Here is a 57,671-nt window from a genome sequence, read left to right on the forward strand (position 1 = left end):
GTAGTCGATCAACTCCAGCGACGTGACGACTTGCGTGCCGGGCGTTTCGCTGACGACTTCCAACATGCCTTGGAAATTCGCGATCGCCTCTTCGTCCACACCGACCGCTTCGGTCGCTTCGAGCCACGTGGCGTCGAACTTCAGGAAGGACCAAGAATGCAAGAAGATCGTTGTGCACAACACGCCCGCCGCCATCGCTTCTTGCAGGTGCCAACGAAACGTTTCCGGTGTTCGCCAATTCACGTCCAACTTTCGCGGCGTCCCTTTCACGTCGTGATACACCGAGACCGGAACTTCGTAGACGCCGTCATATTTGCGGACCCCATTATTACAATACGATGCATCAATCATGCACTGCTTGTGTCCCAGCAGCGATGAAAAATCGGCTTCGATTCCAATGTCACGCATCGCACGAAACGATGCCGGTGACACGCGATAGCCGCCGGCGCGATACGCGCGGGTCGGCTGACCGGTGAACTCCGCCAAGTAGTCGGACGCCTCTCCCAACCAACTCCGCACCCCTTCGTCCGTCCAATAATAATCGAAGCGGTCTTGATAGTCGGGAATGTGCAGCTCCGGATGCGAGTGCAGTGCGCAGTCGTGCCCGCGGCGCAAGACTTCCTGGCAGACTTCCCGAATCGGCTCCTTGCCGTAGGACCGCACGGTCAATGTGTCCGTAAAAAAGATAGCGGGATATCCAAACGCATCCGCCATGTCCATGATCATCGGAATGCCATATTCGCGGCCTTGATAACGCCCCCAAAACAACCGATCCACAGGCGCCTCAGGACTCCGTTCGCGGCGGGCTTCGTTGTCGATCGTGATCACAACAAAGTGCGGGTGTTTTTTGGGGCCGGTTTTTAGGCTTTGTCGAATGCGGTGAATACCGGAGAGGAGGTGACCGCTGATCGCGCGAGGATTCAACACGAGATTTCTCATTTTGAGGTTAGTTGATATTTGGGAAACAACGATTCGATCGATGGCTTACCGGATGTATACATTTCCGCTCAGAACCTGTTTCGAGCCAGGAGGCACATCATATCGAACGTTAATTGCGGTCTTTTCAGTTTGTTCGAGCAACTGATCGAAGTCCACTTTCTTTCCCCACAATTCGTCCAATTGTTGGCGCTGCTGGGGGTTCAATACGGATAGGATTTTGTCCCAGGTTTGTAAACGAACCTTACGGTGACCAGCATCGCGAATTTTTTCTAACGCGATAATCTCGTCGCGGTGCAGTTCATCATGGGCTTCAATCGCCTCGTCAAATGCCTGCGAATACTTTTTGCCAAACTCATTGTTGTGAATTTCCGCTAACGCGATTTTGGGTGAATCAGCCCATACAAACTTTGAGCCAACTGCCTTCTGGTAGCTTTCTGAATAATTCTTGTCGTACGCATGCCTCTGTTCAAAGCTCCGCTCCACGATGTCGTTAATCGTCTTCAGTTGTGAATCATTAATCGCTAGATAATCAGTGTATTCTTGGTCCTCAAATAGAAATATGTCCCACCCTTGAGCCTCAATTTGAACAAAACGTTCCCGTTGAGGCGTTGTCAGGATTTCGCTGAGCTGCACATGGACGGACGGTTCCAGCAGTCGAGTGAGTTCTGCATCCAGGGGCGGGGGGTGTTTGCCCTCCAAATACTCCGCCACGTAGGTCTCGCTCAATTGCCGAGCGTCGCGATCAAACGATTGTCGCAACCGGCGAATTTGTTCCTGCTGCTGATTATTGAGATTCAGTTCTTGTTGAACGATTTCCGTCTGCAGGCTCACCAGTGCTGACAAGGCTGAGTTGGGTTTCCAATAGTGAGGTTTCGACAGAATGTGATTGTCGGCAGGAACCACATCCATTGGCTGTGGCGATGGTGAGCAACCGGCAATCGTTGTTGCAATAGCCGCAACAAACATGATCAGCCCAGCTAATTGCGGTTTCATAGATGTTCGCGTGTGAAGTGGTCGTTTGGGAAATTACCGTGAACGATTGAGTTTTTGTTTTGCGTGTAATTTTATTGAGTCAACTTGCTCGACAAGGAACGCCATGCACGACGGCAAGCCGTCGGTTTGGGAATTTGTACTCCGACGCCCTCGAATCTGTGTTTGATCCGTGTTTCATCTGTGGCTAAAAACAACGTCGTTTTGGTAGCGACTCCGCCGCGCCGTCTTCATCCGTGGCTAAAAAAACCTACCAATCGTTATCCGTCGCATAGCCCAGTTCGATCAACAAGTCGCCTGCTTTGTCTTTGAAGATTTGTTTATCTTCGTCGGTCATGTCGCGCTGCCAGCGAGCGAGGGCTTTGTGGGAGATTGGTTCGACGGCGTCGGCGGAGACCGGCATGGCTGTGAAATCGCGGGTGGTGCTTTCCAGTTCGTGATACCGCAGCACGCGGTCGTCCCATTCTTCGCCGAGGAACTCCACGACCTTGCGCATGGTTTGTTCTGGCTGTTGCACCAATTCTTCGTAGTGCACTTCGTAGTAACCTGCTTGGCCGCGGGCTGCGAGGCCTTTGCGGGTGTAATTCACCCAGGAGGTAATGCAGTTTTCGATCGGTTTCCAGGTATTCAATTCGATCGTGCGGCCGTTTTCGTATTTGAATTTCGGATGCGTCCGCAAGGAGCAAACGACGTCGCGGCCGTCGCGGATGATGTGGATGAATCGCGCGTTGGGGAAGTGCTCGAAGATGTAGGGGATGTAATAAATGTTGGGCGGCGCTTTATCACCCCAAATCGGTTTGTCCTCTCGCTGCGCCAAACCGCGCATGAACCGTTCGATGAAGTGCGCTTGATCCTGCGAGGTCGCCAACAATTCGTCGACGTACTCTCGTGTGACGCCAAAGTTATTGACCAGTCGCTGCGGATCGGGGGTTTCCACGAAGATTCGCGAACCTTGGCCAACGGCAAATTTTGGATGGCTGTCGAGCATCACGCGAAACAGTGACGAACCGCTGCGGGAACAACAGCCAATCACAATTCCGGCATCCTGTGAAACATAGCTGCCGTATTGGTCGGTTTTGGGATCCAAACGGGTGGCCGGCGGCACGGCGGAGGTGGCGGGCATCGGTCACGCATCCTTGCGTTGGGAGTGGAGTTCTATTCAATGAGATAACGTCGTATCTCAATTGGACCGGCGTTCTACGTCGGTACGCGAATTGTGTCAAGATGAGGTCTTCGGAGGCGTGAGGCTTGAGGGGACAGGCGTGAGGAAAAAAGGGAGTGGCCGGTGGCCAGAACGAAGACCGCAGGCCGACGGAATTGCCGCGTACACCTCTATCTTCCTACAGTCTAAAGCCTACGGACCACAGCCTTCCCTCACGCCTGTTCCCTCAAGCCTCAGGCCTCACACCAAGTATCACCCATTCTACCGAGAATACCCCGGCAATCCCTATAGGCCCTCTCATGCGAATGCCGATAACCAAGAACGTCACGGATTCGATTTTTGTACCAGCGTTCGGTTGCCGTCAGGGGAGAGCCGCCATGACAGGGAAGTTGCAAGCCGCAGTTGCGGCAGTATTTATGATCACTTTGGGAGGCTGCCAAGCCGTTCCCAAAGCGGGTGATGTTGAAGACAAAGTGATCCGTGGGCAGGAGGCATCCTACTACGGTGAAACTCAAGGTACGTATTATCAAGATAACTATAGCAACGTCGGTTCCGCCTGCGATGGCGACGGGTCCGATGTCAATTGTGGACTCTTGGGCGTCGCCAAAGGCTTTTGTTGTGAGTCTTGGGCGCTGTTCAACGTGATGTTTGCCTATCGTTGGGAAGGGGAATACCCCGACGGCCCGCTGCACGGTTGGCGCGGTTCGTGGTGCGGCCCGTTCGGCGAAGGCAGTGCCGACACGACCCAATCCCCGTGCATCCCGCCAGGGGCCTATTAAACGATTGCCACGATGCGAAATTAGTATTGAAACCCAAAATGGCTGGGGACGGTTTATTCCGCCCCAGCCATTTTTTGCGTTTAGGGCAACCACTACGGCACTAGTACGACGTTTGGACTTTCAGAATGTAACGCTCGCCATTTGGGAAATAGGCACCCTGTAAACGGACTTCTCGTTCTCCAATCATGCGAGATCCATGAACGCCACCGATGTCGAAATCCGATGGTATTATTCCGGGGCGATTGTTTGCTGGAACCATCTCCAAGAAATGTTTCGACATCTCAGAGTCCATCTCCAACGGGTCCATATTCCAGTTTGTTTTAATCTCCCAAAACGCCTCTTGGGAGCAGTGGCCGGTTAATATGCCGGTGGTACGACCATGGGGATGAGTGCGAAAGTTCGCATAGACGGGGCCGAAAGCTGTTAGTTCGTTGAGAACCTTGCCGACTACGGGAACGGTTTGAATATTCTCATGAATTTTTTCATCAACGTCGATCTTGACCGCCAACCAACCCAACCACAGAAGTCCCACTGCACAGAAACTCCATGTAAAATAGCGGGCGATGCGTGTGGCTGTTGGTTTCATAATGCGTTCTAACCTCTCCTGGCTCCGAGGTGGCCCTATGCGGGAAACGATTAGGTGATGCGTTGAACGCAAGCCTGTCAGAGCTATTCCAACCACCATTCAATCAGTTCATCGGGCCAATATTTTTCCGGCAACGGCATGGCCACGAATGGCTTTTGTGGGTTCACTACGATCGGTAACAAGGGAGAGCAAAGTCTCCGTTCGGGGAGATGCTTGCGGACAAAAAACGTCGTTGAAATCTGGCAGCGCGTGGTGGGGCTGACGCTGCGAGGCACGGGCAATCCATAGACGCGCACCCTTTCGTCGGTCAAATAGGCAGCGATGCGTGCCAGATCGGGATCATCGGGGATCGTCCCTTTTAGGGTATGCAGCGTGTAGGCGACCTTTGCCAAATGCACGTAGCTGACTTTGCTTGGATCGTCTAGCGAATAGACCAATTCTCCCGGGCAATTATCATCCCCGTCTTGGAAGATTAAGGCGTTGGCTTGTAGGATGTGGCCCCAGACGACCTTCCCATTGCGGAACACCTCGTTCACATGATCGAAAATGATCGTCAATCTGTCCGACGGGTAAGCAAGCAGCCATTCGGGTTTCGGAACGCGCTGATAAGTCAATCGGTCCCACATCGAAAACCGCCGCGGAGCCGGTCCATAATTGTCGATGCATTCTTGAAGCTGGTCGATCATTGCGAAGCCTTGTGCGCGTCTTGGGGCTACGGTTTGCGGGCGGATCAACATTTATAACATAAGCTGCCGAGCGCAACATCAATATCGCTGTCGCTGATGCCACTGAGCAGCGACATGATTCACCCGGGACCCGTATTGCCTCCAGCCGCTCCCATCTGAGGCTGCCCCACTGTTCCCCTGGGGGGCAATCGTCTAAAATGCCAGTCTAAACCTCATGACCCACACCGTCCCGCTGACCGGGCTATATGCAGGAACTCGGAACCGATATGTATCGAATCACCCAGCAGATCGACTTTTGTTATGGCCACCGGTTGCTGAATTATGCCGGCAAATGCCGGAACCTTCATGGGCACAATGGACGGGTGCAGATTTCCCTGGAGGCGGCTGACCTCGACAATCGGGGGATGCTGATCGACTTCACGGACATCAAAAAGTCCATCGCCACCTGGATCGATTCGGAGTTGGACCACCGCATGATTCTGCATGAGGATGACCCGGCGCTCTCCATGCTCCAGGAATTGAACGAACCGGTCTACGTGATTCGCCACAATCCGACGGCAGAGAATATCGCACGGCTGATCTACGAGTTCGCGAATTCCGAAAACCTGCCGGTCCGAGAAGTCACCTTGTGGGAGACTCCCAAATCATCAGCCACCTACGGCGAATGGTCGAGTCCGAGTCACTGAGCGGATAAACGCTGTCGGAAACGCTCGTTCCAGCGCCTTGTCAAATTGCGGGGCACCCCGTGTAGATGCGAAATCGTGATCAATGACCGGCGGGTTTTTGTGCGGGGGGGATTGCGCGCGGTGCGATTTCGACGGCGCATAAAGAAAGCCCCTGGAAAGCGGAAAGACAAAGAGCTTGGTTGAGTATTCTCAGGCGGTAGGCTAAATCGCGGTGTGGGTCGGTTGCGACTTAGGGGACCCTATTGCATACCAAGTTTTGTCTCTGATCCACGCTTTCACAAGGGGCTAGGCTGGGTATCGTGAGCAGAGGGCTTCTTGATTGGTTTTATGCAAGAGGCCATGCTGAAATATCGTGTTTAAACTTCCGTAACTGTGATTTCTAATATGCAATGTGCGTGCCAAACAATCGTTCGTCACCAGTGTGACGTTTTGTTTTTTGCCGAATTGTTCAAAACCTCGCCAGATTTGCGATCCGGGCGCTGAAAACATAAAAGTAGTCCAATGTTTGCAACGTGCTTTATTGCAGTGGTTTGCGTCGATTTAATTCTTTGTGGTCTACTCTGGGACCAGGATTCGTTTGAATTTGCCCCACGATTCGGGTAATAATAGTGTCATTGGTTCGGCGCTCGCTTCGGCGCCGATATTTACGGGTGTCGACACCTTATTTCGGCGCTATTCGGCGCTTTGGATAGGTAAAATGGCGAGATATGACGGGCTCAAACCGGCGCGACGATGGCCTCTGGTCCTGGCCGGGATCGCCGTGCTGGTCTACTCGATTATCGTCCTTGGTTTTGTCAGCCAAAGTCGCGATCTCGGGCTGCGCTGTCTGATGCCCAACGAAGAGGACTTGGTCGCAGCTGGGGAACACCCTGAAAATGAGGTCGGTGTCCGCATCGATCGCGTCTTCGATGTGACGACCGATGGCGACCGCCCGCAAGAGGGGAGCCGACTACTCAGTATTGGTGGGCAACCGGTGCGGACCTTTACAGAGTTCACACAAGCCCTCGCCAACTTGCGTTCGACCCCGACTCCAGTGGGGTCGTTCGTGCCTCAGACCAGTGACTCTGAAGAGCATGCCGGGCCGATCGTTGAAAAACTCCCCTCGCATGAACGTTGGATTGAAGTCGAGTTCTTCAAAGAGGATGGCGATCCCAGTGACCCGTATTCCCCATTTCTCCAAGAAAAACGGTTGCCGCTTGGGGCGTTGAGTCTGTCGCTGGTGTGGTTCACGTTGCACTTGGGGATCTTCGTCGTGGGGGCGATGGCGTATTGGAAACGTCCGTTTGATGCAGCGGCCCGGATGTTCTTTGCGATGTGCATCGTCACCGTTGTCGCATTTGTTGGTGGATATCACTGGTGGGTGATCGCCGCACGGTTGTGGTTGAATATTCCCTTTGCCATCTGCGCCATGCTGGTGCCGGTGGTCACGCTGCACTTTTTCCTGGTCTTTCCGCACCGTAAACCCTGGTTTGCCCGCCATCCGCGGACGATTCTTGCGGCGATTTATGCGCTGCCTCTCGCTGCGACGACCGGCATGGTGACACTGTTGTGCTATTCGGCTTGGCAACACGCACATAGCGACGCCTACGCGTTGGGGGACTTGTTATTCACGCTCTCCTACATACAAAAATCGATCTACGGATACCTAGCCGTCGCCACCGTTTATTTTGTCGCCACGTTATATGCACTCTACGACAGTTACCAAACGACCAAGAACACCGCTGAGCACAATCAGGTGAAGTGGATCTTGTGGGCAGCGGCCGCATCGACGTTGCCGGTGGGTTATACGCTGCTGTTAGCCCTCAATGACCGGGTCGAATTCGCTGTGGGGCATGCGCGATTCCCGATGTTTATTGCCAGTTTGCTGTTCATGATGGCCTATGCGGTGGGGATCATCCGCTACAAGCTGATGCTGGTCGACCAGGTGTTCAGCCGCGGCACGTTGTACTTCCTGCTCAGCTTCGGTGTGCTGATTGTCTATAGCTTGGCAATCACCCTCAGCAGCCTGCTGGGCATGATGCAGGACATGCAGTTCCTGCATCAGGTGATCTCGGTCACGCCGGTTGTGTTGGTGGCGGTCATTTTGCTGGGGTGGATCCGCGATCGTGTGCAGCAGACATTGGATCGCAGCTTCTATCGTGAAAAGTACCAACTCGACAAGGTCATGCAGGGGATGAATCAAGCGGTCGCCCACCTGGGCGATCATCTGGGCGACCCGGCGACGCTGGGGCAGCAGATGCTGACTTCTTGCCACGATGTGCTGCACATCAACCAAGCGGCCGTCTATTTACGGTCAGGGCCGAACGAAGACTTCAACTTGATTGCCGTCCAAGGTGACATGTCACCTCCCGCCCGGCTGGCAAACGATCCTGAACTCACGATCCCTCTGTTGGAAAACGCCAGCCTGCAGCGAACATCACTTGGCGGACGTGGCCCCCGGTCGAAGGTTCAAACGATCCTGCGCGAATTGGATGTCGACCTCATTCACCGACTGGAGATGGAAGGGGAATTGGCGGGGTTCGTGTTGCTGGGGCGGAAACGAGACGACAGTGCCTACACGGCTGAGGATCTGACATTCCTCACCGCGTTGGGTCAGATCATGACCTTGCACAGCTCGAAGGTGCACGATGAAATTACGCGGTTGAACAAGGAACTTTCACTAAAAACGGAGCGGGTTGCCGAGCAACAGCGGCAGATTTCGATTCTTCAATCAGAAATCATGGGAAGTCGCGATCCGCAGAAGATCACCGTTCAAGGAGGTTTCCGCAACGAATTGATCCGCGGCAACAGCAAGGCTATCCGCCAGTTGCTAGACACGGTTCAAAAGGTTTCGCACAGCGAATCGTCGGTGCTGATTCGGGGTGAGAGTGGAACGGGCAAGGAGTTACTGGCCCAAACATTGCACATGAATAGCCCGCGGCACGAAGGGCCGATGGTGCGCGTGCATTGTGCGGCGCTCTCTCCCAGTTTGCTGGAAAGCGAACTGTTCGGCCACTCCAAAGGGGCCTTTACCGGCGCACACCGCGACAAAGAGGGCCGCTTTGAGATGGCCAACGGTGGTACGTTGTTCTTGGATGAAATTGGTGATATCTCCCTGGAAACACAGGTCAAACTGTTGCGGGTGCTGCAGGAACGCTCCTTCGAACCGGTGGGCGGAACGCGGACAATTCAAGTCGATGTACGGTTGGTGACGGCGACACACCAGGATCTGGAAAGCCTGATCCTGCAAGGCCGTTTCCGTGAAGACCTGTATTATCGATTGAACGTCATCAGCATGACGCTGCCGCCGCTGCGCGATCGTGTCGATGACATCTTTGAATTGGCTCGCCATTTCTTGGGTCGTGCTGCACAACGCATCGGCAAACCGATATCTCACTTGGATGACGAAACGGTCGACATCCTCAAACAGTATCCCTGGCCGGGGAATATTCGTGAGCTGGAAAATGTGATCGAACGTGCGGTGGTGCTGGCCGATGACGAGGTGATCACACCCGGCGATCTGCCGCGGGAAATCTTGTTCCCCAATCCATCGCAGTTACAACTCGGGAGCCAAAAGCGGCACGCTCCCAGCGGAAAGCAGCCGGTCGCGGGAGGGGAAACGGAGAAGGTCCCCGTCGCGGTGCCTGCCGCAGTGGGAGACAACGGCGCCAACGAGGAACAACAACTTCGCGATGCTTTGTCGCGCTGTGGGGGAAACAAGGCCCGCGCTGCACGACTGTTGGGCATGCCCCGCAGCACGTATTACAGCCGGCTGAAAAAGTACCGTATTTCGTAACGCGAACGCACTTTGCCCACGACTTGGTGGGCGAACTGTTGCGGTCCTTGGATCCACGTCGAATCCACCTCGGATCAGCTTTGCGTTCTCGTCTTAATCGCGGTGCTGTGAAATGCTGGCGCGCGTGGGGCTGATGTGCGGCTTCAGTGAAACTGAACTCGTGGAGGCTGGTGCTGGTTCAGCGCGGACGATTGTCGGCATCGACTTGCGCACTTGACGTTCGATGAACGTCCCCAGCGGCCCGGCCAACAATGCGGGAAGCAAAATCACATCGGCAACCAGCGCCATGCCAATCAGCGATGCCATCAACCAGCCGAAACGGCTGATCAATAACAACTCCGCTGGGTACAACACAATCAGTCCCAAACTGGTGACAATGCTGGTTTGAAACATCGCCGGTCCGCAATGCTCTAATGCTTGTGCGATAGATTGCTTGCGGGTGAGGTTGTCAAAAATCCCGGTGCGGAACCACGTCAGCAGGTGCACGGTTCCGTCGACGGCGATCCCCAGTGCTACCGAAGCGGTGATCATGGTGCCAATGTCCACTGGAATTCTAAACCACGAAATCATGCCGAAGACCATGCCGATCGGCAGCACATTCGGCAGCATGGCGAAAAATCCTGCCAGCGGATGCCGCAGCACGACCATCAACACGCAACCGATCATTGCAAACGCTAGCCCGAAACTGGTGATCAGGCTGTTCAGAACTTCTTGTTGGGTTTCTAAAAACAGCGGCACCATGCCGGTGACGACATGTCCCGCGGTTGGTTCTAGCCGTAATGCTTCGGCGCTGATTTGGTCCATCTGGGCCATCAAGTCACCGTAATCGACATCAGTGAGCACGGCGACTTGTGCCGTGATTTTCCACAGCTCATCCCCCGGTTCGCTAAAGTCAGTTTTCTCTTCAGCGACGACTAGCAAGGTTTGCGCCTGGTGGTTTTTGTCCTCTTTGACACGGGTCTCCATTGCCCGTGCGGCGGTTTGTTCCCGCAGGCGGGCTAAGCGGGAGGCGTCCTCGGGCAGCGGTTCGGGCGTGGGCAGAAAGTCGGCCAACGACATGGTTCCGCTGACATCGGACAATTGCGAGATTTTCGCCTGCAGGTCACGCACCAATTGGGCACGCTCCGCAAAGTTCGGCCCGCCCCGTTTCACGTCCGCAAATTTGGCAACGATTTGGACCGGTACCACCCCGGAGAGGTTGTTTTCTAAAAACGCATAGTCCTGATAAACCCGCGATGTCTCCGGGAAATACTTGATCACCTTGGTTTCGGTGCGGAAGTAAGCCAAGCCGGAGGTCGTTGCCACACATGCCACAAGAAAAACACAGGTCACGATAGTGCTATGTTCAGTGATCCAATCTGCCAAATTTCGCCAATAAAGATGCTCGGTTTCTTCGACTTTGGGCTGCTTGGGCGGCCACAATTGCAGTAGCGAGGGCAGGGCATATAAAACCATCACCAGCGAAATGAGCATGCCGGCCGCTGAGTACAAACCAAAATCACGCACGGGCGTGAGATGGCTGGTCGCCAGTGACAACAGCCCTATGATCGTTGTGAAGCTGGCGAGCATACATGGCTTGCGAGCCATTTCGACGGCTTCGACGACGGCCGTTCGCATATCGCGCGCCGCCGCGTGTTTCCAATAATTGCCGACATGAATGCTGCCGGAAATTGTTAGCATTAACAGTAATGACGGCATCACAATCAGCACCATATTCATGCTCCCCCCTGTTATGGGGACCAAGGCTACGGTGACGAGTGGCGTCAAATACGAAACGGCCAGGACCATCAGTCCCAGACGAAAGCTGCGCATCATATAAAACGTTAGTAACAGCCCCACCAAACCGGAGAGGATCATCACCGAGCGTTGGTGTAACATCCACAACGGAAAATTTGTGTTCCACGACGACTTGATGACTGCCTGGTTGAGCGCCGAAGCGGCCACAGCGCCGCCGGAAAGATGCAATGTTTCCGGGGCAATTCCGACCTCCTCAGCGGCGGCACGAATGCTCCGGATGGTTTCTCCCTTGTCGGCCATTCCAGCTTCGTTGATATAAATGACGACCGCCACCGGCGCGCCCGGGTAGAAGAAAGCATCCTCTACGATCGGTTCCGTGGGTTGGTCCCCCTCAGTATCCTCGAATCGTAGATCGAGGATCGCATCCTGAAAGGCGATCGTTTCCGGGATTCCGGGTTTCATGCCGGGCCAACTCACGCGCAGATCGTGCTGCGAAGCGAGAACTTCTTCCAGTTTTTCTTCGTCGGTGGCGTCTTCGGTGTCGGTGAGCAGTTTGTCCTGAATTTTATCCAGGACTTCGACCTCTAAACCGAGTTCTGATTTCGCCCACTCGGCGATTTTCGCGCGCGCCGCCTTTTCGCGGTGCTTGCCGGTTTCAGACAGGACCAGCCGCAGTTTGCCCGCGCTGATCAACACGCCCGACAGTCGTTCCAGCGACTCGTCGCGCGTCACGTCGTTTTGTTCCATCCGGTCCAGCAGTTCCAGCGGGGTGCGGACCTTGGAAATGAACGGCAGCCCGCCTCGTCGGCGCCCGTTGGAGTCGGCCTTGCCTTGCAGTTTCTCGGCAAATTCTTCCAGCCGGGGATCGCCAATCTGGCTGTCATCCCAGGAGGCCAAGACCGCATCTTCGTGCGGGAACTGCTTCTCCAGCCAGCGGAACTTGCGGGCCTGCAGATTGTTTGGCTCCAGCCAATCGCCGACGTTGTTTTCCAGTTCGACGTCGCGGAGACCCAGTACGGCGATGGGAGCAATAAATGCCATACCCACCACGACCCACAGGGCCAGCCCCATCCCGCCGGGACCTCGCCTCTCGAAAAAATGCCTCATACGGTAACTTTCGCGGCGGTAAACGATGGCCCGCCGAGGGTATTTTTAGGGGTGAATCTTCAAAATTCGAGGGGATTGCACCACTCGAACGCACAGGGACGATCGGTCTCAATGCGGATGTCGCACCACGCAATAGGTGGAGAAATGAGTGTCATTGGGACCGACGATTGCCACAATAACGGGCATTCTAGCACTTTCTGCAATTTTCGGGAAAGGCCGGGTTGCCAATACTGCAGCAAGTTCTACCGCAACGCTCACCCGAACTGACGAAAAGGAGGTTCAGGAAAAATGGGAGGATTGCGTGCCACCTTGTCCTTGTCTGATCCAGCATCAACCGCCAATATCTCGCGGTAACGATTGAGGTTTCCCTGCGGGCGCGGTAAGAAATATCTCAAAACCGAAATATAATTAGCGACTCTTGCAAAGTTCCCGGCGCACATGGCCGGACATTCCTCGGAAAGGACAGCCCCCTGATGCCTATCGGCTTTGGACTCGTAGGGTGCGGCATGATTGCCTCGTTTCATGTCCGCGCAATAGAAGATTTACGTGGCGCCAAAGTGGTGGCGCTGTTCGATTCGTTCCCAGCTTCGGCGGAGCGGTTAGCCAAATCGATTCCCGGCGTTGCTGTGTACAGCGATTACGGCGAATTCCTCAAACATCCCGGTTTAGACATCGTCAACGTCTGCACCCCCAGTGGGGCCCACATGGAGGTGGCCGTCAAAGCGGCCAACGCCAAAAAGCACGTTGTTGTGGAAAAACCGCTGGAAATCACACTCAAACGCTGTGACAAAATCATCGAGGCTTGCAAGAAAAACAAGGTTAAATTGGCCACGATCCTGCCCTCGCGATTTAGTGGGGCGAACATGGCGCTCAAAAAGGCGATTGATAGCGGTCGCTTTGGTAAATTGACGTTGGGCGACACCTACGTCAAGTGGTGGCGCAGTCAAGAGTACTATGACAGCGGCGGATGGCGGGGAACTTGGGCACTCGACGGCGGGGGAGCCTACATGAACCAGGCGATTCACAATGTGGATTTGCTGTACTGGCTCATGGGAGACGTCGCGGAAGTCTCGGGAATCACTGACCGGTTGGCGCACGAGCGGATTGAGGTGGAAGACACGGGTGTCGCCACCGTGCGATTCAAAAACGGTGCCCTGGGCGTCCTAGAAGCGACGACGAGCGCCTATCCCGGTTTGCTGAAAAAGACGGAAATTCACGGCACGACCGGCACGGCGATCGTAGAGCAAGATGACATTTTGCTGTGGGATTTCGCGAAATCGACCAAGAAGGACGACACGATTCGCGAAACATACGCCAAAAAAGCAGGCAATACCGGGGGCGCCAGCGACCCGTCGGCGATTTCCTATGCCGGCCATTTGGCACAATTGAAAGACTTCATCAAGGCGATCAAAACCAATGGCACTCCTGTGATTGATGGTCGCGAAGGTCGTAAAAGCGTGGAAATCATTCTGGCGATCTACAAATCCTCGCACACCGGTCGCCGCGTGCAATTGCCGCTGAAAAGCGACCCCCGCCTCCCGCGCTGATGTTGCGGAATATGCGTCATTGATCGTTATTGATCGTTGGTACCCCCCGGCGGAGCCGGGGGCTGACAGCAGAAATCGGTCATCAGCGCGTTCTTCCCTCAGCCCCCGGCTTTGCCGGGGGGCAACGCCCAGCAACCCACCGGCACCCATGATGCCGTAAAATATACGCCCGCGCGATATCAATTTCCGCGTCCGTAAAAAGACAGCGATGACAATACCCCGCTGTCCAAATGCGGCCGCGCGCCAAACGTTGCCGCATTCGGTTTTTGAGCCGCCCAATCATCGTGGCGACCGCATCAAAACCGTGAGCGCAAATCCAATGCAGGTGCCAGGTGTCGACGCTCACGTCGGTGACCACATACCCAAATTCATCACCGGCCGCAATGAGCGCCTCAAAGAGTTGACTCTGTTCATCGGCATCAAAGAAAACCGGCGTTCGCGACAGCAGTTGTTTGGAATACTGCAACAGCCGAGGTTCGTGCGGCAAAATGCGTTTGTCCTCGACGTATCCACGCAAGTCGCCGGGGAGCCACGTCCCGTAACTTGTGGTTGTGACCATCGTGGCGAGCACGTCTTGGGGCATTGCGCTGGGTTCCGGTATCGGCTCATCGGACGTACCCCCCGGCGGAGCCGGGGGCTGGGAGAGAAAAATTTTCACACGCAACCATCCATCAGCCCCCGGCTCCGCCGGGGGGTACGCACATATTGCGGGGGGGTACGCACAGATTGTTTTCACCCTACCACCGCCGCATGCATCGATCAACATCCGGCCGGGGTTGACGCAAATTGCCGCAAGGGCGACACTTCCGCTGCATACGACAGCAACAGTCAAGGAGTGACGCACGATGCGGCGGCGGCGATGGCGATACGTGGCGGAGTACGCGGTTTTTCGCACCTTTGTGGGCTTGGTCGATGCCATGCCCGCGCGGGCAGCGGCGCGCGTGGCGGAAATGGCCGGCAATGCATTCTTCCGCTTTTTGCCGCGCAAGCTGACCCGCTATCAGGTCGCGCGGGACAATCTGCAGAATGCCTTCGGCGAGGAAATCAACGATGCGCAAGCCGACGACATCATCCGCCGGATGTGGGTGCATCTGTTTCGCATGGTTGTGGAGATGATCCAACTCCGCCGCAAGCTCCGCGTGGAGAACTGCAAACAGGTGCTGCGGTTTCATCAAAAAGAAGAGGTCGTGCAAGCACTCTACAGCGACCGTCCGGTGCTCTTCTTGAGCGGGCATTTTGGCAACTGGGAAATCGGCATCAGTTGTTTTGGGGTGTTCGGCTTCGAAATGAACATCGTCGCCCGCGATTTGGATAACCCGTACCTCGACAAGTGGTTTCGCCAGTTCCGCGAACAGACCGGCCATCATACGATCTCCAAAAAAGGAGGATTCGACAAGATGGCCGTCGAACTGGCCGCCGGCGGCACGATCGCGCTGTTGGGTGATCAGGATGCGGGACGCCGCGGCGTCTTCGTCGATTTCTTCGGCCGCCCCGCCTCGACGCACCGCGCGATTGCCCTGATGGCGCTGCAATACGATGCGCTGATCTGCGTCGGCTATTCGCGCCGTCTGGAAGACCGCTTCGGCGACGGATTGCCGCTACACTACGAGGTGGGCTGCGAAGAAGTGATCGACCCGCGCACCATCGACGCTGACGATGAGGTGGCGGAAATCACCCGCCGCTACAGCGCCGCCTTGGAACGCGCGATTCGCAAATCCCCCGAACAATATTTCTGGGTCCATCGCCGTTGGAAAAGCATTCCGGGGCAAAAGCGAAAACGCAAACGACAGCCACTGAAAAAAGCGGGCTGACGCTCAGAGCGAATCATCAAAATCCGTTTTCGCAAAGGAATATCAGCGCGACGGGAGGGCGAAGCTCCTGCTGAGCCGTTTTGCAGCTTCACGCGGACGGATCCCCAAAGTAGGTCATGCTGTGCATGACGATGCTTGGGCAATTGTCAATCTTTTGCGATTTGTCATGCACAGCATGACCTACGAAAATGACGGCACCGCACGGATTTGAAAACAGATGTTCACGGCGCCTTGTTTGCCGGTGGAAGAGATAGCGTTTCAATCTGCTCATACAGCCGAGCTAACTCTAAGAGCTGCTCCTCAAGCAGTGCGTCATGCTCTTCTGCTGCGAGCGTTGGTTTTTTGTCGCGCAGTTCATGCAGCTGTAGTTCCAAGTCGTTACGTTGACGGCGAAGCTCTTCGGGGATGCTTCGTTCCAGCTCACTGCGGATCAGGTGAAACTGATGCGCCCGCCGTCCGTCGACCGCTTGGGCGGACTCGGCTTTTTGTGCGGCCCGGACACCTTGGAACCATTCCGCTGCGGCGCCTAACCCGTCGCCGTTGTCGTCCAACAGCGCGTGTTCGGTCGCTAAGCGACCTTGTTGTTTGTATTCGGCTTCGGTGTTTCGCGAAGCGGCGAGGAACGCTTCCAGCAACGAGGTCTGTCCATCTTTATCAATGTCGGCCTGCGGATCGGTAATCGCCTGAGAAAAGAAACCACCAAAGCGACAGTAGTTTTGTTCGCTTCCCGATTTGGTGGCGGTCACCACCATCCGTCCGGGAGCGGAGAGCGCATTGATGAACGGCCCGCTGCACGATGCGCAATTGATAATCGCAGTCGGCCGTTGCACCGCTTCGAGCCAATTTTTTAATTCCGTGGCTGTGACGTCCGGTCCCCGTAGATTGAATTTCGCAGCGCGGCCGTCGAACGTGCCGTGCCCGATCAATACGATCCACAGGTCGCCTTGCGTCTGCTCTGCTTCTTTCACGATGACTTCTTGGAGGGCGTCATGATCATCGCCGTTGATTTGTGCGTCCCCACCAATCAACGTGAACCGCGCATCGGCTTGCTGGGCCGCGGTCTGCCAACGTTCGCTCCAAGTTGCAAATTCGCCGGCATATTCGCTAGTCCCGGGGGCGCCGATAACGACCACGACCGCGGTTTGGTCGAGGGCGACCGGGTCTTGGCCGACGAACATCAATAACATCAATGGCAACAAATTCACGGCAGTCCTCGAAAACGTCTCAGGCCCCATTCGCCGATAAAGCAGCACAGCGCGAATAAAAACACGCTCGACTGATGCCACAGGGGATAGGTGTAGCGTTCGGTCACCGGGGCTGATTTTTCTGGTAGATCGCGTACGAACTGGTCGAGCTCGCGCGACTGAACGACTTGGCCGCCGGTCGCGGTGGCGAGGCGCGTTAATTCCGGCCGGTTCCATGTCAGCTTATGAAATTCTTCGACAGCCGGTTGATAAACCCATCCCGTCGCAGCCCGGCCCGTTTCACTACCCGCTGCATCGGTGACTTGCACATTCACGCGGTAAGTGCCCGGATCGCGGGGGGCATAGTCGATGGTGAACAGGCCCGCCTCGGTGAGTGATGGTTCGGCATCGAGCGTGATCGCTTCGCCTTCGTTCGGCTGAACCGTGACTTTGACGGTGGCATTATCCAACGGTTGAAAATCCTTATTCCTTGCGCGGACGGCGACGCGGACCGCACGTTTGTCCTCCGATTCGATGCTCGCCTCAACCGGCGCCGGAACATCAGCCACCATCCAGCGGACCATTTGCCGCATCGCTCGCGCTTGATCGTTCTTCGCAGGGTCGTCCCGCCGCAAGGCCCAGCGCCACAGGTCGCCGACAGCCAGCGCCGCTGTTTTTCCGCGACCAAATTGTTGGGCAACCAGTGCCGGAAATTGCGTGCCACGCGCATCAGTCGCATCCGCTAAAACCGTGGCCCCCGGCTTGATGCCGGTCAATGGATTGAGGGTCTGAAAGTCCGGCATGTCTCGTAGGCGGATTTTTTCGTCCTGTTCGTTTCCGCGCAGCCGAATCCACGGTTGCAACCAACCGTCGCGCGACAGCGACAATCGCAACCGTCCGGCGGGTAACAGGTCCGGTTCGCGATCCAGATAGACCGGGAGCAATTCCCGTAACGGCGTTCGCGCGTAACCGCCGCGACGGAAGGATTCCTGTCCTCCGAGCATCAACAGGCTGCCCCCGCGACGACTGACGAATTCGTTTAAGAGCGCCATTTGATCACGCGTGAAGAACTCGGCATCGACATCATCCAGGATGATTGCGTCGTAAACGAATAACTGTGCGGCGATTGTGGGGAACCCTTCTCGCAATTCGCTGGTGTCTTCGGTATCGATTCGCACAAAGACCGGTTGGTCGTATTGCTCTTTTTCCTCGGGGTCCTTTTCGTCAAAACCGCGAAACAATGGATTCGATGCGTCGACGACATTGTCGCGCCATTTGAATTTTGCTTCGCGTTTGGCAATGCGAATCAGTCCGGTCAGTTTGACAGACGGGTCGTCGTCCAGTGCGCGGCGGAGAAATTTGAATTCCCAATTCGGCCGGCCGGTGACGTACAGCACGCGTTGCGGGCGGCTGCCGCGGTCGATGGTCAAAGTTCGTTCGTTGTTGGCTAGGGTCGCTTCGGCGGTGGTCGAGGGATCATCGAATTGGTCGAATTTATCGGCTTCAGCGACGCGCAAACGATAGAATTCCACCCCGCGATGCGGAGCGGCGAATTGCAGGCGAAACGCTAATGTGGTTCCACTATCGTCCACTGCCAACGTCTGTTCCGCAACGCGTTTGCCGGAGGGATCGAGGATTTCGGCTGTTACGGTCTCGCCCACATCGCCCAGCGTGTTGATTTCGGCTTTGACGGAAATCGGTGCATCCTCAAACGGCGAACGGCTGACGGCGACGGTTCGAATGGCGATGTCCCGCACGTCGGCGGTTTCAGGCCAAACCACCGGATAAATCGGGGGGACATTTTTCAGGTCCGGAAACTTGGCCGTGATATCGGTCGCGTTGCCGTCGCTGAATAGCAAGATCCCCGCGAGGGGCCGGTCCTGGAATCGCTCTGTGATGGTTGTGATTGCATTTCCCAGTTGTGAGGCATCTCCGTCGAAGGGAATTTCGCGATAGTCCGGCACGGTTTGTAATGAGGCGGCAAATTGGTAGCGCCGCAATTCAAAATCTTGTCCGAGTCGCGTTTGCCAGTCGGACTCGGCCAGCACTTGCTGGAGTTGTTTGTCCCGTTCACCAATGGTGAGACTTTGGCTATTATCGACGGCGATGGCAAACAGATTGGCACCGGGGCGGGCTCGCACGCCGCTATAAAGCGGTTCGATGAGGCAGGCGGCCAAGGCCAACAATCCACATGTTTTCAGCGTAGCGGCGCACAGGTTCACCCAATGTGCTCTTTTGTCGCGGCGATAAGAATAGAACACGACAAAGAGCGCAGCGACCGCCAGTACGGCGGCGGGAATGATCCACCTTTGGTTACCGATCAACAGATTGGTAAACAGAGTCATTGGCCGCTCCCCAGTCGTTCGTAATAACGGCGGACGATTTCGCGGTATTGCGGCGGAACGGGATCGCGATCGATGGGGACTAATGCGTCGGGTGATTCCCGTTTGGCGATTTCTTCTCTGAGCTGATCTTGCAGTTCCAACAGCGGCTGGGCGACCATTGATTCGACGAGCGACCAGTTCGGTTCCTTGGAGTGGCGACGGAATTCGGCGCGCATACTCCGCGCCCGGTCACGGACGGTGGCGACCTGTTCACGCAGCGCGGGGTCTTCAACCATTTCTTCGACATCGCGCAAACGGTCCGACCACTGGAGAAAATCACTGCCGGTAATCGGTCCACCCGGACCGCCGCCGGTGGAGGATTGGCTGCTCTGTTGTGGGCTTCCCGGTGTAGGCTGCGCGGCGGATTGTTGTGGCGTGCGATCGCGCAAACTGCGCCGTTGGTTTTGACCGCGACCACCACCAGCGGGCGATTGACCGGACGGCGATTTGGAATTCTCTCCCGGTTGTGCGCCGCCGGGTTGTTGTCCTTGACCTGATTGTTGCCCTTGCGCAGGTTGTTTTCCTTGGCCCGGTTGTTTCCCCGGTGGATTGCCCTTTTGTTGGCCGGGTGGCGATTGCCCCGATTGTTGTTGCTGTTGTTCTCCCTCTCCCGGGGGACTTTGTCCTTGTTGAGGATCGGCTTGGGCGATTTCGTTGTTGAGTTGCTCCGTCAATTCGGCCAGTTCCTGCTTAGCTCGTTTGAGGGCTTCGGTTTCATTGCCTAATACACTTTCGGCTGCCTGTTCGACACTCGTTTTGAGTTCGTCGATCGAATCACGGGCGATACGTTCTGCTTGGGTGGCCCGCTCCGCGGAACCACGCTCGAGTAGCAGCCGCGTGGCATCCAGTGCGCGGCCCGGTTGTTTTTGCTGGGTTTTGCGGAGTGTGTCGTAGAGTTGTTTCGACAGCAGCGGTTCACTGTCTTCGGCCGCTTGGGACACATCGCGGACTTGTCGCAAGACGTCGTCGAGCTGCTGTTGTTGCTGCTTGAGTTTCTCGGCCAGTTGATCCTTTTGCCGGACATCACGGAGCGATTTCGTCTTGTCTTCCTGCAACGCTTTTAGCTCGTCGGCGACTTGTTGTTGTTCCTCAGCTAATTCGCGGGCCGCGTCGCGCATGTTTTGCATGTCGTCGGCGAAGGCGCCGGCTGATTTTTTGCGGAAGTCGTCCCGCAGTTGCTGCAATTGCCGCTGGGCGCGGGTGCCGGCATTGAGTGCCTGGGAGAGTTGTCCCTGCTCCAGTGCTTCGGAGGAGCGGTGCATGTTTTCGCGGGTTTGGTTGACCTGTTCCTGTGCCTGCTGCGCTTCGGCTTGTTGTGGTTGCGGGGATTGCTGCATGCGGTCCCGCAATTCGTCGGCGTCGCGGAGAATTTCACGTTGATCCTCGCGAAGCCGTTTGAGCCGCCGCTCCAATTCGCGGCGTTCCGCCTCATCCTTGGCCGCTTGCAGCGCGCTTTGCAGTTCCTGAATGCGCTCGTTGAGATCATTTTGCCGCTGCGCCAATTCCCGCAAGCGATTGACCAATTGATTGGTTTCGCGCTGCGCATCGGTGGTTTGTGATTGGGCGGTGCTTTGATTTTGGTAGCGGTTTTCGTTGTCAGCCAGTTCGAGTTGTTGCAACTGTTGTTGTGATCGCCCGCCGCCCCCACCTCCCCCGCCGCCACCTTGTTGGCCTTTGGTGACTTCGTGCTCCCGTGCTCGCAATTTCAACAGCGCCTGATAAGCAGCACGCTCTGACGCGTACGCAGTGAGTAACGATGGCTCGGCAGACTCGGCGGAGACCGTGTTCAGTCGCTCAACTGCCGACGTCATGTGCGTTTGGGCGATCGCTGCTGCTTGCTGTGATTCACTGTCGGTCAGCTTGGCGATCACTTCTGACAATTTTTCAAGCAGCTGAGCCTGGGACTGTGTGATGACCTGCAACTGTTCGTCAAATAGTTTTGCCGCAATAATTTCCGCTGCATTACGACGAAGTTTCCAGGTGGCCGTTACGATGTCTTTTTGCAGTTTGATCAGGTCGCCAATTTTTTCGCCCTGTCCACCCGCACCACCAGGGGGGCCGCCGCCTCCGCCGGGGGGGGACTGCCCTTGCCGGAAGATTTCCTCAAAGTGCCGCACTTCGGCAAAATACATATCGCTTTCCGTGCGGCGAATTTGTCCGTCGGGATCAAAATCATCGGCCCACAGGTAATAGGACATCAACTGATCGGGCTGCGCACCCAGTTCCTCGAAACGAATCTGTTGAGAAATCTGTTGCGTTTCCTGCACTTGATTAGACAAGGTGAGAATCTGCGGCTGTGCATCGCCGATCGTATAGGCTACTCCATGCGCGACCACGCCAAAGTCGTCGTTGATCGTGCCGGTGATTAACATCTCTTCCAATGGCGAGACGCGCTGATCACGGCCGGGGAAGGTGAGTTGGATGTCCGGCCGGCGGTTGGGGAGTACCTTGAGAGAAATCAGCGGCGGCCGTTTGTTCTTCCGTCCCTCGGCGTCGGTGAGTTGCAGTGTGTAGTTGCGGGATTCTCGCATCGGCAACGTTGCCACGTATTCATGCGAATCATCAACCGTCATGCTGAGCGGCACATTTTGTCCGTCGTCGCTGACCAACACAGCCTGGGCGACCGATTTGTTGAGCGCGAAGGAGAGCGTCACGGTACTCCCTTCGACGGCTGTCACTTGTCGCACATCTTCGGCGATTTCTGGTTCCTGATTCGTGTAGCTGGGGAATTCAATCCGCGCATCGGCCTGTAGTAGCCGCGGGTATTCGAAGACTGTGACTTGGAATTCCTCAGTCCGCTGTCCGTCATACTCGACCGTATAGGTCAGGTCGCTCTCCACAATTCCGATGCGCGCGCCAAACAGCGGGTCGTCCAAGCTTTTCTGCATGGGCAATGTTTGCGCAGCGTCGGTTGGGGCATCGTCGGATTCGGTTTCTGTTGTGGCGCGTGTGGTGAGCAAATTGACATCCACCGGCATCCGTGCGCCGAAGCGGGCGGTGATTACCAGTCCGGTCCCCCGCTCAACTTCGACGTTGCCGGGATCGACTTGAATTTCGAAATCGGCCAGCGACGAATTCGTAGTGGCGACCTCGTCGGAAATCACCGCTTGGGCAGTGCGGGGATTGATGCTCCACAGCCAGATCGTGACTCCCAGCATCATGAGCAACGACGCGACATGCGCATATTGCGCGCGATGGATTTTGGTATCCGGCACGACGTCGCGCCAGTCATGCAGCCGCGCGTGATTCAAGGCTTGTTGAATCACGGTTTGCTGCAAGTACCCCATCCGGCCTGGTAGCCCTTCACGTTGTTCAACAGCTGTGAGCAACAAGGAATTCAGATCGGGATGTTGTGCTTCAATGCGACGCGCTAACCATTGTGCGTCGTGTTGGCGACTTCGCGATACCAAGTACGTCAAAAATCCGACCGACAGCGCAGCCAAGAGGTATAGCGGCATCGTGTATGCGGTCGAATATCCGGCAACGGTGGAGATCCCCCACACAACGAATGCCACCACAGAAACGGCCAGCCAGTAGAACGCCAATTGCCGCCACGTGTTGTGACGTCGATAACGTTCGCCGACGGTCTGTAACAAATAATCGAGATGCAATTCAGTCATAGCTCGTCTCAAAAATGCGAGTAGACGACATCGTCAGGCAGCAGGTGCAGCGGCCCGTGCCGTGCGACCTGCCCACCAGGTTTCGAGTATCAACACGACCAATGCCGCCAAAACTAGCCAATGCCATAGTTTTTGACGGCTCTCCAGTTCACGGTTTTTCAGTTGCCGCTGTTGTTGTTCTTGCTGGGCCAGTTCCGCGGCGGTCGGCGTGCGCTGTAGCACCAGTCCCAACTGTTCCAATTGTTCAACGGGTAGCGCAGCGGTTTTGCTTTCTTGCGGAGGCAGATTGACCGCGAACGCCTGTGAGCGGTCGCCGCGTTGAAACCGATAGATCCCTGGCGTATCGGTCGCGTCGGTGCTGCGGCCGTTGAATGCTAGTTGCGTCTGCACCGCATCGGGCGCTGCCAGCACAATCTCTCCTTCGCCGCCGCCTCCCTCATCCAATGTACAGACAACCGCGTCGCCGACGTAATACGCTGGTAAGTCCGCGGAGATTCCGGCGCTGCGTTCCAAAATCGCATTGAGCAGCGGCGCGAATTTTGAGGAGAGTGCCAATTGGCTCTCCTCGGGATGCCAACCGGAGGTGAATAACAACAACCGGCCTTTCCCGACGGGCACCTCGACCAGAGCTGCTGCGCCATCGTCGAAACGGGCCAAGATCTCTGCGCCGGGGAGTGCTGCTTCATCGATCCGGCGATGTTTCCAAAAACGAATCTTGGTGAAATCGCTAAAACGCGATTCGGAAAACGATGTGAATAGCGGATGATCGAACTGGATATCCTCCAGCATCGCATAAGTGTCCGCGTTGACTTCGGTGGCGATGATCGATTGTCCGCCAATCAACTGCGATAATTCTTCGGCCGCCGCAGCTGACGGCAAACTATACAGTATCGTCCCGCCGTTACTGAGAAACTGTTGCAATATCGCGATCTGCTCCGCCGTCGGTTGGGCGGTCACGGTGGCCAAGGCAATGTCGCCGGGCGCAGCTACGAATTCCGTTTCGTCAGGCGCAATGATTTCTACATGCCGCGCAGGTGTATCAGCTAAAGCCCGTTCTAAAAAGTACCGCGGTTTTTGCGGGCCTTCACCGGTGTCGTCACCCAGGTACCAGATCCTCATTTGGGCCGGTTTTGCGGCAACGTGGTAGGCGACGTTGTCGAATTCCTGGTCGTCCCCGGTCAGTTTCAGGGAGGCGGCTTCGACTTCTGCGGGACGGGGTGGGGCTTGCACGATACGGCTTTGCCCGGCGGGAACATACACGTCGATGCGTGCGTTGTCTGATGTGGGTTTTTCGTCCGATTCTGCAGCGGTTTCGACCCAGCCGATTTGGAATTGATCGCGTTGGGAGTCGGCGGCGTTGTCGATGCGGACGCGGACGGTGCCGGCGTCGCGGGTATGCCGATCTTCCGGTCCCGGGGCGACAATTTGTAAACCGGCATTGGTGGTTGCTACCGGGGTGATCGTCGCGATGGAGACCTCGATTTCCGTCGGCCAGCGATGCGCCCGCAGTCCGGTCAAACGGCTGCCTTGCTGCAAATCGGAAATTAGGACAATTCGTTTGGCTGCGGCGGCGGGATTAGACTCCGCGGCGGCATCGCGCGACAGTAGATCCGACGCGGCTGTCAGCGCCGCATCCAGGTGCGTCGCCCGCCAACTCGGCTTGAGGTCGTCCAACGCGCTGCGGATCATTTGCCGACGACTGCCGCTGACCGTGTTGTCCCATTCTGAAAACGTGATCAGCGGGCGAATGTGTGAATCAAAAGCGACCAAGGCGACTTGATCGTTCGCGTCGCATTGATCGACTTCTGTCAGTACCTGCTGGACAGCTTGATCCCAAAGCCCGTCGCGGCGCATGCTGGCACTGCTGTCGACCAACAGCACGACCCGCTCACCGGCGTGTTGCGCAACCAGTGCGTGACTGGTATTGCGGAAAAATGGACGCGCGAAGGCCAACGCCAACAAGCAAATCGCTAATCCACGCAGAAACAACAACCACAGGTTTTCCAACCGACTCCGCCGCGTGACCCGCAGCGGAGAAGGGGAGAGAAACATCAACGAGCTGAACGCCACGCGCTCGCGCGGAGTACGCCGCACGAGGTGAAACAAAATCGGCAATGAAACCGCCAAAATGCCTGCGGCATAGAGAGGAGCTAAGAAACTCATACGCCCCTCCTGGAAACTCGCCGTCCGCGACGCATTCGCGCCTGCAAGAAATCATGCAGCGCCCCGTCCAGCGGTTGGTTGGTTGTCAGCGGAAAGTATTCGATTCCCAACTTGTCACATGTTGCCCGCACGGATTGATTGTGCGCTTCCAGTTTTTCGAGATACCCGGGGCGGACCTGTTGGGGATCGACATACAAATCGCGTCCCGTTTCTAAATCCTCAAACAGCAACGATTCCTCGAAGTCGAAACTCGTCTCGGCTGGGTCGAGAATTTGAAACAGAATCACATCCTGCCCTCGTGACCTGAGCGTCCCCAGCGCGGTTTCTAATCCGTCCAGCTCTGCCAAGCAATCAGACAGGATCACCACAATCCCTCGACGGCTGACGTACTCCGCGAACTGCCGCAGCGGCTCGGCAACGTCTGTCCCGCGACCGGCCGAGGGGCGCTCGAGCGCCAACATCAGCCGTCGCAATTGTCCGGGGCGATAATGCGGCGGTAAGATATCGTCGAGGCGTTCATCAAAACGGACCAGCCCAACCGCGTCGTGTTGCAGTGACAAAAAATAGGCCAACGTTCCAGCCAACGTTGCCGCATAGTCGGCTTTGGTGTAACCCAAGCTGCCGTAACTCATCGACCGGCTGCTGTCGACCGCCAGATGGCAGCGGAGGTTGGTTTCATCTTCGAAGCGTTTGATGTAGTGCCGGTCGCTGCGGGCGTACAGTTTCCAGTCGAGATATCGCGGGTCATCTCCCGGACTGTATTGGCGATACTCGGAGAACTCGACGGAAAAACCGTGATAGGGACTCCGGTGCAGCCCATGCATGAATCCCTGCACGACGATCTTGGCCCGCAATTCTAACGCCTTGATCCGCATCAACGATCCGGGATCAAGAATCTCGTCGCTGCGGCGCGCGGCCGGGGTCAAGTTTACGGCGGGCTGAGTCATCGCGCAGCAGGCCTTTCCACGGTTTCCAATAACCGCTCGACGACTGACTCCACTGTCACTCCTTCGGCCTCCGCGCGGTAGTTGACCAAAACTCGGTGCCGCATCGTGGGGTGCACGAGGGCGCGAATATCGTCTTCACTCACATGGGCGCGACCGTTTAACAAGGCCCGCGCCTTAGCACCGAGCACAAGGTTTTGTGCCGCTCGTAACCCGGCACCCCAGCTGACCCACTCGTTGACAAACTCCGGTGCCTCGGCTGTGTTGGGGCGAGATGCCGCTGCCAATCGCACGGCGTAACGCACGACATCCTCGGCCACGGGGACTTGACGAACGATCTCATGAAATTGCTGCACATCCTGGCCGGTGTAGAGTGCTTGAATTTTTTCCGCAGCCACCGATGTCGTGCGAGTGACGACGGCCACCTCGTCATCTTCGGGCAAGTAATCGATCACGATGTTGAACATGAAGCGGTCCAACTGCGCTTCGGGGAGCGGATAGGTGCCTTCCATTTCGATCGGATTTTGCGTCGCCAACACAAAAAATGGTTCTTCCAAGCGGTACTTCACGCCGGCAGCGGTGACTTGATGCTCCTGCATGGCCTCCAACAGCGCCGCTTGTGTTTTGGGCGGGGTGCGGTTGATTTCATCGGCCAGAAGCACATTGGCAAAAATCGGTCCTTTGACAAATTGCAACGTACGGTGCCCGTGCGCATCCTCTTCCAGAATCTCGGTGCCGGTGATATCCGCCGGCATCAAGTCGGGAGTGAATTGAATTCGCTGGAATTTTAAATCAAACACCTGCGCGATCGAATTGACGAGCAATGTCTTGGCCAGTCCCGGCGCGCCGGTGATCAGACAATGTCCACCAGCGAACAGCCCATACAAGAGTTGGTCGATGACCTCCTGCTGTCCGATGATGGTTTTAGACAACTCATTCTGGATCAAGCCCCGCGCCGCATGGACCCGTTCCACGAGTTGTTGCTGTGTTTCAAAACTCTCAGCCGCCGTCGCCAATTCCACAATCGCTCCCCTTTAGTTTGTCCTCAAGCCTGTTAGTTAATAGGAAAGTAGGTCATGCACAGCATGACCTACATGGGCATGGCATGCGTTTGTGGTAAACGTGCTCATCAGTTGTTGTCCTCAAGCCTGTCACCTCAAGCCTCACCACTTCAATGCGTCATCGCATAAAACACGATGTTGATTCCCAGCGGATAGGCTTTCTTCTCTGAAAATTCGTGGAAATACCATTCGTTTTCCCCTTCGCGCTCCCAGCCGTCGCCCAGATCGGTGTTGTGGCAAATGAACGCCATCATTCGGCCGTTGTCGTCGAAGATTGCTTTGTAGTGCACTTGCCGCGAGTCTTCGCCGCGCTCCCAGGTGATGCCCCGATCACGGCCCCATTCGGCGGCGTGGATGCTGGGGACCTGCGGGCGTTCTTTGAGGTCGTACACGCAATGAAAGATCGGATGCTCTAACGGAATCTCCACCGGTTCGCGGTCGGGGAAGACGCGTTTGATTTCGCGATAGAAGTTTTCCCATTCGCGATATCCCCAAAAGTCGTCGACCATCAAAAAACCGCCGTTGAGGAGATACCGCCGCAGCGCCACGATCTCGGCTTCCTCGAAATACAAGTTGCCCGGTTCGATCATGTAGAGAAACGGGTAATCGAACAGTTCCTCATCGGTCAGCCGCAGAACCTTGCCGTTGGGATCGACTTTTAACGAAGTCAATTGCTGCAAGCGAAAGGAGAAGTTCAAATCGCTGTCGGGGTAGTCGGTCCGCCATTTGCCTCTCCGGCCGTACGATCCGTACCGGACGCGGGCAAAAGTGAACACGTCACTTTGAAACTGCTTATCGATTTGCCATTCCGGCACACCGCCGCGGCCTCTGGGACTACGGTCGCGTCGAAAGCGGTGGCGACGTTGAGCATGAGAAATCTGCGCCAAACAAATCGCGATCAGAGCGACTGTGATCAGGATCGGCAAACGTCGTGACATCACCACTCCTCGACGATGACGGCTGTGGAACTAGTCAGCTTTCGTCTCTATTGGTTCGGCAGATTCTTGCGGTTCGGCGGATTTCTGTTCCCGGTGGATTTTCAGTAGTAAGCGATGCGCCTCTCGAAAGCGGGGCGCTTCTTCTAGTGCGCGAAGCAAATGGTTTTTCGCTGATAGGGGATCGTTTTTGTGCAACAAACGTGCCAATTGGTAGTGCGCGTCGATCGCCACATGGGGTTCAAGTTCCAAAACGGCTTGATAAGCAGCGACCGCCGTTGCGGGTTTCCCAAGTTCACGGCACGCCCGCGCCCAGGCATTATACGCGCGGGGCAACAGCGGGTTGACCGAAATAATTCGATTTGCGTTGATTTCCACCGCTTTCCAGTCTTGGCGCTCAACGGCCAGCGTCAACAAACGCAGGTAGACTGGCAGCGCATCGGGACTACGTGTTGCCAGTTTTTCCAACACCGTCGTCTCTTGATCCGTCTCGCCCAATTGTCGATGGGCAGTTGCTAATAGCACGTACGCATTTTCACTGGAAATATTTTCGGGAAGCAATTCCAACAGCTTTTGTAGCGGCTGCTTTGCGGACTCCCATTGCTCGGCTGCCAAGAGTGTTTTGGCGTGTTCGGTAAGTACAGCAATATTTTTCGAGTCCAACGGATCGCCGGCGTCCGCCTCGATAATGCCGGTCTCATCGCGGCGCGGTTCCGTCCAGTCGACATCCGGTCCTAGTGCCAATGCGCGCTTACGGGCGAACTTGGCGAAATCATTTTCTAACTTTGCCAAGCCTTCGGTGCGACGTTCCAATGCCACATTGACCGGCACTCCCGCTCCCAAGTCGTGCAGGATCAGTTTCAAGGTGTCCAGCCCATGTTTCTCAATCAAGTGCTCGACAACCAGGGATGATTGAAAATAGGCAAACTGCAAGTGCATGCCGCTGGGCGGGGACATAAAGGCACTGCTCAATTGACTGACCGGTGTCAGCTTGTCGTCCAAGATCCATTTTCGATACTGAGGCGTCATCGACTGCCCCCAGCGACCATTGGCTTGCCGTTCTTCGTAGACCGAAATGCCTTCACTGAGCCAACGGGGCATTTTGTTGTTGGTGAGATTTAACGTCACCGTGTGACAGAATTCGTGCCACAAGACCGACTCCCAATTCGTGGGATTTCCCGCCTGGGAGGCAGGGCTGTTGGCCGTAATCACATTGCCAAAGCAGACACCCAGATACCCCGCGCCTCCCGGCATGCCGAACGTGCGGACGGCGAAGTCTGACTGGTCGGGAAAGATTTCCACAATCACCGGAGCGGACAACTGCAGATCATATTTTTCACACAACGTTTGTTTCGCGCGCTGCAACAACTGCAGCACGCGCGGCCCATAGACGGCTGCTTCGCGGGCATCCATCCGCACGATGAAATCGTCGTCTTCCAATGTGCGGAACTTGGCTAGGTTTTCCTGCAGCGTGATGAGATTAAAACTGACCACATCGTAACCGTCGCTCTTGAAACCGGCCTGGGCCAATTGCCAACCCTCTTCTTCTTTGCCCAGACGCAACAGATCCTGCGCGAGTTGAATCGTAGCGGGTGCGAAGTCGGCATCCTGTTCCAGCGCGCGGCGTTGATACGCGGCGCCTTCGCGAAAGCGATAATTCCGCGACAACTTTTTACCTATCAAATAATCCATACTCGGCTCGTTGACGGCGCGACCGCGTGCGGCGGCGCGATATGCTTGTTCGCCTTTGGGGTCAGCCGCATAATGCGCCAACACCGCGCGGTAGGCCCAGGCCTGACTTTGAAGCGGATTAATTTCCAGCACTAAGCGAATCGCCGCTTCCGCGTCGTCGTAGCGTTCCGCATCGATCAAACGGTCAATTGTAAACAGCAAACTCGGCACGTGCTGTGGATTAATTTCTAATGCACGATCTAGCGCCTGTTGCGCGGCTTGGGAATCACTGGAAGCCAGTGCCCGCGCCAAGCCGAATTGGACGTCGGGGTCGTCGGGGAACTGTTTGACTGCTGCACGAAATTCTTCGGCAGCGAGCGCGTCGTCATGTTTCTCCAGCGCCAGATTGCCGATCGCTACATAGGCGTCGGGCCGATTGGGATTTTCTTTTTTGGCGCGGTCGTAAAAATTGAGCAGGACATCGCGCGGCTCCGCTTCTAGTTGTAACAAGGCGTCGCCGCAAGCCACCAGATTGGCTGTGTCCGTATATCGCCAAGGAAAGCGGAGGATCAGTCGCCGAATTTCGGCGAGTTCCGCCTGTGCTTGTTCCTGCTGGCCCGCTTTGTGAAACATCTGCCGCGACATGAGCCGTAGGCGGATGCTCCAGGGATAACGTTTTAGCGCGGCTGTGGTGGCGGCGCGTGCCTCTTCATGACGGCCGAGCATGAGTTGCGATTCGACATGCAGGACCGGCCAATCTTCACCGTAACGACGCGCGTCGAGAGCCTGTTGCGTGACCGTAATGCATTGTTGGTACCGTCCGGTTTGAAATAGCTCGCGGGTATCGTCCAATTCGGTAGCGTGGGCAACAGAACCAGCGCAGAGGGTGATTGCGATGACCAAACCGGTGAACCGCAGCCAATCGCATCGGGGACGTGTACAGGGATGGGACAATCGCGGGGAACACGGCATGGGGCCCCTTCCTCGGCGACAACAGCGCTGTTCGCCGAACCCGGACATGAGTTTCAAAAACCCGCTGCTGCTAGTCGTCGCCTTCGACGCTTAAGGCACACAGCCAGGCAATGGCAGATTTTCAATCCCACCGAACGGCATCCGCGCAAGCGGCCAACCGTGTCCTGCGGCAGGGCCTTTTCACTGACAGCAAGTCCCTCAATGTTGCATTCGCAACGGTAGCTGAATTTTGAGATAGACGCAAGAACAATAACCGCAACCACATCCGCCCGCTGGTGCCCCAAGATCACGAAACGGGGCGACGATTTGCACACGCCGCACGGCGTCGGCTACAATCAAGATCAGCTACCGGCAACACGTTGTTGCCAAAGAGGCAGCAATTTGTGGAACGGGACCTTCCCCCTCGCCAACAGCAAAACAGATTTCTATGTCATTTGACGATTTCGGAGTAGAACGCCGCTTTCACGAAGCGTGGGATGCCATACGCATCGCCCGCCCGGTCAGCTTTTCGCTGTTCACATTTGGCGAAACCGAATTGCCGTATTATTTGGTCTGTCATCCCCAGTCCGAAGGAGCGACCGTCAAAATCACCGAAGGGGAGATCAAAGTCACGCGGCCGATGTTGATCACACCGGATAACATGGATGCGGAGTTTCGGAATTTTTTCGAGAGTCAAGAAGAACACGAAATGGTGCAATTCTTGATGAAGCGAACCGTGATCCCACAATTAAAATTCGACAACACCAGCCACAGCAGCGATATTCGTAGCGACAGCGTCGAAGAGGCAGTCGCACTGCTCAATCGCAAACTCGATGCCGAAGAGCAAGAACGGGTCGCCGTACTAACCGCCCCACCAGAATTAGCCGGCATCGCCTTGTTGCGGTACGCCCTAGAACGGGTCATCGAAAGCCAACCGCACAACGTCCAAGAACTCCGCGAACGCGGCTTTCTGCCGTAACGCGATGAAACCTCCGCACTCCCACGTCGGGTGCGATAGGATGTATCGACCGGACGCATGGGTGGCTGGAGGTCGGACGAAGTCCGCCCCCAGGTCGAAGGACTCTCCATGCCCATGCCGAAAGGCTGGCGGCTCGCTGCGCTCGACTTCCAGCCACACGGTCAGGATTTCTGCAAATCCACCGTGAGGCTTAATACTTCGTCGTGCGACCTTCTTCGGTCCACAGCGAGAGTTCGTCCATCAACGAGCGCATTTCGGGGTGTTGACGGATGGCGCCGATGACGGCGTATTTCTGCAAGCTGCGGCGGCGAATTTCTCGTTCCAGCATGGGTCGGATTTCCTGGCGGAACATGTTTTGGTGACGATAGCGAATCCAGCAATAGCCTCCCATCAGGGCCATCATCACCAGTCCGATGTCAAAAAACGCACCCGCCCAACCGATGCCGGTGATCACGTGCAGAGCGACGCAGCCCCAGAAGCAACTGATCAGACAGACCCAGAGCGGCAGCGTGCTTTGCATGCTCAAGCGTTCGCTGGCTTGGATCAATCGCCCATAGAATTCCGGATCAGCGATGCCCTCTCGGCCCGTCTCCTGAGCAAAAGGTTCGCAGACCAATTCCCCATCCCGGCGCGACACCAACATCGCCTCCCCTTCATCGGGAAGATAATCGGCCAAATATTCAAGATCTTCAAAGGGCGTATTCATCGCGACCCTCGTATCAGAATCAATAATGATGGCTACCGCGTTTCGCAACGTTTACTTTACTAGAAACCGGAAACGACTTCCATGATTTTTTCTAAATCGTTTTCTACGACAACGGGTGAATTGGCGTGGACCGCCTCGTTCACGCCGCTGGGGCGTAAGAGGCGATCAAAATCGTCCGATTTTCCGCTGTGATAGGCGACCGTGACGTTGGGATCCTTCAATTGGTGTCCGGTCAAAATACAGACCACGCGATCGCTTGCCGCTATCACTCCTTCTTCGCGAAGCTGCTTCACCCCGGCCACACTGGCTCCGCTGGCCGGTTCACAACCGAAGCCGCCGGCGCCGACTTGGGCTTTGCCATCCAGGATTGCTTGGTCGCCCACCTCGCGAACCACACCGTCACACGCATCCAGCGCCCGCAGGGCTTTGTTCAAATTGACCGGCCGATTGATTTCAATCGCCGAAGCCAACGTCGCAGCGCGGCGCCCGCCCGCCTCCATCGCTACAAAATAATCCTCACGCACCGTGGCGTCGGGGCGTCCATGGTTCCACCGCAATCCGTCACGTTCGTACAACTCGTGCAACGTATTCGCCCCCGCCGCATTGATCACCGCTAGTCGCGGCAGACGGTTGATCAGCCCCAATTCCTTCAGCTCCAGCAAGGCTTTGCCGAAGGCGCTGGTGTTGCCCAGATTTCCCCCGGGAACCACGATCCAATCGGGCGGCTCCCAAGCGAGCGATTCGAGTATCCGAAAGATGATCGCCTTTTGACCTTCCAGCCGAAACGGGTTCAGGCTGTTGCACAAATAGATCCCTGCTTGCGAACACACTTCGCGAACCCGCTGCATTGCATCGTCGAAATCCCCTTCGAGTTGAATTGTCTTGGCGTTGTAGTCCAAGGCCTGCGACAATTTCCCATAGGCGATCTTGCCGCTGCCGATAAATACCAACACTCGCAGCAGCCCGGTGCAACTTCCAAAGATGGCCAACGACGCGCTGGTGTTGCCGGTCGAAGCACAGGCAGCCTGCGTCGCTCCCACCATGTGGGCATGCGTTACAGCGGCCGTCATGCCGTTGTCCTTAAAGCTGCCCGAGGGATTCAAACCTTCGTATTGCAAAAACAGACTGCCGTCATTCATGCCGCAATAACGGGCGACGGAATTTGATTGCTGCAAGATCGTTTGCCCTTCGCCGATGGTGACGATTTTGTCCTCCGGAGCAAACGGCAGCAATTCTCGAAACCGCCAGACGCCACTGAAATCGAGCGGATTGCGTCGCGTACTCCATCGCCCTTCGAACTCCCGCAACGACCCCGGCACCGCCACGCGATCCCAGTCATACCGCACATCCAACAGACTCCCACACGTCGGGCAGCCGGTATGCACTTCGTCCATAGAAAACGTCGCCCCACAGTCGGGCGCAATGCAACATTGGTAGGCAATCTCAGTCGAATGGGCGGAAATCGGTCTGTCTCCGGACAAGGGGCAAACGGTCAAAAACGGCAGTTCTCCCTGTATTGTCGACGGCGGAGCAGGAATTGACAACTCAAAAACCGGAAAGGTTCGGCGGCGGGGTCATGGAGGGTCTTCGCCTGCAATCATTAAACAATAAAATCGCGCGCAGAGACGCAAAGCCGCAGAGAGAAAGTAGAAGAGGAGTCACGAAGGGGGGGCTTCTCTTGACTTTGCGGCTTGGCGGCTTTGCGCGCGGTTCCTTTCTTTTTGTGTCAATTTGACAACGGTTGCGGGACCCCCCTTTGAAATGAGTTTCCAAACACGATACGCTGAAATCCCGTTTCGTAAATCGCCACATTTCCCCCTTCCACAATAGACGAGCAACTCACCGTGCATACCTCCCTAACCTGTGCTGCGTGCGGCTTGGATCATGCGGTTGATCAACTTCAGAATCTGTGTACCGCTTGCGGCAAGCCGTTGTTGGCTGGGTATGATCTGGCGGCGCTGCGCGAGACGTTTACGCCTGACGCCGTCCGCCGCCGCGCGACGCGGTCGATGTGGCGGTTTGCTGATGTGTTGCCAGTCGACGATGTCAGCGAGGCGGTTTCGTTGGGCGAGGGGCAGACGCCGCTGTTGCGATTGGAGCGCCGCGGCGCGTTTGCGGAGTTTGAGAATCTGTTCGTCAAGGACGAAGCATTCAACCCCACCGGCAGCTTCAAAGCCCGCGGCATGGCGGCGGCGGTGACGCGGGCCGTTGCGCTGGGGGCCAAGGTCGTCGCGCTTCCCTCTGCCGGAAACGCCGCGGGGGCTGCGACGTATTATGCGAATCGCGCCGGCATTGAATGCTTTCTGTTCATGCCCGAAGACACGCCGCCGGCGAACATTATTGAAAGCGTTGTGGGCGGAGCGAACGTGTTTTTGGTAAATGGGCTGATCAGCGATTGCGGCAAGTTGGTCAAACAAGGTTGCGAGCAATTCGGGTGGTTCGATCTTTCGACCCTCAAAGAGCCGTTTCGCATCGAAGGCAAAAAGACGATGGGTTACGAACTTGCCTTCGACATGGCCGATGCTGCTCAAGCCACACAACTGCAATTGCCGGACGTGATTTTTTATCCCACCGGCGGCGGCACCGGATTGATTGGGATGTGGAAGGCGTTTGACGAAATGCAACAACTGGGCTGGATCGGCCCTGAGCGACCGCGAATGGTGGTCGTCCAAGCAGAAAACTGCGCCCCGGTCGTCCGTGCGTTTGAGCAAGGAGCCGACCATGCGGAGATGTTCGCCAATGCGTCAACGGTCGCCTCGGGCTTACGGGTCCCGGCAGCGGTCGGCGATTTCATCATGCTCCGCGTCCTCCGCGAATCAAACGGCACAGCCCTGACCATCAGCGACGCCGAACTGCTCGACGGCGTAAGAGAATTCGCCACCCAACAAGGAATCTACGCCTGCCCTGAAGGGGGAGCGGTCTGGAAAGCAGCGCAACAACTCTTAAAAACCGGCTGGCTAAAACCGGATGAAAAAATCGTGCTATTCAACACCGGCAGCGGGTTGAAATACAACCACCTCTTCCCGGTCGGGGGGTTACCGGTGTTGGATCATACTGATCCGGATTGTTTGGATTGTGTTGTGGGGTGATTTTTGGGGGGGTGTGGGTGGGGCGGTTTGGATTTCGCGTCACGACTTGTTGAGACATGCAGGTTCGCTGGCTCGCATTAATGCGTCGGTGTAATAGGGCAACTCGTGCGAGGAAGCTATGCTTGCTTCACTCGTCAATCGCAACTAGCTTTTGTGGTGCTCAAAATGACCAAGGACTTTGCCATGGATCTCTCGGAGTACAGCATTGTCGACCTCCAATACCTTTTTGATAGGGGCGAGTGGACTGCCCGCACTCTTTGCGAAGCCTACTTGAAACGCATCGCTAATATCGACAGTGCCGGGCCGAGGTTGCGAGCGGTGATCGAGACGAATCCCGACGCGATAGCCATCGCCACTTCTCTGGATCAAGAGCGAAGAGCGCAGGGGCCGCGCGGACCGATGCATGGGGTACCGATGCTGGTCAAGGACAGCATCGACACCGCTGACCGAACAATGACCACAGCAGGCTCCCTGGCGCTCGAAGGAAATATCGCCTCACAAGACGCTTTTGTTGTCCAGAAGTTGCGGGACGCTGGTGTCGTTTTGCTCGGCAAGACCAACATGAGCGAGTGGGGCTACATGCGGTCAACCCGCGCCTGCAGTGGATGGAGTAGCCGCGGTGGCCAGACACGCAACCCTTATGTGCTCGATCGCAGCCCGCTGGGTTCCAGCAGCGGATCTGCCGTGGCGGTGGCGGCCAACTTGAGTCTGGGGGCGATTGGCGCAGAAGTTGACGGCTCGATCGTGCGTCCAGCTTCAGCAAATGGTATCGTCGGACTGAAGCCAACTGTCGGACTCGTCAGTCGCCGAGGAGTGATCGGCGTTGCAGAGCCCCAAGATACGGTTGGCCCGATGGGCCGGTGTGTGGCCGATGTTGCAGTAATTATGAATGCAATCGCGGGTACCGATCCGGATGATGCGGCAACTGCTTGTGCGGATGGCAACCGTCCGACTGACTATCGCGCCGCACTTCAACTGGATGCTCTCCAAGGCACGAGATTGGGCGTTGCGCGGGAATGTTTCTCCGGACACGAAGGGACGAGTGCCGTTATCGAGCGGGCGATCGAAATTCTGCGGCAACTAGGTGCTGAGATCATCGATCCTATTCAGGCCACGACCTTGCCGTTTTTTGGCGCTCTGGAACTTGAATTGTTCGAGTACGGTATCAAATCCAATATCAATGACTACCTAGCGGCACACCAGGGGGCCGCGGTTCGCGACTTCGACGAACTCATCGAATTCAACCAACGCCATGCAGATCAGGTCATGCCCTACTTTCATCAAGAATTCTTTGAGATGGCGCAAACGAAAGGTGGGTGGGACGACACTCGATGCGTGGACGTTCGAAAGGAACTCCGCCGGTTGTCACGCACTGAAGGAATCGATAAAGCTCTGGCAGAGCATCGACTTGATGCAATTATCGCTCCCACGGAAGGGTCACCGCCCTTTGTGATCGACCCGATCGTCGGTGACCATCTCCTGCCATTCGGCTGTTCGACCCCGGCTGCAGTCGCAGGTTATCCCCATATTACCGTTCCGGCCGGCTTCGTTTATGGTTTGCCGGTAGGCCTCTCGTTTTTTAGTGGCGCATTTCAAGACTTTAATCTCCTCAGTTACGCATTCGCTTTTGAGCAAGCCACACATGCACGGCAGCCTCCTCAGTATTTTTTGACTATCAAATAGGGCCGCCACTCAGATGACAAATTCAAAGTGTTTGTCAGGCTCACCGATTTTAGAACAAACGTCCTGCCAATCTAATTTGGCAACATCCGCCGCTGCATCGAAGCTGCAACTGTGACTAACCAAAACACCGTCCTTTCCCAGCGCATGTTGTTGCCGGCCAACACTTACCTAAGCCGCACGGTATCGCATTTCGAAGAACGAAGCTCATTCTTCAAACGGTCGTTCATCCGTGAAATCGATGACAGATGAGACACCCGTTTCGGTGGTGTTGTCCCCACGGTCGCGAAACCGTGCCTTCCCATGAAAGCGAGGCGCACGTGGCAAATTTTCAACGGACCTCTGGATAGGTCGCTAGTGCGGATTTTGTTTGCTTTGCACGATCATTTCCTGAGCCCGCAAAAACGTGTCGATTGGGATCGCGGGATCGGACGCATTATGGAGGTGGGGTTGATCGCCGGAGTCGACGTAAAACAAGACTTCGGAATCAGGTCGACTACAGACTGGGCAGACTGAGATGCGAAGGACCTGCATCTTATCGTCCAAGTAGACGACATCCGCATGAGAACCGCTGTGCTGCTTTAGATTGTTGCGGACATGTGTCTGCCGGGCGGCAGCGCGTGCGCGATTTATTGCTGGAGTGACGCCAACAAGAATTGCCACAACCAAAACGGCAGTGAGCCAGGTCTCAATCGCCGTGAATTGCCAGAGTGCGGAGTGGCGAATCGGTCGAGTTAGTATGCTAGCGAGAATGACCAATCCGTAGAGGACCCCAAAAGCGACAGCGCCGATGAAAGCGCAGAAGGGAGTCAGAACCACCATGGTTTGGAATAGACCGATGGGGATCAGGATGGCAGAAAGAATCACACCGATGAATGTGCCGATCACAACTCGTCGAAGGATCATGGAATTGTTTTAGCTCTATTCAGCTGACCATAGAGTGTATGGGTGAAAAGTAGTTGCGAAGAAAGAACCCCGCCCTACATTCGCGATAAAAGACCTGCTCTGATTATCTGTTTTCGGTGCTGCGCATGCAAGAAGATTTTGCGGCGAGCCGATCGTCTGTCGCGTTCAAAGCCGAGAGAGCAGACGTTCTTCCCAGCGATCGGAAGTGCCGCATTGCCATCTAGGCAAACGCACTGTCTCGAAGAAGCAGTGGCCGCTTCGCAGGCGAATTCGATTGAAATCAATCTAGGTGCTGACATCCGCGTCATCCCATTGGACGCCCGGAGACAGAGCCCATGTCAGCGCTTGTCTCCGTTCTTGCATCAGCCCGCAACGTTCAATGTCGTGCGTGTTGCGGTAGTCACTGCGGATACACATGTTGCGGAAGCCGTTGTGGATACAATAGAAGAAATCTTCGAGCGTAATGATCAATTCAAGCGGCTGGAGTTGTGAGGCAGCCATCAACTCATCAAAGCTGCGATCAAAATTGCAAAAGAACGAATCACGAATGTGCCGCGTGATACTGTAGGGGACTAGCTTCTCGTACGGACAGACCAAGGGAGCATTTCCGAGTATCCAGGCCAACCCCCACATATTCTCCATGGCCCAACCCGCTTGCCCCATCGATTCGCGAGCGTCTTTCCTCGATGTGCCAATCCAATCTGCTTCCCGCTCGGAAAACGAACTGCGCACCAAACCGTTATCTTTGACATAACGCTTGATGACAGACGAAGGAACCTCTTCCTCGGGCGCTAAGACCCAAGCGACCGCCGCGTGCGCGGCCATTAGACGACGCACAATCTCTTTTTGCGGCCGCAGTTGTGTGAACCCTCGGATCTCTGCGGTTGGCATCCAAGCGGCAACTTCAAGGCCCATTTCTTTCGCAACTTCGACGTGTCGAGAACGTATGGACTCGGCAACGTTATCCAGTTTACCCATTTCCCATTGACAGGTCTCATTCATCAATTCATCGGTCAACTCCAAGCACGCAGCGAACTTCATCTCGTCCATTTCGCCCGGCAACCCACACTCGACTCCGACATACTGAAAGCCGAGGGTTCTCGCTGCCTTATCGAGTTCAGCATGAATCTCGTCCAATTGCCCTTGGGTCAGCGTACTCGTGTAGATAAGTAAGATCTGAAGAAGTGTTGAGCTGTTGATCTCTTCTAAGTCTTCGTCAAGGTGTTGGACCTCCACACGAAACGCGTCTTCGTCTGCGCGTGTAACTCTCGTGAACGATTCGATCAACTGCGTGAGGGATTCATCTCCAGATTCCAATTCGAATGGGCACTCGATTATGAAAACCCATTCCAGCGCCATCTCCGACGGCTTCAGATCGGTGTTCTCATTCAGGTAACGGAAAAGAGACTCAGCATCCTTGAGCGCCTCTTCAGGGAACGGTTCGTCGTTCAAGCTGCGTCCTTTTCGTTTTACTTGATTGAAGTTGGTGTTTGTTGAAAGTGCTCATTGATTTGCCTGATGGAGTTCCGTTTCACAGCTTGTCGCCAGGCAAGGACCGTTCTTCCAATTCGCAATCAGGCTTTGCTCTGAGTATCTGTCCTTGATTACTTGAATGCAAGAACTTTCTCATAGCAGCTGTCAACTTAATTCAGAGTGAGACTCTCACAGAGTTGCCACATAGGAAATCTGAATCGGACGGTGATATGACTTATCTGAGAACCGTTCCTTTCCCAACGTAATTGTTACCGGACGACACTTGCCAGGGTCCCACGTAATTGCATTCCGAACAACACCGCACTATTCACAATAATTCACCAGAGGTAGACTTTTGGAGAACGATATTCCACCACGCCGTTATCAGGAAAACGCCATGTCAACGCTCGAATCACCGCCGGTTCACAAACGTCCGAACACGTGGCGGTGGATAGCGCTGGCGATATTATTGCTCGGGGCGGTTGTGGTGGTGAAAGTGGTGATTCCCGTTTATCGACAAGAACGGGCGATTGCAAAAATCGAGTCGGCTGGATTTGGGACAATTGTGCAAAGCGAGCGTATTGGGCCGGATTGGTTGTGGAAGGACGTTGCGCCGGCTCGTTGGAGGGGCTTCGACCGCGTTAATGAAATCACACAGCCGCGTTTTATTGGTTTCACGATGAGCATGATGATAATGAATGAATACATCGGAAAACCTCGACGGCTGTGCGAAATTACTTATTCAGGCGTGCCTAAGATTGATCTTGTTGCCGCCGACTTGCAAGCCGTTTCCGGTCCGAGCCTACGCGAACTCGATTTGCGACACATGAGGGTTCAGCCAACAATTTTGGACGGCTCCTCCGATGCTACCAACCTAGAATATCTGGACCTAGCGGCGACGAACATCGATGACCACTCGCTCAAGCAGATCTCGCAATTCGATAACCTCAAATTCTTGTACTTGGAAAAGACCAAAATCACAGGCGCCGGTTTGAACTATCTTGGCAAATTGACATCTTTGCAGGAACTGGCGCTCGATGACACAGACATTTCGGATTCAGGGCTTCTAACCCTCGGAAACCTTCACGATCTCCGCAAGTTATGGTTGTCGAATACAAAAATCACGGACGACGGTTTGCGCGCATTGGAGAAAATGCCACATTTGGAGATCCTTGACTTGACTGGAACGAACGCCACTGACGCGGGGGTGCGGAAGTTCGTATCCAATCACACGTCGAAACTCGCCGCTCTTAGGAGTCTGTTTCTGTACAACACTCGAATCACGGATCAGTTGCTCCCTCATCTAAGGGGTCTCGGTAAGCTTGAGTATCTTGATCTCAACGGAACAGCGGTCACTTGGAAAGGCATCAGGACTTTGGAGGAAAAAATACCAGGGTGTGAAATCCAAGGTGGACTCTCCACAACACTCTTCACCAAATAACCTTCGAATACGGGTACAGACTTTATATCCTCCAAGCGCAAAGGTTCAACACGTTTCGATCTCTTGGCCTCAAAAGCCACCGAACAGGGATTGCTCGAAAATCGGGTTTGTCTCATAATACCGGCGCGCAGGTGCGCTCAGGTTGCGCGGCTGCACCGATTCACGCCTACTCCCCATCATCTGCAACAGGAGACTGCGATGCCAATTTTTAAGGACAATGCCGAATCAATCGGGCGGACGCCGCTCGTTAAAATCAATCGGCTGACGGAAGGACTCGATGCGACGATTTTGGCCAAGATCGAAGGACGCAATCCCGCTTATAGCGTCAAATGCCGGATCGGGGCGGCTATGATCTGGGACGCCGAAAAATCGGGCAAACTCAAACCGGGTATGAAAGTCGTCGAGCCGACCAGTGGCAACACCGGGATCGCGCTGGCGTATGTCTGTGCTGCCAAGGGCTATCCGCTCACCTTGACGATGCCCGAAACGATGTCGGTCGAACGCCGGATGATGCTCAAGTCGTTCGGTGCGGAGTTGATCCTCACCCCCGGTCCTGAAGGGATGAACGGCGCGATTAACAAAGCGACGGAAATTGCTGAGAATCCTGAGTACTACATGCCGCAGCAATTCAAAAACCCGGCCAACCCAGAAATCCACTTTAAGACGACCGGCCCGGAAATCTGGAACGATACCGAAGGCAACGTTGATATTTTTGTCTCCGGCGTGGGAACAGGGGGGACGATCACCGGTGTGACGCGTTACCTCAAAAATGAGAAAAAGCACCCGGTCAAATCGGTCGCCGTGGAACCAACCCACAGCCCGGTCCTGTCCGGTGGCAAACCGGGGCCGCACAAGATCCAAGGCATCGGTGCCGGATTCGTTCCCGATATTTTGGATGTCTCGTTGATCGACGAAGTCGTGCAGGTCACCAACGATGAGTCGTTTGAAACCGCGCGGCGGATCGCCCGTGAAGAGGGAATCACCTGCGGCATCAGTTGCGGAGCCGCCATGGCCGCCGCCCTGAAAGTCGCCGCTCAGCCCGAAAGCGCCGGAAAAACGATCGTCGTTGTGTTGCCTGACTCGGGTGAACGGTATTTGTCGACGCCGCTGTTTACCGAATCGTAATTCCGCACAGAGATCTACAAACTCCACGGCCCCGTGATAAAATCGCGGGGCCGTTTTTTTGTCGGTCGGTTTGGGTGTGGTGCGTGAAGGTGGTATTTGTTTCTGTTATACTCGGAGGCACTTTTCCGGCTTTCACACCTTAGAAACACTGAACCATCCGATGAAATTTGAAACGCGTTGCGTCCATACGGGCGTCTACAAAGACGAATCTTACAACAGCGCCACCACGCCGATTTATCCCACCTCAACGTTCGTTTGGGACGCCGTCGACAAGAACCGCGGCTATGACTACACCCGCAGCGGAAATCCCACGCGGCGGGCCTTGGAAGAAAATATCACGTCGCTGGAAGGGGGCATCGATTGCCGCTGCGTGGCGACCGGCATGGCGGCCATTACCACGGCGCTACAACTTTTCACGCCGGGCGATCATATTATTTCCGGCGACGATATCTATGGCGGCACGTTTCGCTTGTTTCACAATGTGCTCTCTGAGCGGGGGCTGGAATTTACGTTCGTCAAGATGACCGATCTGGATGCAGTACGCGCGGCTGTGCGGCCGGAGACCAAATGCATTTGGATTGAGACCCCCAGCAATCCCCTGATGAACATCATCGACATGGCAGCCGTGGCGGAGATCGCCAAGCAGGCGGGCGCAATTTCTATTGCCGACAATACCTTCATGTCACCCTACTTTCAACGGCCGTTTGAATTCGGTGTCGATATCATCGTGCACTCGATGACCAAGTATCTCAACGGCCATTCCGATGTCGTCGGCGGTTGCGTGGTGACGCGCGATGAGCAACTGGCGGAGCGGGTTAACTATCTACAAAATGCGATGGGCATGGGCTGTTCGCCGTTTGATGCCTGGCTAGTGTTGCGGGGAATTAAAACCCTCGCGCCGCGGATGCAGGCGCATCAGCGCGGCGCTACGGCCTTGGCGGAAATGCTGCATGAACATCCGGCGATCGAGCGGGTCTATTACCCCGGCTTGCCGTCGCATCCCGGTCACGAATTGGCCAAAAAACAAATGACCGGCTTCGGCGGCATGCTCAGCGTCGACGTCAAAGGAGGCCGCGCAGTCGCCGAGCGGTTGGTGACGAAGACGGAATTGTTCTTGTTGGCCGAATCGTTGGGCGGAACGGAATCATTAATTGAATACCCGGCGGAAATGAGCCACGCCTCCATGACGCCCGCAGCACGATTGGCCGCCGGCATTGGCGAAAACACGGTACGGATTTCCGTGGGGATCGAACACCCGGATGATCTCATTGCGGATATGCGGCAGGCACTGGAAGCATAATCACAAGCTTCGGAGGTCATGCTGTGCATGACGTCGTTAGTAAGCAGGCCAAACTTTCGCGATTCGTCATGCACAGCATGACCTACCGATCTTAAAGAGTACGCATGACGACCAAGATGAATTCATGAAAATCGCAAAAATCGAAACCTACCCCGTCCAGATTCCCCTCAAACCCCAGCGGCGTATGAAGTCGTCACTCGGGCAGCACAATGTGTCGCCCTACTTGATCGTCAAGGTGGTGACGGACACCGGTCTTGAAGGGGTCGGCGAAGCGACCGTCATGCCGCGGTGGAGTGGAGAAACGGTGTGGAGCGCCGAAGCGCTCGTCAAACATATTCTGGCCCCCCAACTGATTGGCCGCGACCCGGAGGACATTCCCGGATTGGCCTATGCGATGGATCGCACGGCGCAACACAACTGGTTTACGAAATCCGCGATTGAAATGGCCTGCTGGGACATCAACGGCAAGGCGGCCGGCAAGCCGGTCTATGAATTGCTCGGAGGAGCGGTGCGACCGTTGACGTTTCGCTGCCGGTTTTCGTTGGGGGCGTATGAACCGGATCGTGCGCGACGGCGGGCGGAGGAACTGGTTGCGGAAGGCTTTGAGACGATTAAGGTCAAAGTCGGCGGAGACCCGGCCTCTGATATCGAACGTGTGCGAATCGTCCGTGAGGTCGCCGGTCCGGATCGCGATATCGTCATCGATGCCAACTGCGGTTGGGATGCCGAGACGGCGATTTCAGCTTGTCACGAGATGCGGGACCTGAATATCGATGTGTTTGAGCAACCCACGCCCGACGGCGACTATGCCGCCTTGGCCCGCGTTCGCCGCAAAATCGAACCGGAAGTGATGGCCGACGACATTTGCTTCAACATGATTCATGCCCAAGAGTTGATCCGCAACGATTGTTGCGATGTGATCAGCCTGTATCCCGGTAAGCAGGGGGGCATTCAAAAGTGCGTCGATATCATTGAATTCGCCGAAGCAAACGGCGTCGCCTGCAGTATTGGCTCCAACCTGGAATGGGACATTGCCACCGCCGCTATGGGGCATGTGATTGTCGCCTGCCAAAACATGCAGGTCGAAAAATACCCCGGCGACGTGCTGGGGCCCGACTATCACGAAGTTCGTATCGCCAAGAACCCCATTCAAATCGAAGGCCCGCTGGTCACCATCACCGATGCGCCCGGCTTGGGCATCGATGTCGATTGGGACGTCGTCGAACAACACCGCATGTAACGATCGTTCGCGCGGCGCTCGTCATTCTGCCCAGTTGGAACGCACCCCTTCGGGTTATTGCCCTCCCATCGGGGGGCGGGGTTCGAGGTATTTTAACCGTTTTTGAATGCCGATGTTCACGCTTTGATAGCGGGTCGACAATTTTCCAGCATTGAACAATTCCGCACGAATATTTTCGATGTCGTCCATTCCGATCGCATTGGTAAAGATCGGTAGCAAATATTGCTTGCCCAACTTCGAGAGTTGGAATCGCTTCGCATCGTAAAATGCCGGGTGCACTTGGCGGGCGTGGATCAGTTGCCATTTGTCGCGGAGGATATTGGCTTCGATCGAATCCAACTGAAAGCCGTGTTCGCTGGACCATTGCAAAGTCGCCACGCAATTATTGCGTCCCTCGGCCAACAGTTCGATTGCTTTGCCGCCGAGTTGTGAACCGTAAAATCGGTCAAACAAGATCGGCCGGCCACCCCGTTGGGTGTGACCCAGTTTCCGGGTAAAGATCGCCGACGCAGCTGTTTCATGCCGCTGGCGGGCCGTGAAGAATTCGTTCCCCATCGATTCGTCGAGCATATCTTTGAGGTGTTCGGCCGCACCACTGAACAGCACATTGCCCGCGGGGTCAAAGGTCTTCTTCTTCGCTCCCAACGGTTGGCCGTCCGCATCGCGGACCCCTTCTCCAATGACAATCACCACATGTTTCTGCAAGTCGTATAACTCACGGACGCGTTGCGTCAATCGTTCAAACTCGATTGGAAACTCCGGCATCAACACAATGTCTGGTTGTCCGTAAGCTGAACCGAGTGCGATGAAGCCCGAGTCGCGGCCCATGACCTCGACAATCGCAATGCGGCGATGTCCTTCGGCCGTGGTGCGGATCCGTTCAATCCCGCCCGCGGCGACATAGACAGCTGTGGCGTACCCCGGCGTGACGTAGTTAATCATCTCGTCGAGATTCAGGTCAGGATGCCCCTGTTTTTTCTCATAGCGGAATTTTCCAGGGGTCTCGGTCTCAACGCGCGACCATTCATTCGGCTCGTCAAGATAATTCAGGCCCAAGTCGTTGTCGATAGTTTTCGGGGCCAGCACGCAGGGGAACCGCTCCGACAAGGGTTGCATACCGTTGAGCGTGCCGTCACCACCGATGCAGATCAAGCCGTCAACTCCCAGACGCTGCAATCGGCTGGCGACGAGGTCGACTGACTCCTTATCATTGGGGTCGACATAGGCCCGCGAAGCCCCCAAAATTGTCCCGCCCAAACACGGGTCCAATTCTGGAATGGTGCTGAACAGTGGGTTCAGCACCAAATGTGGGACGTGTGTACTGAGCACGCCGTAGAAGCCGCGTATAATTCCTACGACTTCGATTTTGAGAGCATTGGCCCGCTCCACCGCACCATAAATCGTAGCGTTCAGCGCCGGCGTATCTCCCCCGGCAGTCAATATGGCGATGCGTTTCATGGGCGATTCTCCTCGTTGTCGATTCGTCGTTATTGCTTAAATCGAAAGGCCTTGAGTCTAGACGCAAGACGAGATATACCACGCGGAGCGAAATGAGGGCAGGGTAAAACCTTGCAAATTTTTCGGATCGGTTTTTGATTGAGGATACGAATCATGAAACAGATGACAACGTGCCTACTTTCCGCAGTCGTCGGAAGTGTTCTGACTGTCGGTTTACTTCAAACGCCATCAAGCATTGCGATTCAGGCAGAGGATCAGCCGCCGTTGCTCGCTCCGCGCGCCCAGCGGCCCAACAAACTTCCGCAGGAAGAGCTCACACCCGATGAAGAGATCAACGTCAGTATCTATGAACGCGTCAATAAATGCGTGGTGAATATCACGACCAAAACGCCGAACGTGGACCCGTTTTTTATGACACAATCCGAATCCGAAGGAGCCGGGTCGGGAAGCGTGCTCAATAAAGAAGGGCACATCCTCACCAACTTTCACGTGATTCAAGATGCCAGCCGCGCCATCGTCACCCTCTACGACGGCAAGTCCTACCCCGCGACGCTGGTTGGCGCCGACCCTGTGAATGACGTGGCTGTGATCAAGATCGATGCCCCGCCCGAAACGTTGATCCCCGTCTCATTCGGTGATTCAGGCCGATTAAAAGTTGGGATGCGTGTGATCGCCATTGGGAATCCTTTTGGATTAGAGCGAACGCTGACGACCGGGGTCATTTCGAGTTTAAACCGCTCACTGAGAATCCGGCGTCGCACAATTACCTCGATCATACAAACCGATGCGGCGATCAATCCGGGAAGTTCCGGCGGCCCGCTGTTAGATACCCGCGGGCGGTTGATCGGGATGAACACAGCCATCGCCAGTTCGGTTGGCCAAAGCGCAGGAATCGGTTTCGCAATTCCTTCGCGCTTGATCGAACGCATCATCCCCCAACTGATTATGAACGGCCGCGTGATTCGCGGTGATATCGGCATTAGCCGCGTTTATGAGACGGATGAGGGACTGTTGATAGAAAAACTTGTCCCCAATGGCCCGGCGGATCGTGCCGGTCTGCAAGGTCCGAAAATTATTCGCCGGCAAGACGGATTCTTCGTCTTGCAAAAAATCGACCGGTCCGCTGCCGACGTCATCGTTGCTGTCAACGGCAAGAAGACCCCCACAGCCGAAGAGTTTTTGACCATCGTCGAACGTCATAAACCGGGCGAAACCGTGGAACTGACAATTCTCCGCCAAGGCCGGACCGCGCACGTCAAAGTCCAGTTAGGCGGCGATGATCAGGAGAAACGGAACCATTCGATTTGAAGTTGGTTGGTTAAGAGTGGCCGGTGGCTAGTGGCCGGTGGCCAGAAAAGAAGGGGGCAGGGGGACAGACCGCTTTCGGTTCCCAAACCCTCAAGCCTGTCCCCCAAGCCTCTGGCCTCAGGCCGCGGCCATTGACAGCGGGCGTACGGGATGTGAAAGTGTGCAAAGTCTGCCGGTTGGGTAAAATCGGCGGTTGTTTCATTCGTCCGTCGCCGGAAAGTCAACTCGTGAAGTATCGCCCTTATCTGCTCCGCTCACTGTGGGTCGGCGCTGTTTTGTTGCTGTTGTTTCTTGTTGTGCTGTTCGTCTGGCTGGCACTCAGCAGTTTGGGCGATACCGGCGGTGCGCAAGCAGCCAAGGCGATTACGTTGTCGCTGGCGATCTGTCTCGGGTTTGATCTGATTGGCCTGATCGTCCTGCTCACGCTTGCGGAATTGGAGCGGACCAAGCCCAACGAACCCGCCGACGAAGGGGATTAGTCGCCTTGTGGTTCAGGTGGGGCGGCATCGTCGGCAGACGGCAAATGGGCGGCGAAGATCAAGACCGCCACGGCGACGCCCCAACCGACCGCCATTCCGAGACCACCGGGTGTGCCTTTGAGGAACATCGCTGGATAGACGTCGGCTGCTACATGAATCAAAACGGCAGCGACCAAGCTTCCCGTTAACTCGCGGGAAAAACCTAGGATCAATCCGGCACTGGTGGTGAAAATTAGTGCCGACCAATCCAGTGCGAAACGATCACGTAGCGGGTTAAAGGGGTTGAGCCAATGCCCCATTCCAAAGAGCAGGGCGGTTGCCAAGAGTCCAAAGCCGAAGCGGACCCGGCCGATGTGGAATCGTCGCACAAAAACGCGATTCCATTCCGCTTGGAAGAAACCACGAAATAACAGCTCTTCTCCGAAGCCCACAAACAAGACCTGAAACACGACTGTGCTGATCCAATATCCCGCAAGGCGGCTTTGAAGTTCCAGTTGACCGAAGACTGCTTCCAGCACTAATGGGAGCAATGCCAAAGTTGCTCCACTACACAACCCAATGAGCACGCCTCGCTTGCAGCGTTGACCTGTCAGACCGTATTCGGCCCAACTCCGTTTCAAAGTCAGCGCCGCACAGACGGCGACGGCGATCATGAGGACGTGTGCGGCGTAGTTCCAATACAGCAACTCCGTTTGCCAGCGTGCGAAGGACGAAACGTCGATCCATTTCACACATACCACGATGGCTGCAAATACGATCAGTAGCGCCGCGGCATGCGCGATGCGCCGCGGGGCGGATGCGAGCGCGGGATTATCGGGCGTGTGCGGCATGATGTCCCTCTACAATGTGCTCGGGAGATAACATCCGCAACAGTCAATCCCATGCCAGCGGTTGTTGCCAACTTGCTTTCAGGTCTCGCCAAGGCATGTCAATCGCTCCGTAACCACGGATGCCGCGGAACATGACATTGGGGCCATTGTTGACAATGCCGATTTCAGTCAGAGGCAGGCCCTCGAAAATTGATTCCAATTGCTTCTGGCAAGTGGGTGGGACTTCAATCACGAACCGCGTATTGCTTTCTGAAAACAACAACACGATGTCATCGTCGCAGCGTCCGACTTCGCCCAATGCGGCCAACCAAATTTCCGCTCCCAATTCGCCGGCGAAACTCATCTCCGCAATCGCCGCTGCTAAGCCCCCTTCACTGAGGTCGTGACAACTGCGGATCAGACCCGCATGGATGGCCTGATGCATGGCGCGGAAAATTTTGGGAGCCATAACCGTATCGACCTGCGGCACAGCCCCGCCCTTGACGTCATTGACCAGACAGTAGTGGCTGCCTCCCAGTTCGTTTTTCGTCGCGCCGACTTGGTACAACACGTTGTCCGCTTGTTTGAGGTCCATGCTGACCGACTTGCGGACGTCGTCCGTTTGCCCCAACGCGCTAATCAGCAGCGTGCTGGGAATTGCCACCGTTTGTTTGTCGCCCGCTTCATCGACGAAGGAGAACTCGTTGTACAAGCTATCCTTGCCGCTAATGAACGGCGTGCCGTAAGCAACTGCCACGTCGTAACAGGCTAGTGCTGCTCGGACCAAGCTGCCGAGGGTTTCCGGTTTGTCGGTATTGCCCCAACAGAAGTTGTCTAGTACGGCGATCTTAGTGGGATCGGCACCGACGGCGACGCAATTCCGCACCGCTTCGTCAATCGCCGACGCGGCCATCCAGTAGGGATCGATGTCGCCATAATGCGGATTCAACCCGCAGGAAATTACCAAGCCGCGCTGGGATTGCAGGTCGGGACGCACGACAGCTGCGTCCGACGGTCCGTCGTTTTGCACGCCGACGAGCGGCTTGATCACGCTGCCTGCTTGCACTTCGTGGTCGTACTGCCGAATCACCCATTCTTTACTACAAACGTTCAGCGAGCCGAGAATCTGTGTCAGGTCGCTGTTGTAATCGACTTTACTGGGCAGGTCCTTGCTGCTGGAATTTGCCGGGACAAAAGTCGCTTCACGGATGACCGGCGGGCGGCCGTTGTGGAGGAAGTCCATCGACAAATCCGCCACTTGCTGGCCATCGTATTTGAGTACCAATCGACCAGTGTCTTGGAATTCACCGATGGCGGTCGCTTCGACCCCTTCAGCGGCGCACAGGTCATGAAACTTTTGCCAATTCTCCGGCGGCACAGACAGCACCATCCGCTCCTGCGCTTCAGAAATCCAAATCTCGGTGTAAGACAGCCCGGTGTATTTCAGCGGGGCTTTGTCCAACCAAACCTCGGCACCCAACTCCTCACCCATTTCACCAACCGCACTACTAAAGCCACCCGCACCGCAGTCGGTGATGGCCGTGTACAGACCCTGATCCCGAGCATCGAGAATCACATCGGCTACCATTTTTTCGGTGATGGGATTCCCGATCTGCACTGCTCCACCGGAGAGTGTTTCGCTATGTTCGGTCAATTCGGCGGAAGAAAATGTCGCGCCGTGAATCCCGTCGCGACCCGTGCGTCCCCCGACGGAGACAATCAGATCTCCCGGATAGACCTGTTTGTCTTCTTTGCCGACCGGAATCATCGCCACGTTGCCGCAATAGACGAGCGGATTGCCGAGATAACGTTCGTCGAAATAAACGGCGCCGTTGACCGTCGGAATGCCCATGCGGTTGCCATAATCTCGCACCCCGGCGACCACTCCCTGCGCGACCGCCTTGGGATGCAACACGCCCGGCGGCAGGTCGTCGTAGGAAACATCCGGCGGTGCGAAACAAAACACGTCGGTGTTGCAAATCGGTTTGGCACCCAGTCCCGTTCCCAACGGATCGCGAATCACGCCACCGATCCCGGTATTGGCGCCGCCATACGGTTCCAGCGCCGAGGGATGGTTGTGCGTTTCGACTTTGAAACAGACATGTTGCTCGTCATCGAAGGTAATGATGCCGGCGTTGTCCTTGAAGACGCTGATGCACCAATCGTCGTCTCCCAAGTCTTCGCGGATTTTTACCGTCGCTGCGAAGATGGTTTCTTTGAGCATATTCTCAAACAACCGCTCCGTCTTGCCGTCGTTGTAACGGACGCGGCCGCCGAGTGTCTTGTGTGAACAATGTTCGCTCCACGTTTGGGCGACGGTTTCCAACTCCACGTCGGTGGCGTCGCGGTCCAATTCACGGAAGTGAGCTTGGATCGTCTGCATCTCAGTCAGGTTGAGATACAACTGGCCTTCGCGACTCAAACGTTCGAGGTCGTCGTCCGACATGGTGCGGATTGGGACGGTGATCAGATCAAATTGATATTCGCTGCCGATACCCAGGTTTTCCATCCGCAGCGCGCCGGCGATGACTTGTTCGATGGCGTCGTTGGCCAGAATTTTTTCCGAGACGCGCGTGATTTCTGCATCGTCCGCATTCTCGTTGAGCCAATACTTGCGGCAGGTCCGGACGGCTTCCGTATCAAACCCCAGTCCCGACATCGCTTTTTGGGCGCTGTTGGCGATATTGTCAGTCACGCCCGGTTTGTAGAGCACGTTGAGTAACTTCGCGCCGCCGCACATCGTCCCGTCAGCCCCATCCAGCCGATGTACGCGGAAGGTTTCCACGACCGTATCGGCCAACAACGACTCGGCAACTCGGTTCACACTGTCGGAATCGAGTTCACCTTGAATCAAAAACGAGCGTGCCGTACGCACGTTGCTGACCGAGTTGGATCCAAGTACGCGGCATTCCTGCAGGACCCGGTTACCTTCACGGTCCACCTGCCCGTCGGCCGGTTCAATTTCCACTTCCCAAAGCATCGTCATTTTGCCGTCGATTCCTAATTGGTTCACGTCGCTGTCGCACTTCGCGATATTCGGCCCACGTCCGATTCAGCCCCTAACATAGTGGCCGCCGCAACCGGTGGGAAGCAAGCCCCCCTTACCCGGCTCAATTTTGTGGCCAATGCCGAATCGCCGTTTCCCCAACCCCGGTTATTCCAGTGTTTCCCGCTTAACGCGGGCAGCACGCAGGGATTGGACCAGTGTTTCGGTGTCGTCCCGCTCAATAGCGCCACGCAATTCCCGCAGTTGCGTCTCGAACTGGTCCAATCCGGCCAACATGGCTGTTTTGTTGCCTTGGAAGATGGCAGCCCACAAATGTTCGTCGCCGGCGGCAATCCGGGTTGTGTCGCGAAACCCGCTAGATGTCAACGGGCGGGTTTCGTCGCGGAGCGTTGCCGCCAAGGCCGAAGCGACTAAGTGGGGTACGTGGCTCGTTTCAGCAAGAATGTTGTCGTGCTCCTCCGGCGACATTTCGATCACCGTCATGCCCACCTGCCGCCAGAACGCGCTCACTTGGGAGACCGCAGTCGGATCGCTGTCGTTGTGCGGCGTGACAACGCAGATGCGGTCTTGATAAAGGTCGGCATTGGCGTGTTCGAAACCTTGTTTCTCAGAGCCTGCCAACGGATGCGCGCCGACAAAATGCACGTCGGCTGGTAAGGACCCGGAGACAGCGGCGCAGATCGCCCCTTTGGTGCTCCCGCCATCGGTCATCAATGTTCCGGGACGGCAATGTGCTGCGGCTTCGCGCACTCCTGTGACGATCTTGTCCACGGGAGTACAAAACACAATCAGGTCCGACTCGGCCGCGGCCGCGGATAGATCAACAAGACAGTCGTCGATCAATCCAGCTTGTTGCGCCGATTGCAGTCGCGGCAAGTTACGGCCGACGCCGATGATTCGTGCGGCCAATTGTCGTTGCTTCACGGCAGCCGCTAGGGATCCGCCGATGAGGCCAACGCCCACGATGCAAATCGTATCAAAGTGGCCAGGAGATTTGAGGGAGGATTGGGGCATAACGGATGCATTCTAGATGCCGCGGCTGCGGAATTCCACTGCCGTTTCATTCCCAGCCGGGACAAGCCAACGAAGTCGCACGGCCGTTTTCCGGGGTTTATGATGGCGAAACGGCACGAAATTCAATAAGATCGAGCGTTCATCTCAAGGCGGCGCCGATTCGAAAGTCGGCGGTGCCGCTCAAGCATTCGGTCGCCTGACGTTTGGAAGGCATCGCGATTTGCCTTCTGCGTGGGGCGTCCATTTTTCGGAAGCCACGTCCCCGGAGAAGCAGAGAGCATCTATGTCCAATCATCAAGTCGCAGATCTTCGCAATGTAGCACTCGTGGGCCACGGAGCTGTCGGGAAAACGACACTGGCCGATCTGATGTTGTTCAAAGCCGGCGTCGGGAAACGAGCCGGGTCCGTCGACGACGGATCGAGCGTCTTGGACATCGACGAAGAAGAAAAGCATTGCAAGCACTCCGTTTCCTCGGGCATGGTGCACTTCGATCACGCTGGTAAACGGATCAACGTATTCGACACGCCGGGCTACCCCGATTTCATCGGTCAGGCCATCGGCGTACTGCAAGCCGTCGAAACCGCTCTGATTGTGGTCAGCGCCAGCTCCGGCGTGCAGGTGAATACGCGGCGGATGTTCAACGAAGCGGGCAAAGCCGGTCTGGCGCGCGCTGTCGTGATCAATAAGATGGATTCCGAAAATATCCAATTCGAGGAACTCCTCGATGGCATACAGCAAACGTTCGGTGCGCAATGCGTTCCCCTGAACCTGCCGGTTGGGTTAGGCCATGATTTCAGCGGTGTGGTTAGCACGCTCTCTGTGCCCAGTGAAGTCCCCGCCGGGACTGTGATGGATCCCACGGAAATCAATCAGCAAGTGATGGATGCCATTGTCGAAGCCGACGAGGCATTGATGGAGCGGTTTCTGGAAGGCGAGAAACTCGCCCCCGAAGAAATCAGCGCCGGTCTGTCCAAAGCCATTGCCGCCGGCACGTTGATTCCCGTCTTTTGCGTCAGTGCTAAAAACGATATCGGTGTGAGCGAATTGATGGACGGTCTCGCCGCCTCGGCGCTGCCTCCCACAGCCATCACCCGCACAGCGCTCAATGCCGAGGGCGAAGAAGTCCCGCTGACCGTTTCTGCGGACGGCCCTTTTGTCGCGCTGGTCTTCAAAACGCGCATCGACCCGTTTGTCTCTAAGATGAGCTATTTGAAGATCTACTCCGGGTCGCTACACAAGGATACGTCGGTGCATAGCGCCAACTTGGACAAGTCGCTCAAAATCGGTCATCTGCTAGATGTCCAGGGAGGCCAACAAGAGGCAGTCGACTCTGCTGCGGCCGGTGATATCGTTGTTGTTGTCAAAATGGACGACCTGCACGTCGGCGATACACTCAATGACGGCAAATCCGGCCTGTCGATGCCCCCCATCAAATTCCCCACGCCCATGATCGAATTGGCGGCGGAGCCGAAAAGCCGCTCCGACCAACAGAAGATTTCCGGCGCGCTGCAGAAGGTCGACGAAGAAGACCAAACCTTCCTGCTCCGCCGCGATTCCCAAACCAAGGAACTGGTCATCCAAGGCATGAGCGAACTGCATTTGCAGATCGTGTTGGAGCGGTTGCTCGTACGCGACAAAGTGGAAGTCGTGACCCACCAACCGAAAATTCCCTATCGCGAAACCGTCAACGGCGAGGCCGAAGGCAGCTATCGGCACAAAAAACAATCAGGCGGTTCCGGTCAATTCGGCGAAGTGCACTGCCGTGTCTCCCCCTGTCCGCACGATATTGATCCCGAAGAATACTTCAATAAAACGCGGTTCCTCAACATGCGGGAGTACCACTACGATCCCGATCTGAACTATGCCTTCGTTGACCGTATCTCGGGCGGTTCGATTCCCAACCAATTCATCCCCGCTGTCGAAAAGGGCATCCGGGAACGAATGGAGCGGGGGGTGCTTGCCGGATATCAAGTGCAGGATGTCGTCGTGGAATTGTTCTTCGGCAAAGACCATCCTGTGGACAGCAACGAAACGGCCTTCAAAATGGCCGGCAGCCTCTGCTTTCGCAACCTGTTCCAAGAGGCCAAACCCTCTCTGTTGGAACCGATTGTGCATGTCGAAATCACCATTCCCGACGAAAACCTGGGCGACATCACCAGCGACCTCAACGGCCGCCGCGGCCGCGTCGAAGGCATGGACACCGCCCCGGGCGGGTATCAAGTGATCATCGCCCACGCTCCGCTGTCAGAAATGATGACCTACGCCCGCACACTCTCCAGCATGACCAGCGGCCAAGGCTCCTTCACCATGGAACTAAGCCACTACGACATGGTCCCCCCCAACGAACAAGCCAAAATCATCGCCGCCGCGAAGAAGGGGGACGACGAGGACGAATAAGCGTTCATTTTTCCAGTTTTTGTATGGCTTTGTCCGCATGTACTTACGAAATCATATGGCATACGGACGATTGTATTATGACTTACCTCCTGGAATCAGGATCGGTGATAAAGGAATATTCACATGGGAGCGTGGGGGTACGGAATTCTTCAAAACGATACTGCCCAAGATGGAATGTGCGAGGCGGCGGGTCAATTGCAGTCTATGCTACCGGGGTTTGCTGAACACCCAGGTCCGGAAACGGCGGCGCGCCTCAGTGCCACCATCGGAATGTGTCTGCAATTTTCAAGGTATTTGTTCGACGCAGATTCACCCTGTCATTCCCATTTGTTGAAGGCCATTGAGGCTAACAATCGGTACTTTATCGAGCTGCCTGGAGAAGCGGAAAACATACTATTGTCAATTTTAGGCGGTCGGGGACTTGATCTTGCCGACTGCGGCGCAGTCTTGCCTAACGACCTAGAAAGAGCCTTTCACGGATTTGAGCCAAGCGAATTTCCGACGCAAAAAGCATTCGGCGAACGGCACGAAGACCTTTTCCGACATCCCGAGTCCACTCGTTTCACACAGAATTTTGTCGATTCGCTGGTCAAGCAAGTTGATGAAGGTTTTGCGGACGAGGATGTTGTAGACGACCTTTCTCGCGATGGCGAGTTTATGGGGCCGCTAGGACTATTGTTGATCATTGAGCCGTGTAAAATCGATTCCGGAAAATTCACGCAATGGCGCGAACAATTCCAAGACGTTTGGGGTGATCGTGAGCCTAGCAATGACGATATGGAAGCAAAATTCGAAGCGTCTTATCGGCCATGCGTCGAATTGGCCCTCGACTACGGCTTGCGGAAATTTACCGAGTAGGTCCGGCTGTGCCGGACGATTGCGGGAGCGATTTAAACCACGTCAGGTCCGGATTCCAGGGACCGTCAACAGACTACAACGGCCGGTAGAACCGGCCCTACGCTGCTAGAAATTGGAGAGTGAAACGTCAAAAGCGATCCGAAAAAGTTTGCCGTGGCGTTTTTTGTGGGCTTGAACGCGATTTCGTATTTTGTCCGCAGTGGCCCAAGCTCCGGTTGGTTTCGCATGTCGAGAATCGGTGACCTCTATGAGGCAATTGGGTTTCCGTTAATCGTGTGGGAATACGGGGGCGTCGTTGGCGCCAACTATTTCTTCATCGCTTCACTTGGAATTGATCTGTTGTTTGGAGCCGTGTTGTATTGGCAGGCACCATTTCTGTTTCGGGACGTATTGCTTGAAGAACCAAGAGAATCACATGAGCCGCGCCGTACGGCAAATCAATACGCCCCAGCGTCTCTGTTATTGCCCTTTTGTGTGGCCATGTTGTTCGGCTTTTTGGATTGGCATCTGAGGTGGTTGTTAATTCTTGTTAGCGTGCCGGCTGTGGTGTTTGTGTTTGGCCGTTGTACGCCGACAATTAATCGAAAATACGTCTATGGCAGTGTTTTGGGGTTTCTACTGTTGGTGTACTTCCTATGCCCGTTCGACGAGCGGCCTGCGATCGATGTGTTGGCCATTCGTTGTTTTATGGCGTGGGGTGGGCAATGGAGCGCTTATCAAGTGATTCGAGCGTTTCGAATGTGGTATCAACAGAAGAGCAGAATAGAATGTTGATCCAGCGAGTCGGTCCGGCTGTGCCGGACGAATGCGGGAGCGATGTGAACCAAGCCGGGCCCGGATTCTAGAGAGTGCCAACAGACAACAACGGCCGGTACAACCGGCCCTATGGACTTTGTCGGAGCGATAATATGTCAGACAACCCCGTCGAGCCGGATCCCGTCTCCGTCCCCGATCAGCCGCAACCGCAAAGCGTTTCGGCGACGCGCGCCTCTTACAATCTGTTTTCTGACACTGTGATTGGTGTGAATACACGTAAGAGTGACAACAAGTTTCAGGCCATATTTATTGGCATTTCGATTCTGGTGTTGGCAGCGGTCGGCGGCTTGATTGCAGTGTGGAACACAGAGTGGGAAATGCCCTGGTATGCCGGCGCGTTACTCGGCGCATTCGCTGGATTGGTATTTGGAACATTTGCCAGCGGCATCTTCTTGATGGTCTATCGAGCCTGGCGGCACGTCCAAGGAAAACACGATTAACCGGCACTTGAAACAACGTTCAATCGTCGTCCGCATCTGCCAACTTTGTATCCCAACCGACGACTTGTTCCGAGAATTCCAGCATGCTGATTGTGATCTTTGGCAGCGTGACGGGGGTGACCGGGGCGTCGAGGTCGAAGTGGTCTGGCTGTTCCATCTTGGCGACCTCGTTCTCCAAGCTGTACAGCCAGGGCGGAATGTCCATTGCCGAACCGGTTGTGCTTTCCAAGTAGTCGTCGACCTTTTCGCTCAGCGTTTCAAAGGACGCCGAGGGCGTTTGCAGCCGCGCTGCTTCGATCGCTTCGGGCACGAGCGCCAAAATTCGGTCCAACGTGAGCGGCTTAATGAACCGTTCATTCAGCCGGTCTCGCAAACTCGGCAGTTTGATGCTGCACGCGCGCTCCAGCCGCGCCAGATTTCGCAAAAA

42 protein-coding genes (2 of these 42 only partly in view) are annotated in these 57,671 nt (G+C 55.8%); 18 read left to right on the plus strand and 24 right to left on the minus strand.

The features are described from left to right. The 3 genes from Mal52_RS01060 to Mal52_RS01070 form a co-directional block, all read right to left on the minus strand. A protein-coding gene (locus Mal52_RS01060) for a polysaccharide deacetylase family protein (protein ID WP_197534582.1) crosses the window boundary here: on the minus strand, positions 1 to 927 show its 5' portion. Its footprint begins 69 nt before the window's first position; only the first 927 of its 996 coding nucleotides appear in the window; it begins with the start codon at positions 925 to 927; the stop codon falls past the left edge of the window. A 57-nt stretch (positions 928 to 984) separates the two neighbouring features. Further along, entirely contained in the window at positions 985 to 1,650 is a 666-nt protein-coding gene (locus Mal52_RS01065) for a hypothetical protein (protein WP_145373763.1), read from the minus strand. Between the two features lie 529 nt (positions 1,651 to 2,179). Then, positions 2,180 to 3,052 carry a sulfotransferase family protein gene (locus Mal52_RS01070; protein WP_145373764.1) on the minus strand — a complete coding sequence of 291 codons (873 nt, stop codon included), beginning with the start codon at positions 3,050 to 3,052 and terminating at the stop codon, positions 2,180 to 2,182. Positions 3,053 to 3,468: 416 nt separating this feature from the next. On the opposite strand from Mal52_RS01070, the gene Mal52_RS01075 reads away from it, so the two are divergent. After that, the gene (locus Mal52_RS01075) at positions 3,469 to 3,870 is read left to right on the plus strand and encodes a hypothetical protein (protein WP_145373765.1); all 402 of its coding nucleotides are present in this window, start codon (positions 3,469 to 3,471) and stop codon (positions 3,868 to 3,870) included. 100 nt (positions 3,871 to 3,970) lie between these two features. Here Mal52_RS01075 and Mal52_RS01080 read toward each other — a convergent pair whose 3' ends face one another. Both Mal52_RS01080 and Mal52_RS01085 read right to left on the minus strand, forming a co-directional pair. Then, complete coding sequence (locus Mal52_RS01080) at positions 3,971 to 4,456, minus strand: hypothetical protein (protein ID WP_145373766.1); 486 nt, start codon at positions 4,454 to 4,456, stop codon at positions 3,971 to 3,973. Between the two features lie 83 nt (positions 4,457 to 4,539). Next, entirely contained in the window at positions 4,540 to 5,142 is a 603-nt protein-coding gene (locus Mal52_RS01085; protein ID WP_145373767.1) for a hypothetical protein, read from the minus strand. Positions 5,143 to 5,408: 266 nt separating this feature from the next. On the opposite strand from Mal52_RS01085, the gene Mal52_RS01090 reads away from it, so the two are divergent. Beyond that, the gene (locus tag Mal52_RS01090) at positions 5,409 to 5,828 is read left to right on the plus strand and encodes a 6-pyruvoyl trahydropterin synthase family protein (protein ID WP_145373768.1); all 420 of its coding nucleotides are present in this window, start codon (positions 5,409 to 5,411) and stop codon (positions 5,826 to 5,828) included. Between the two features lie 697 nt (positions 5,829 to 6,525). Beyond that, complete coding sequence (locus tag Mal52_RS29525; protein WP_197533624.1) at positions 6,526 to 9,603, plus strand: sigma 54-interacting transcriptional regulator; 3,078 nt, start codon at positions 6,526 to 6,528, stop codon at positions 9,601 to 9,603. Positions 9,604 to 9,696: 93 nt separating this feature from the next. On the opposite strand, the gene Mal52_RS01100 is transcribed toward Mal52_RS29525, so the two are convergent. Beyond that, on the minus strand, positions 9,697 to 12,447 hold the full coding sequence (locus Mal52_RS01100; protein ID WP_145373769.1) for an efflux RND transporter permease subunit: 2,751 nt from the start codon (positions 12,445 to 12,447) through the stop codon (positions 9,697 to 9,699). A gap of 473 nt (positions 12,448 to 12,920) precedes the next feature. Here Mal52_RS01100 and Mal52_RS01105 point away from each other — a divergent pair, with 473 nt between their 5' ends. Then, positions 12,921 to 13,994 (plus strand): Gfo/Idh/MocA family protein, encoded by a 1,074-nt coding sequence (locus tag Mal52_RS01105; RefSeq protein ID WP_197533625.1) that lies wholly within the window; start codon positions 12,921 to 12,923, stop codon positions 13,992 to 13,994. A gap of 82 nt (positions 13,995 to 14,076) precedes the next feature. Here Mal52_RS01105 and Mal52_RS01110 read toward each other — a convergent pair whose 3' ends face one another. Next, positions 14,077 to 14,577, minus strand: a complete 501-nt coding sequence (locus tag Mal52_RS01110) for a hypothetical protein (protein WP_145373771.1) — start codon at positions 14,575 to 14,577, stop codon at positions 14,077 to 14,079. A gap of 262 nt (positions 14,578 to 14,839) precedes the next feature. Between Mal52_RS01110 and Mal52_RS01115 the strand changes: the two genes are divergently transcribed. Next, the gene (locus Mal52_RS01115; RefSeq protein WP_145373772.1) at positions 14,840 to 15,805 is read left to right on the plus strand and encodes a lysophospholipid acyltransferase family protein; all 966 of its coding nucleotides are present in this window, start codon (positions 14,840 to 14,842) and stop codon (positions 15,803 to 15,805) included. A gap of 221 nt (positions 15,806 to 16,026) precedes the next feature. On the opposite strand, the gene Mal52_RS01120 is transcribed toward Mal52_RS01115, so the two are convergent. From Mal52_RS01120 to Mal52_RS01155, 8 genes are all read right to left on the minus strand, one after another. Continuing rightward, positions 16,027 to 17,010 carry a hypothetical protein gene (locus Mal52_RS01120; protein WP_197534583.1) on the minus strand — a complete coding sequence of 328 codons (984 nt, stop codon included), beginning with the start codon at positions 17,008 to 17,010 and terminating at the stop codon, positions 16,027 to 16,029. Then, positions 17,007 to 19,334, minus strand: a complete 2,328-nt coding sequence (locus Mal52_RS01125) for a glutamine amidotransferase (protein WP_145373773.1) — start codon at positions 19,332 to 19,334, stop codon at positions 17,007 to 17,009. The genes Mal52_RS01120 and Mal52_RS01125 overlap by 4 nt, the downstream gene beginning before the upstream one ends. Continuing rightward, positions 19,331 to 22,993 (minus strand): coiled-coil domain-containing protein, encoded by a 3,663-nt coding sequence (locus Mal52_RS01130; protein ID WP_145373774.1) that lies wholly within the window; start codon positions 22,991 to 22,993, stop codon positions 19,331 to 19,333. The genes Mal52_RS01125 and Mal52_RS01130 overlap by 4 nt, the downstream gene beginning before the upstream one ends. A gap of 33 nt (positions 22,994 to 23,026) precedes the next feature. Beyond that, positions 23,027 to 25,156, minus strand: a complete 2,130-nt coding sequence (locus Mal52_RS01135) for a BatA domain-containing protein (protein ID WP_145373775.1) — start codon at positions 25,154 to 25,156, stop codon at positions 23,027 to 23,029. Further along, positions 25,153 to 26,103, minus strand: a complete 951-nt coding sequence (locus Mal52_RS01140) for a DUF58 domain-containing protein (protein WP_197534584.1) — start codon at positions 26,101 to 26,103, stop codon at positions 25,153 to 25,155. The genes Mal52_RS01135 and Mal52_RS01140 overlap by 4 nt, the downstream gene beginning before the upstream one ends. Then, positions 26,100 to 27,116: an AAA family ATPase gene (locus Mal52_RS01145; RefSeq protein ID WP_145380498.1), complete on the minus strand. Its 1,017-nt coding sequence runs from the start codon at positions 27,114 to 27,116 to the stop codon at positions 26,100 to 26,102. Before Mal52_RS01145 ends, Mal52_RS01140 begins: the two co-directional genes overlap by 4 nt. A 155-nt stretch (positions 27,117 to 27,271) precedes the next feature. Further along, positions 27,272 to 28,099 carry a DUF4159 domain-containing protein gene (locus Mal52_RS01150; protein ID WP_145373776.1) on the minus strand — a complete coding sequence of 276 codons (828 nt, stop codon included), beginning with the start codon at positions 28,097 to 28,099 and terminating at the stop codon, positions 27,272 to 27,274. 30 nt (positions 28,100 to 28,129) lie between these two features. Further along, positions 28,130 to 30,739 carry a tetratricopeptide repeat protein gene (locus Mal52_RS01155; protein WP_197534586.1) on the minus strand — a complete coding sequence of 870 codons (2,610 nt, stop codon included), beginning with the start codon at positions 30,737 to 30,739 and terminating at the stop codon, positions 28,130 to 28,132. 427 nt (positions 30,740 to 31,166) lie between these two features. On the opposite strand from Mal52_RS01155, the gene Mal52_RS01160 reads away from it, so the two are divergent. Further along, positions 31,167 to 31,697 carry a hypothetical protein gene (locus Mal52_RS01160; RefSeq protein ID WP_145373778.1) on the plus strand — a complete coding sequence of 177 codons (531 nt, stop codon included), beginning with the start codon at positions 31,167 to 31,169 and terminating at the stop codon, positions 31,695 to 31,697. A 190-nt stretch (positions 31,698 to 31,887) separates the two neighbouring features. Here the strand turns inward: Mal52_RS01160 and Mal52_RS01165 are convergent, their stop codons facing one another. Together Mal52_RS01165 and thrC are read right to left on the minus strand one after the other, a co-directional pair. Then, the gene (locus tag Mal52_RS01165; protein ID WP_145373779.1) at positions 31,888 to 32,403 is read right to left on the minus strand and encodes a hypothetical protein; all 516 of its coding nucleotides are present in this window, start codon (positions 32,401 to 32,403) and stop codon (positions 31,888 to 31,890) included. Between the two features lie 59 nt (positions 32,404 to 32,462). After that, positions 32,463 to 33,797, minus strand: coding sequence for a threonine synthase (thrC, locus tag Mal52_RS01170; RefSeq protein ID WP_145373780.1), 1,335 nt, complete (start codon positions 33,795 to 33,797; stop codon positions 32,463 to 32,465). A 450-nt stretch (positions 33,798 to 34,247) separates the two neighbouring features. Here thrC and Mal52_RS01175 point away from each other — a divergent pair, with 450 nt between their 5' ends. Together Mal52_RS01175 and Mal52_RS01180 are read left to right on the plus strand one after the other, a co-directional pair. Then, positions 34,248 to 35,492 (plus strand): threonine synthase, encoded by a 1,245-nt coding sequence (locus Mal52_RS01175; RefSeq protein WP_145373781.1) that lies wholly within the window; start codon positions 34,248 to 34,250, stop codon positions 35,490 to 35,492. Between the two features lie 165 nt (positions 35,493 to 35,657). Continuing rightward, positions 35,658 to 37,175, plus strand: coding sequence for an amidase (locus Mal52_RS01180; RefSeq protein ID WP_145373782.1), 1,518 nt, complete (start codon positions 35,658 to 35,660; stop codon positions 37,173 to 37,175). A gap of 351 nt (positions 37,176 to 37,526) precedes the next feature. On the opposite strand, the gene Mal52_RS01185 is transcribed toward Mal52_RS01180, so the two are convergent. After that, the gene (locus Mal52_RS01185; RefSeq protein WP_145373783.1) at positions 37,527 to 38,078 is read right to left on the minus strand and encodes a hypothetical protein; all 552 of its coding nucleotides are present in this window, start codon (positions 38,076 to 38,078) and stop codon (positions 37,527 to 37,529) included. A gap of 285 nt (positions 38,079 to 38,363) precedes the next feature. Next, entirely contained in the window at positions 38,364 to 39,530 is a 1,167-nt protein-coding gene (locus Mal52_RS01190; protein WP_145373784.1) for a DUF4272 domain-containing protein, read from the minus strand. Positions 39,531 to 39,948: 418 nt separating this feature from the next. Between Mal52_RS01190 and Mal52_RS01195 the strand changes: the two genes are divergently transcribed. The 4 genes from Mal52_RS01195 (at position 39,949) to Mal52_RS01210 (ending at position 44,657) form a co-directional block, all read left to right on the plus strand. After that, the gene (locus Mal52_RS01195; protein ID WP_145373785.1) at positions 39,949 to 40,992 is read left to right on the plus strand and encodes a leucine-rich repeat domain-containing protein; all 1,044 of its coding nucleotides are present in this window, start codon (positions 39,949 to 39,951) and stop codon (positions 40,990 to 40,992) included. 198 nt (positions 40,993 to 41,190) lie between these two features. After that, entirely contained in the window at positions 41,191 to 42,117 is a 927-nt protein-coding gene (cysK, locus tag Mal52_RS01200; protein ID WP_145373786.1) for a cysteine synthase A, read from the plus strand. A gap of 160 nt (positions 42,118 to 42,277) precedes the next feature. Continuing rightward, positions 42,278 to 43,417, plus strand: a complete 1,140-nt coding sequence (locus Mal52_RS01205; protein WP_145373787.1) for a trans-sulfuration enzyme family protein — start codon at positions 42,278 to 42,280, stop codon at positions 43,415 to 43,417. Between the two features lie 124 nt (positions 43,418 to 43,541). Next, the gene (locus tag Mal52_RS01210) at positions 43,542 to 44,657 is read left to right on the plus strand and encodes a mandelate racemase/muconate lactonizing enzyme family protein (RefSeq protein WP_145373788.1); all 1,116 of its coding nucleotides are present in this window, start codon (positions 43,542 to 43,544) and stop codon (positions 44,655 to 44,657) included. 54 nt (positions 44,658 to 44,711) lie between these two features. Here the strand turns inward: Mal52_RS01210 and Mal52_RS01215 are convergent, their stop codons facing one another. Continuing rightward, positions 44,712 to 46,115, minus strand: a complete 1,404-nt coding sequence (locus tag Mal52_RS01215; RefSeq protein WP_145373789.1) for a 6-phosphofructokinase — start codon at positions 46,113 to 46,115, stop codon at positions 44,712 to 44,714. Between the two features lie 153 nt (positions 46,116 to 46,268). Between Mal52_RS01215 and Mal52_RS01220 the strand changes: the two genes are divergently transcribed. Continuing rightward, positions 46,269 to 47,423: a S1C family serine protease gene (locus tag Mal52_RS01220; RefSeq protein ID WP_145373790.1), complete on the plus strand. Its 1,155-nt coding sequence runs from the start codon at positions 46,269 to 46,271 to the stop codon at positions 47,421 to 47,423. A 152-nt stretch (positions 47,424 to 47,575) separates the two neighbouring features. Next, positions 47,576 to 47,902: a hypothetical protein gene (locus Mal52_RS01225; protein WP_145373791.1), complete on the plus strand. Its 327-nt coding sequence runs from the start codon at positions 47,576 to 47,578 to the stop codon at positions 47,900 to 47,902. On the opposite strand, the gene Mal52_RS01230 is transcribed toward Mal52_RS01225, so the two are convergent. The 3 genes from Mal52_RS01230 to Mal52_RS01240 form a co-directional block, all read right to left on the minus strand. Continuing rightward, positions 47,899 to 48,732, minus strand: a complete 834-nt coding sequence (locus Mal52_RS01230) for a CPBP family intramembrane glutamic endopeptidase (protein ID WP_145373792.1) — start codon at positions 48,730 to 48,732, stop codon at positions 47,899 to 47,901. The two genes, Mal52_RS01225 and Mal52_RS01230, sit on opposite strands and share 4 nt — an antisense overlap. Positions 48,733 to 48,775: 43 nt before the next feature. Continuing rightward, positions 48,776 to 51,691 (minus strand): phosphoribosylformylglycinamidine synthase subunit PurL, encoded by a 2,916-nt coding sequence (gene purL / locus Mal52_RS01235; RefSeq protein ID WP_145380499.1) that lies wholly within the window; start codon positions 51,689 to 51,691, stop codon positions 48,776 to 48,778. 174 nt (positions 51,692 to 51,865) lie between these two features. Further along, the gene (locus Mal52_RS01240; protein WP_145373793.1) at positions 51,866 to 52,732 is read right to left on the minus strand and encodes a prephenate dehydrogenase; all 867 of its coding nucleotides are present in this window, start codon (positions 52,730 to 52,732) and stop codon (positions 51,866 to 51,868) included. Between the two features lie 283 nt (positions 52,733 to 53,015). Here Mal52_RS01240 and Mal52_RS01245 point away from each other — a divergent pair, with 283 nt between their 5' ends. The 4 genes from Mal52_RS01245 to Mal52_RS01260 all read left to right on the plus strand — a co-directional run bounded on the left by Mal52_RS01245 (position 53,016) and on the right by Mal52_RS01260 (position 57,244). Next, the gene (locus Mal52_RS01245; RefSeq protein ID WP_145373794.1) at positions 53,016 to 55,130 is read left to right on the plus strand and encodes an elongation factor G; all 2,115 of its coding nucleotides are present in this window, start codon (positions 53,016 to 53,018) and stop codon (positions 55,128 to 55,130) included. A gap of 447 nt (positions 55,131 to 55,577) precedes the next feature. Next, complete coding sequence (locus Mal52_RS01250; protein WP_145373795.1) at positions 55,578 to 55,988, plus strand: hypothetical protein; 411 nt, start codon at positions 55,578 to 55,580, stop codon at positions 55,986 to 55,988. A 225-nt stretch (positions 55,989 to 56,213) separates the two neighbouring features. Next, positions 56,214 to 56,762 carry a hypothetical protein gene (locus tag Mal52_RS01255; RefSeq protein ID WP_145373796.1) on the plus strand — a complete coding sequence of 183 codons (549 nt, stop codon included), beginning with the start codon at positions 56,214 to 56,216 and terminating at the stop codon, positions 56,760 to 56,762. A gap of 134 nt (positions 56,763 to 56,896) precedes the next feature. Beyond that, complete coding sequence (locus Mal52_RS01260) at positions 56,897 to 57,244, plus strand: hypothetical protein (protein WP_145373797.1); 348 nt, start codon at positions 56,897 to 56,899, stop codon at positions 57,242 to 57,244. A gap of 19 nt (positions 57,245 to 57,263) precedes the next feature. Here the strand turns inward: Mal52_RS01260 and Mal52_RS01265 are convergent, their stop codons facing one another. Then, positions 57,264 to 57,671, minus strand: the final stretch of a protein-coding gene (locus Mal52_RS01265) for a hypothetical protein (protein WP_145373798.1). It continues 3,585 nt past the right edge of the window; 408 of the gene's 3,993 nt are visible here — the last part of the coding sequence; its start codon lies beyond the right edge, outside the window; its stop codon occupies positions 57,264 to 57,266.

It is taken from the genome of Symmachiella dynata (assembly GCF_007747995.1).
Taxonomy (GTDB): Bacteria; Planctomycetota; Planctomycetia; order Planctomycetales; family Planctomycetaceae; genus Symmachiella; species Symmachiella dynata.

Coding starts and splice junctions, on each gene's coding strand:
- Mal52_RS01070 (WP_145373764.1), bottom strand. CDS start 3,052: ATGCCCGCCACCTCCGCCGTGCCGCCGGCCACCCGTTTGGATCCCAAA.
- Mal52_RS01155 (WP_197534586.1), bottom strand. CDS start 30,739: ATGCCGTGTTCCCCGCGATTGTCCCATCCCTGTACACGTCCCCGATGC.
- Mal52_RS01125 (WP_145373773.1), bottom strand. CDS start 19,334: ATGACTCTGTTTACCAATCTGTTGATCGGTAACCAAAGGTGGATCATT.
- Mal52_RS01230 (WP_145373792.1), bottom strand. CDS start 48,732: ATGCCGCACACGCCCGATAATCCCGCGCTCGCATCCGCCCCGCGGCGC.
- Mal52_RS01240 (WP_145373793.1), bottom strand. CDS start 52,732: ATGCCCCAATCCTCCCTCAAATCTCCTGGCCACTTTGATACGATTTGC.
- purL (WP_145380499.1), bottom strand. CDS start 51,691: ATGCTTTGGGAAGTGGAAATTGAACCGGCCGACGGGCAGGTGGACCGT.
- Mal52_RS01165 (WP_145373779.1), bottom strand. CDS start 32,403: ATGAATACGCCCTTTGAAGATCTTGAATATTTGGCCGATTATCTTCCC.
- Mal52_RS01215 (WP_145373789.1), bottom strand. CDS start 46,115: ATGAAACGCATCGCCATATTGACTGCCGGGGGAGATACGCCGGCGCTG.
- Mal52_RS01150 (WP_145373776.1), bottom strand. CDS start 28,099: ATGTCACGACGTTTGCCGATCCTGATCACAGTCGCTCTGATCGCGATT.
- Mal52_RS01255 (WP_145373796.1), top strand. CDS start 56,214: ATGTCGAGAATCGGTGACCTCTATGAGGCAATTGGGTTTCCGTTAATC.
- Mal52_RS01110 (WP_145373771.1), bottom strand. CDS start 14,577: ATGCCCCAAGACGTGCTCGCCACGATGGTCACAACCACAAGTTACGGG.
- Mal52_RS01210 (WP_145373788.1), top strand. CDS start 43,542: ATGAAAATCGCAAAAATCGAAACCTACCCCGTCCAGATTCCCCTCAAA.
- Mal52_RS01180 (WP_145373782.1), top strand. CDS start 35,658: ATGACCAAGGACTTTGCCATGGATCTCTCGGAGTACAGCATTGTCGAC.
- cysK (WP_145373786.1), top strand. CDS start 41,191: ATGCCAATTTTTAAGGACAATGCCGAATCAATCGGGCGGACGCCGCTC.
- thrC (WP_145373780.1), bottom strand. CDS start 33,797: ATGGACGAAGTGCATACCGGCTGCCCGACGTGTGGGAGTCTGTTGGAT.
- Mal52_RS01100 (WP_145373769.1), bottom strand. CDS start 12,447: ATGAGGCATTTTTTCGAGAGGCGAGGTCCCGGCGGGATGGGGCTGGCC.
- Mal52_RS01260 (WP_145373797.1), top strand. CDS start 56,897: ATGTCAGACAACCCCGTCGAGCCGGATCCCGTCTCCGTCCCCGATCAG.
- Mal52_RS01080 (WP_145373766.1), bottom strand. CDS start 4,456: ATGAAACCAACAGCCACACGCATCGCCCGCTATTTTACATGGAGTTTC.
- Mal52_RS01195 (WP_145373785.1), top strand. CDS start 39,949: ATGTCAACGCTCGAATCACCGCCGGTTCACAAACGTCCGAACACGTGG.
- Mal52_RS01075 (WP_145373765.1), top strand. CDS start 3,469: ATGACAGGGAAGTTGCAAGCCGCAGTTGCGGCAGTATTTATGATCACT.
- Mal52_RS01220 (WP_145373790.1), top strand. CDS start 46,269: ATGAAACAGATGACAACGTGCCTACTTTCCGCAGTCGTCGGAAGTGTT.
- Mal52_RS01205 (WP_145373787.1), top strand. CDS start 42,278: ATGAAATTTGAAACGCGTTGCGTCCATACGGGCGTCTACAAAGACGAA.
- Mal52_RS01085 (WP_145373767.1), bottom strand. CDS start 5,142: ATGATCGACCAGCTTCAAGAATGCATCGACAATTATGGACCGGCTCCG.
- Mal52_RS01245 (WP_145373794.1), top strand. CDS start 53,016: ATGTCCAATCATCAAGTCGCAGATCTTCGCAATGTAGCACTCGTGGGC.
- Mal52_RS29525 (WP_197533624.1), top strand. CDS start 6,526: ATGGCGAGATATGACGGGCTCAAACCGGCGCGACGATGGCCTCTGGTC.
- Mal52_RS01140 (WP_197534584.1), bottom strand. CDS start 26,103: ATGACTCAGCCCGCCGTAAACTTGACCCCGGCCGCGCGCCGCAGCGAC.
- Mal52_RS01160 (WP_145373778.1), top strand. CDS start 31,167: ATGTCATTTGACGATTTCGGAGTAGAACGCCGCTTTCACGAAGCGTGG.
- Mal52_RS01115 (WP_145373772.1), top strand. CDS start 14,840: ATGCGGCGGCGGCGATGGCGATACGTGGCGGAGTACGCGGTTTTTCGC.
- Mal52_RS01090 (WP_145373768.1), top strand. CDS start 5,409: ATGTATCGAATCACCCAGCAGATCGACTTTTGTTATGGCCACCGGTTG.
- Mal52_RS01135 (WP_145373775.1), bottom strand. CDS start 25,156: ATGAGTTTCTTAGCTCCTCTCTATGCCGCAGGCATTTTGGCGGTTTCA.
- Mal52_RS01185 (WP_145373783.1), bottom strand. CDS start 38,078: ATGATCCTTCGACGAGTTGTGATCGGCACATTCATCGGTGTGATTCTT.
- Mal52_RS01105 (WP_197533625.1), top strand. CDS start 12,921: ATGCCTATCGGCTTTGGACTCGTAGGGTGCGGCATGATTGCCTCGTTT.
- Mal52_RS01130 (WP_145373774.1), bottom strand. CDS start 22,993: ATGACTGAATTGCATCTCGATTATTTGTTACAGACCGTCGGCGAACGT.